Annotated in this window: 54 protein-coding genes, 1 other RNA gene and 1 other annotated feature (2 of these 56 cut by a window edge); of the genes, 9 read left to right on the forward strand and 46 right to left on the reverse strand. The window is 35.7% G+C overall.

Translation table 11 applies throughout. The features are described 5' to 3' along the window. The 4 genes from ssb to glpK form a co-directional block, all read right to left on the reverse strand. Positions 1–295, reverse strand: the 5' portion of a protein-coding gene (ssb, locus tag UMR38_00280; protein ID MEC9484293.1) for a single-stranded DNA-binding protein. 41 nt of this gene lie to the left of the window's left edge; 295 of the gene's 336 nt are visible here — the first part of the coding sequence; the start codon lies at positions 293–295; the stop codon falls past the left edge of the window. Positions 296–645: 350 nt separating this feature from the next. Then, a complete protein-coding gene (locus UMR38_00285) occupies positions 646–1,209 on the reverse strand; it encodes a LemA family protein (protein MEC9484294.1) in 564 nt (187 codons plus the stop codon). A gap of 11 nt (positions 1,210–1,220) precedes the next feature. Next, positions 1,221–2,090, reverse strand: coding sequence for a DUF3137 domain-containing protein (locus UMR38_00290; GenBank protein MEC9484295.1), 870 nt, complete (start codon positions 2,088–2,090; stop codon positions 1,221–1,223). Positions 2,091–2,101: 11 nt separating this feature from the next. Then, a complete protein-coding gene (glpK, locus tag UMR38_00295; GenBank protein MEC9484296.1) occupies positions 2,102–3,592 on the reverse strand; it encodes a glycerol kinase GlpK in 1,491 nt (496 codons plus the stop codon). A 98-nt stretch (positions 3,593–3,690) separates the two neighbouring features. Between glpK and UMR38_00300 the strand changes: the two genes are divergently transcribed. Next, complete coding sequence (locus UMR38_00300; GenBank protein MEC9484297.1) at positions 3,691–4,620, forward strand: alpha/beta fold hydrolase; 930 nt, start codon at positions 3,691–3,693, stop codon at positions 4,618–4,620. 18 nt (positions 4,621–4,638) lie between these two features. Here the strand turns inward: UMR38_00300 and UMR38_00305 are convergent, their stop codons facing one another. The 15 genes from UMR38_00305 to UMR38_00375 all read right to left on the reverse strand — a co-directional run bounded on the left by UMR38_00305 (position 4,639) and on the right by UMR38_00375 (position 21,021). Beyond that, positions 4,639–5,910: a pitrilysin family protein gene (locus UMR38_00305; protein MEC9484298.1), complete on the reverse strand. Its 1,272-nt coding sequence runs from the start codon at positions 5,908–5,910 to the stop codon at positions 4,639–4,641. Then, entirely contained in the window at positions 5,891–7,159 is a 1,269-nt protein-coding gene (locus UMR38_00310) for a pitrilysin family protein (protein MEC9484299.1), read from the reverse strand. The genes UMR38_00305 and UMR38_00310 overlap by 20 nt, the downstream gene beginning before the upstream one ends. Positions 7,160–7,167: 8 nt before the next feature. Beyond that, entirely contained in the window at positions 7,168–7,878 is a 711-nt protein-coding gene (deoD, locus tag UMR38_00315; protein MEC9484300.1) for a purine-nucleoside phosphorylase, read from the reverse strand. Beyond that, positions 7,878–8,537, reverse strand: coding sequence for a deoxyribose-phosphate aldolase (gene deoC / locus UMR38_00320; GenBank protein MEC9484301.1), 660 nt, complete (start codon positions 8,535–8,537; stop codon positions 7,878–7,880). Before deoC ends, deoD begins: the two co-directional genes overlap by 1 nt. A gap of 56 nt (positions 8,538–8,593) precedes the next feature. Then, a complete protein-coding gene (locus UMR38_00325) occupies positions 8,594–9,268 on the reverse strand; it encodes a hypothetical protein (protein MEC9484302.1) in 675 nt (224 codons plus the stop codon). Between the two features lie 71 nt (positions 9,269–9,339). Continuing rightward, positions 9,340–12,069 (reverse strand): isoleucine--tRNA ligase, encoded by a 2,730-nt coding sequence (gene ileS / locus UMR38_00330; GenBank protein MEC9484303.1) that lies wholly within the window; start codon positions 12,067–12,069, stop codon positions 9,340–9,342. 34 nt (positions 12,070–12,103) lie between these two features. Further along, positions 12,104–12,309 (reverse strand) — a binding site (T-box leader). A gap of 44 nt (positions 12,310–12,353) precedes the next feature. After that, entirely contained in the window at positions 12,354–13,055 is a 702-nt protein-coding gene (locus UMR38_00335) for a YlmH/Sll1252 family protein (GenBank protein MEC9484304.1), read from the reverse strand. Beyond that, the gene (locus UMR38_00340; GenBank protein ID MEC9484305.1) at positions 13,055–13,321 is read right to left on the reverse strand and encodes a YggT family protein; all 267 of its coding nucleotides are present in this window, start codon (positions 13,319–13,321) and stop codon (positions 13,055–13,057) included. The genes UMR38_00335 and UMR38_00340 overlap by 1 nt, the downstream gene beginning before the upstream one ends. A 6-nt stretch (positions 13,322–13,327) precedes the next feature. Next, the gene (locus tag UMR38_00345) at positions 13,328–13,618 is read right to left on the reverse strand and encodes a cell division protein SepF (GenBank protein ID MEC9484306.1); all 291 of its coding nucleotides are present in this window, start codon (positions 13,616–13,618) and stop codon (positions 13,328–13,330) included. Between the two features lie 2 nt (positions 13,619–13,620). Beyond that, positions 13,621–14,262, reverse strand: coding sequence for a YggS family pyridoxal phosphate-dependent enzyme (locus UMR38_00350; GenBank protein MEC9484307.1), 642 nt, complete (start codon positions 14,260–14,262; stop codon positions 13,621–13,623). Beyond that, positions 14,259–14,417, reverse strand: a complete 159-nt coding sequence (locus UMR38_00355; protein MEC9484308.1) for a hypothetical protein — start codon at positions 14,415–14,417, stop codon at positions 14,259–14,261. Before UMR38_00355 ends, UMR38_00350 begins: the two co-directional genes overlap by 4 nt. Positions 14,418–14,453: 36 nt before the next feature. Continuing rightward, positions 14,454–15,584 (reverse strand): cell division protein FtsZ, encoded by a 1,131-nt coding sequence (gene ftsZ / locus UMR38_00360; GenBank protein MEC9484309.1) that lies wholly within the window; start codon positions 15,582–15,584, stop codon positions 14,454–14,456. A 79-nt stretch (positions 15,585–15,663) separates the two neighbouring features. Next, the gene (tgt, locus tag UMR38_00365; GenBank protein MEC9484310.1) at positions 15,664–16,773 is read right to left on the reverse strand and encodes a tRNA guanosine(34) transglycosylase Tgt; all 1,110 of its coding nucleotides are present in this window, start codon (positions 16,771–16,773) and stop codon (positions 15,664–15,666) included. A 47-nt stretch (positions 16,774–16,820) separates the two neighbouring features. After that, on the reverse strand, positions 16,821–18,086 hold the full coding sequence (locus UMR38_00370; GenBank protein ID MEC9484311.1) for a hypothetical protein: 1,266 nt from the start codon (positions 18,084–18,086) through the stop codon (positions 16,821–16,823). Continuing rightward, entirely contained in the window at positions 18,079–21,021 is a 2,943-nt protein-coding gene (locus UMR38_00375) for an acyl-CoA dehydratase activase-related protein (GenBank protein MEC9484312.1), read from the reverse strand. The genes UMR38_00370 and UMR38_00375 overlap by 8 nt, the downstream gene beginning before the upstream one ends. A 199-nt stretch (positions 21,022–21,220) precedes the next feature. Here UMR38_00375 and UMR38_00380 point away from each other — a divergent pair, with 199 nt between their 5' ends. The 3 genes from UMR38_00380 (at position 21,221) to UMR38_00390 (ending at position 23,799) form a co-directional block, all read left to right on the forward strand. Continuing rightward, the gene (locus UMR38_00380; GenBank protein ID MEC9484313.1) at positions 21,221–21,916 is read left to right on the forward strand and encodes a queuosine precursor transporter; all 696 of its coding nucleotides are present in this window, start codon (positions 21,221–21,223) and stop codon (positions 21,914–21,916) included. A 92-nt stretch (positions 21,917–22,008) separates the two neighbouring features. Further along, entirely contained in the window at positions 22,009–23,394 is a 1,386-nt protein-coding gene (locus UMR38_00385; protein ID MEC9484314.1) for a tryptophanase, read from the forward strand. A gap of 57 nt (positions 23,395–23,451) precedes the next feature. Then, positions 23,452–23,799: a DUF805 domain-containing protein gene (locus UMR38_00390; protein ID MEC9484315.1), complete on the forward strand. Its 348-nt coding sequence runs from the start codon at positions 23,452–23,454 to the stop codon at positions 23,797–23,799. Between the two features lie 42 nt (positions 23,800–23,841). Here the strand turns inward: UMR38_00390 and UMR38_00395 are convergent, their stop codons facing one another. The 3 genes from UMR38_00395 to ruvB all read right to left on the reverse strand — a co-directional run bounded on the left by UMR38_00395 (position 23,842) and on the right by ruvB (position 26,396). Then, on the reverse strand, positions 23,842–24,255 hold the full coding sequence (locus tag UMR38_00395; protein MEC9484316.1) for a transcriptional repressor: 414 nt from the start codon (positions 24,253–24,255) through the stop codon (positions 23,842–23,844). Between the two features lie 111 nt (positions 24,256–24,366). After that, positions 24,367–25,392, reverse strand: a complete 1,026-nt coding sequence (gene queA / locus UMR38_00400; GenBank protein ID MEC9484317.1) for a tRNA preQ1(34) S-adenosylmethionine ribosyltransferase-isomerase QueA — start codon at positions 25,390–25,392, stop codon at positions 24,367–24,369. Then, complete coding sequence (gene ruvB, locus UMR38_00405; protein MEC9484318.1) at positions 25,392–26,396, reverse strand: Holliday junction branch migration DNA helicase RuvB; 1,005 nt, start codon at positions 26,394–26,396, stop codon at positions 25,392–25,394. The genes queA and ruvB overlap by 1 nt, the downstream gene beginning before the upstream one ends. Positions 26,397–26,554: 158 nt before the next feature. Between ruvB and UMR38_00410 the strand changes: the two genes are divergently transcribed. Together UMR38_00410 and UMR38_00415 are read left to right on the forward strand one after the other, a co-directional pair. Further along, on the forward strand, positions 26,555–30,142 hold the full coding sequence (locus UMR38_00410; GenBank protein MEC9484319.1) for a hypothetical protein: 3,588 nt from the start codon (positions 26,555–26,557) through the stop codon (positions 30,140–30,142). 1 nt (position 30,143) lies between these two features. Further along, positions 30,144–33,047, forward strand: a complete 2,904-nt coding sequence (locus UMR38_00415; protein MEC9484320.1) for a hypothetical protein — start codon at positions 30,144–30,146, stop codon at positions 33,045–33,047. 29 nt (positions 33,048–33,076) lie between these two features. Here UMR38_00415 and UMR38_00420 read toward each other — a convergent pair whose 3' ends face one another. The 5 genes from UMR38_00420 to UMR38_00440 form a co-directional block, all read right to left on the reverse strand. Beyond that, positions 33,077–34,252 (reverse strand): phosphopentomutase, encoded by a 1,176-nt coding sequence (locus UMR38_00420; GenBank protein ID MEC9484321.1) that lies wholly within the window; start codon positions 34,250–34,252, stop codon positions 33,077–33,079. Positions 34,253–34,254: 2 nt separating this feature from the next. After that, the gene (gene xerD / locus UMR38_00425; GenBank protein ID MEC9484322.1) at positions 34,255–35,160 is read right to left on the reverse strand and encodes a site-specific tyrosine recombinase XerD; all 906 of its coding nucleotides are present in this window, start codon (positions 35,158–35,160) and stop codon (positions 34,255–34,257) included. Then, positions 35,153–36,274, reverse strand: coding sequence for a radical SAM family heme chaperone HemW (hemW, locus tag UMR38_00430; GenBank protein MEC9484323.1), 1,122 nt, complete (start codon positions 36,272–36,274; stop codon positions 35,153–35,155). Before hemW ends, xerD begins: the two co-directional genes overlap by 8 nt. 63 nt (positions 36,275–36,337) lie before the next feature. Then, entirely contained in the window at positions 36,338–38,170 is a 1,833-nt protein-coding gene (gene lepA / locus UMR38_00435; GenBank protein MEC9484324.1) for a translation elongation factor 4, read from the reverse strand. Between the two features lie 57 nt (positions 38,171–38,227). Then, positions 38,228–38,935, reverse strand: a complete 708-nt coding sequence (locus UMR38_00440; protein MEC9484325.1) for a YaaA family protein — start codon at positions 38,933–38,935, stop codon at positions 38,228–38,230. Positions 38,936–39,017: 82 nt separating this feature from the next. On the opposite strand from UMR38_00440, the gene UMR38_00445 reads away from it, so the two are divergent. After that, positions 39,018–39,356: a hypothetical protein gene (locus tag UMR38_00445; protein ID MEC9484326.1), complete on the forward strand. Its 339-nt coding sequence runs from the start codon at positions 39,018–39,020 to the stop codon at positions 39,354–39,356. 38 nt (positions 39,357–39,394) lie between these two features. Here the strand turns inward: UMR38_00445 and rnpB are convergent. The 10 genes from rnpB to UMR38_00495 all read right to left on the reverse strand — a co-directional run bounded on the left by rnpB (position 39,395) and on the right by UMR38_00495 (position 49,867). Beyond that, an RNA gene (rnpB, locus tag UMR38_00450) (RNase P RNA component class B) lies at positions 39,395–39,721 on the reverse strand. 8 nt (positions 39,722–39,729) lie between these two features. After that, on the reverse strand, positions 39,730–41,901 hold the full coding sequence (pnp, locus tag UMR38_00455) for a polyribonucleotide nucleotidyltransferase (GenBank protein MEC9484327.1): 2,172 nt from the start codon (positions 41,899–41,901) through the stop codon (positions 39,730–39,732). Positions 41,902–42,026: 125 nt separating this feature from the next. Beyond that, positions 42,027–42,548: a DUF5698 domain-containing protein gene (locus UMR38_00460; GenBank protein ID MEC9484328.1), complete on the reverse strand. Its 522-nt coding sequence runs from the start codon at positions 42,546–42,548 to the stop codon at positions 42,027–42,029. A gap of 135 nt (positions 42,549–42,683) precedes the next feature. Then, on the reverse strand, positions 42,684–43,697 hold the full coding sequence (locus UMR38_00465; GenBank protein MEC9484329.1) for a calcium/sodium antiporter: 1,014 nt from the start codon (positions 43,695–43,697) through the stop codon (positions 42,684–42,686). Between the two features lie 51 nt (positions 43,698–43,748). Further along, on the reverse strand, positions 43,749–44,831 hold the full coding sequence (locus tag UMR38_00470) for an AI-2E family transporter (protein ID MEC9484330.1): 1,083 nt from the start codon (positions 44,829–44,831) through the stop codon (positions 43,749–43,751). A gap of 79 nt (positions 44,832–44,910) precedes the next feature. Continuing rightward, positions 44,911–45,180: a 30S ribosomal protein S15 gene (rpsO, locus tag UMR38_00475; GenBank protein ID MEC9484331.1), complete on the reverse strand. Its 270-nt coding sequence runs from the start codon at positions 45,178–45,180 to the stop codon at positions 44,911–44,913. A 114-nt stretch (positions 45,181–45,294) separates the two neighbouring features. Continuing rightward, positions 45,295–46,203 (reverse strand): bifunctional riboflavin kinase/FAD synthetase, encoded by a 909-nt coding sequence (locus tag UMR38_00480; GenBank protein ID MEC9484332.1) that lies wholly within the window; start codon positions 46,201–46,203, stop codon positions 45,295–45,297. 4 nt (positions 46,204–46,207) lie between these two features. Then, the gene (gene truB / locus UMR38_00485; GenBank protein ID MEC9484333.1) at positions 46,208–47,086 is read right to left on the reverse strand and encodes a tRNA pseudouridine(55) synthase TruB; all 879 of its coding nucleotides are present in this window, start codon (positions 47,084–47,086) and stop codon (positions 46,208–46,210) included. Between the two features lie 62 nt (positions 47,087–47,148). After that, a complete protein-coding gene (gene trxA / locus UMR38_00490) occupies positions 47,149–47,457 on the reverse strand; it encodes a thioredoxin (protein MEC9484334.1) in 309 nt (102 codons plus the stop codon). A gap of 85 nt (positions 47,458–47,542) precedes the next feature. Continuing rightward, positions 47,543–49,867 carry an endonuclease MutS2 gene (locus UMR38_00495; GenBank protein ID MEC9484335.1) on the reverse strand — a complete coding sequence of 775 codons (2,325 nt, stop codon included), beginning with the start codon at positions 49,865–49,867 and terminating at the stop codon, positions 47,543–47,545. Positions 49,868–49,933: 66 nt separating this feature from the next. Here UMR38_00495 and rnhC point away from each other — a divergent pair, with 66 nt between their 5' ends. After that, on the forward strand, positions 49,934–50,839 hold the full coding sequence (rnhC, locus tag UMR38_00500) for a ribonuclease HIII (GenBank protein ID MEC9484336.1): 906 nt from the start codon (positions 49,934–49,936) through the stop codon (positions 50,837–50,839). Positions 50,840–50,901: 62 nt separating this feature from the next. Continuing rightward, positions 50,902–51,405, forward strand: coding sequence for a ferritin (locus tag UMR38_00505; GenBank protein MEC9484337.1), 504 nt, complete (start codon positions 50,902–50,904; stop codon positions 51,403–51,405). 43 nt (positions 51,406–51,448) lie between these two features. Here UMR38_00505 and UMR38_00510 read toward each other — a convergent pair whose 3' ends face one another. The 9 genes from UMR38_00510 to UMR38_00550 all read right to left on the reverse strand — a co-directional run. Continuing rightward, a complete protein-coding gene (locus UMR38_00510) occupies positions 51,449–51,892 on the reverse strand; it encodes a hypothetical protein (protein MEC9484338.1) in 444 nt (147 codons plus the stop codon). A gap of 138 nt (positions 51,893–52,030) precedes the next feature. Beyond that, entirely contained in the window at positions 52,031–52,372 is a 342-nt protein-coding gene (locus UMR38_00515; protein MEC9484339.1) for a YolD-like family protein, read from the reverse strand. Then, a complete protein-coding gene (locus UMR38_00520) occupies positions 52,365–53,630 on the reverse strand; it encodes a Y-family DNA polymerase (GenBank protein ID MEC9484340.1) in 1,266 nt (421 codons plus the stop codon). The genes UMR38_00515 and UMR38_00520 overlap by 8 nt, the downstream gene beginning before the upstream one ends. Positions 53,631–53,776: 146 nt before the next feature. Then, positions 53,777–54,730, reverse strand: a complete 954-nt coding sequence (locus UMR38_00525) for a zinc dependent phospholipase C family protein (protein MEC9484341.1) — start codon at positions 54,728–54,730, stop codon at positions 53,777–53,779. A gap of 10 nt (positions 54,731–54,740) precedes the next feature. Beyond that, complete coding sequence (locus UMR38_00530) at positions 54,741–55,634, reverse strand: RluA family pseudouridine synthase (protein MEC9484342.1); 894 nt, start codon at positions 55,632–55,634, stop codon at positions 54,741–54,743. Then, the gene (gene lspA, locus UMR38_00535; protein ID MEC9484343.1) at positions 55,603–56,103 is read right to left on the reverse strand and encodes a signal peptidase II; all 501 of its coding nucleotides are present in this window, start codon (positions 56,101–56,103) and stop codon (positions 55,603–55,605) included. Before lspA ends, UMR38_00530 begins: the two co-directional genes overlap by 32 nt. Positions 56,104–56,120: 17 nt before the next feature. Beyond that, positions 56,121–56,468: a hypothetical protein gene (locus UMR38_00540; GenBank protein MEC9484344.1), complete on the reverse strand. Its 348-nt coding sequence runs from the start codon at positions 56,466–56,468 to the stop codon at positions 56,121–56,123. Beyond that, complete coding sequence (locus UMR38_00545) at positions 56,465–57,484, reverse strand: S16 family serine protease (GenBank protein MEC9484345.1); 1,020 nt, start codon at positions 57,482–57,484, stop codon at positions 56,465–56,467. The genes UMR38_00540 and UMR38_00545 overlap by 4 nt, the downstream gene beginning before the upstream one ends. After that, a protein-coding gene (locus UMR38_00550) for a dCMP deaminase family protein (protein ID MEC9484346.1) crosses the window boundary here: on the reverse strand, positions 57,462–57,671 show its 3' portion. The gene runs 279 nt beyond the window's last position; only the last 210 of its 489 coding nucleotides appear in the window; its start codon lies beyond the right edge, outside the window; it ends in the stop codon at positions 57,462–57,464. Before UMR38_00550 ends, UMR38_00545 begins: the two co-directional genes overlap by 23 nt.

A 57,671-nucleotide genomic window follows, 5' to 3' on the forward strand; every position in this document is an offset into this window, starting at 1 on the left:
CGGCAATAACTTCTGAGTAAGAAAATGATTTGCCCTCTTCATATTCAAAATAACGTTGAGCAAGACGTGCTTTAATACCTACAGTTGATCCTTTCTTACAATACTGTACAGTGTTTTCTGCGATGCCCCGCCATAACGAACATTTAATAAAATCTGTATCATATTCGCCTGTTTTGGCATTCTTAAATGTTCGATCCACAGCCAGTGTGATCGTGGTCACTTTTGTACCATCATCTAATGTTCTTAGTTCTGGGTCATAGACAAGTCGTCCGACTAAAATTACTTGATTTAACATAGTACCTCCTTTTTTTACTAGAATATATACTTTAGGTTTAAAAGGAAAGCTACTAAATGGCGTGATTTTGTGAGAGGGTATAGCGCATTTTATCAAATTTAGGGAGCCTTGCTGATTTATCGACACCTATTTGTCTTATTATCAAAAGATATGAGAAAATTTAGATGATTTTGCAATCTTTTTAGTAAAACAAACGATTGAGATAAATCTTATATTACGCCAACCTGTGGTGAGCTTATAGTAATAAAATAAATCAAGAATGATCTTACGGTATAGCGTTAGTTAACATATATGACTTATTTTAAGCAAATAAAAAAGAGTTTGATTTCAAACTCTTTTCATGAACGGTATTAAAACTCGATTTTCACATCTTCACGTTTTTGGATATCTGCTTCAAAGAACTCTTTTTGCTGCATGTTAATCATACCTGCGACAATACTTGTTGGGAATGTGACAATCCGTGAATTTAAAATCGAAACATTGGAGTTGTACAAACGACGTGCAGCTTGTAGATGTTCTTCAACATCACTGATGCTGTTTTGTAGACTCGCAAATGACTGTTGCGCTTTTAAATCAGGATAGGCTTCAATCGCCACATTGATTCCTGACTGCAAGGTGTTCATTTTGTTCATAAATTCTTGTTTGTCCTCCATAGACATTGAGCGTGGTTTTCCTGAACGCCATTTGGTCACATTTTCAAGTGTTTCTTTTTCATGTTTGGCATACCCTTTAACAGTATTCACCATTTTTGTTAAGACATCAAATCGTTTTGTTAACGCGACATCAATCCCACTTTCTGATTCATTGACTTTGACTTCTAGTCTTCTTAAACTGTTCATTGTTGCGATGTACCACAGTACTGGGAATATTATGATGACAGCAACAACTAGTAATACAATAACGATATTTGGCATAATGTTTCCTCCTATTTTTTAAATATTTTATTGTTTAATCTAAGTTCATGAACAACATCTTTTACAACTAATAAATCGCGTCTAAATTCTTCTATGAGTGAAGTATTAATCGGGCGATAAAGCTGTAGTTCAAAGGTATCTCGGCGGTTGTTGATGCCAATATAGAGTTTGTTTTCTATAAAGGAAAATCCAATATTCCCACGATTATGTTGTTCAAAATCCATAAGTGCTTCCATAAAATGAGGTGTTAACACATAAAACGCTGTATGATCATTGGTGGTGTAGGTCGTAAACGTATCATTAAAGGCAACACTTTCAAGTTGTACACGGTTGAAATCACGATTACTTTGCGGTCGTCCGCGTTCTAATACTTGTACAAATCCATCAAATCTCTTGTTAAAATCAAAGATGAATAAACGGCCTTGATAATATGTTTCATAGTATGTTCGTGTCCCGTTTTTGGTGTGTCTCACATGACGTTCTTCTAGCTTAACATCACTAGATTCAAATTTGACACCATCAATTTTACCTGAAATATAATCTTCAGAATGAAACCGATCAGCGCGTTTCATGAATTCACATGAATAGACATCATAAGCACTTAATCCCTTTCCTGCTGAGAAATAGCCTTCATCTAGTTCATCTTTAATCAATTCCGTCATGACTTCTGATTTAAAGCGTTTGCTGACGTCACTAAATATTACTGATCCAATAATAAGCAAAATTATACCAACAAACCCAAGGGGTAAGGCAATATATAACTTAAATGACTGCATAACAAGTAAATATGTAAATACAGCGACAACGATGGCAATCCCACCAATTGTAATGAGCCGTTCAGCTTTGCTTTTTTGTTGTTGATACGCATTTAATTTATCCATATAAACTCCTCTTATGTAAATTTCTGTGTTGCCATGATCGCTTTTTGCCATTGTGTATATAAGTGATTACGCTTAGCTTCTGTCATCTTAGGTTTAAATGTTTTATCCTCTCTTGCACAGTTTTTAAGTTCATCAATACTTGCATAAAACCCACTTGCTAAACCACTCATATAAGCCGCACCTAACGCCGTTGATTCAATGATTTGTGGACGAATGATGGTCTTGTTTAACACATCACTTTGAAATTGCATTAAAAAGTCATTCATACTGGCGCCCCCATCCACTTTTAAATATTTGGGTGTGATTTTAGATTCTTTTGCCATGACATCAATGATGTCTTTGGTTTGAAAGGCTAAAGATTGCAGTGTTGCGCGTGTAATATGTGCTTGTGTTGTGCCGCGTGTAAGACCGAAAATGGCCCCTTTTGCTTCACTATTCCAATACGGTGTACCAAGGCCAGCAAAAGCTGGTACAACGACAACCCCCCGTGTATCAGTTACTGTTTTGGCTAATGTTTCAGAATCACTAGCTGAGTCAAAGAAATGAAGATAATCTCGTAACCATTGAATCGCACTACCGGCTACAAATACACTCCCTTCAAGGGCATAAGTAACATTTCCATCGATGCTGTATGCAATGGTTGTTAGTAGACCACTTTCGGAAGTTACAGGGGTTTTTCCTGTATTCATCAGCATAAAACAGCCTGTTCCATAGGTGTTTTTAATACTTCCTTGTTCAAGACACAGTTGCCCGAACAAGGCTGCTTGTTGGTCACCAAGTACCCCAGCAATAGGAATTTCAGCCCCAAAAAACATTTCGCGAGCCGTTTGTCCAAAAATCGCATTCGAATCAACAACTTCTGGTAAACAACGCTTATTTATGCCTAATAAAGAAAGAATTTCATCATCCCAAGTGTGGGTGTGAATATTATATAATAATGTTCTTGATGCATTGGTCACATCGGTCTTATGAACTTTATGACCTGACAATTTATATAATAACCAACTATCTACGGTTCCCACCATCAGTTGGTCATTGTCCATTTTTTCTTGTATACCAGGTACATTTTCCAAGGCCCATTTAATTTTTGTCCCACTAAAATACGGATCGATAACAAGCCCTGTTTTATCCTTAAAAAAAGACGATAAACCTTGTTGTTTTAATGCTTTACAGATATCATTACTTTGTTTTGACTGCCAGACAATAGCGTCATAAAGTGGTTCACCTGTTTCTCTATCCCATAAAACGATTGTTTCACGTTGGTTTGTAATCCCAATACTGGCGATTTCTTCAGGTAGTATTTCTGCGCTTAGTAAACTCTCAGCCAAGGTGTTTAGAACGGTTCTCCATATATCATATGCGCGTTGTTCAACGGTATTTTCATCCCGATATATCATCTCAATTTCACGCTGTGCTTGTGAAACAATCCGACCTGATTTATCAAATACGATGGTTCTAGATGAGGTTGTACCTTGATCAATTGCAATCACATACTTTTGCATCTTAATCACATCCTTATCCCTATTTTACCAAAAGTCATAGAATAATTAAATAAAAAATCGATTTTATGCTATAATAAGTAAAGAAGAGGGTGATTTAGATGGAAAAAGAATTGACATTAGTCGATCCGTATGAGCATGATTTACACTGTTACGTGTGGGAAACTGACGTTGAAGTGAAAGGGATTATTCAAATAATCCATGGAGCTGGGGAACATATGAAACGCTATGAGCATTTTGCTAAAGCCTGTAATGAGGCTGGGTTTCATGTGATTGGTAGTGATTTATTAGGACATGGACTCTCCGCTACTAAAGATGATCGTGTCTTTTTCTCAGATTCTATTGGTTTCCATATTGTCTATGAAGGAATCCGAACAGTAAGGGATTATATTGAAGAACAATATCCTACTTTAGATGTTATTTTATTTGCCCATTCAATGGGATCGTTTTTCGGTCGCTATGCGATGATTCATAATCATCATCAGTATACACAAGCTATCTTCTCTGGTACTGGGGTGTTTAGTAGTTTTAAAACCCGTGTTGGTATAGTCCTTGCTAAATTAATTGCGTTGGTCCGTGGCAATGAGTATGTCAGTGATTTCTTTAATCATAGAATCTTAGATGGTCACATCAGACATATGCGTAGAAACGGCTTGATTCATCGCAAAATTGATTGGTTAACGCAAGATCGAGACATGATTAAAGCGTTCAAAGATGATCCTTTAACAGGAAAACCATTTACGATTAAAGCGCAACAAGATGTGTTAAGCATTATTCCCGAAATTCAAAACAAATCATTGATTAAAGCAGGGGCTAGTTCAGCCGCACTACTTTTCATTAGTGGTGAGTATGATGCCTTATCTGATTATGGCAATGGCATTAAGACATTATGTCGGATATATCAAGATTCGGGATATTCTAATGTGCATTATAAGGTCTTAAATAATTGTCGACATGAAATAATCAACGAAATTGAACGCGATAAACACATAGAAACGATTTTATCATTTATTCAGTCCAATTTAAAATGATGCCTTACAAATAAGGCATCATTTTTTTATGAGTATTTTAGCAGTTTGTGCATCCTTTAAGATAGCTTTTGCGTGATTGATATCATCGAGGGTAATGGTTTTAGAATAATCAAGTATGTTGAACAAATCATCCTTTAAGAAATGATATTTTGTAAATTGGTTCGCAATATATTCAATGCTATTCAAGGCATGAATAAAGCCACCTAGGATTTGCTTTTTCACACGCAAGAAATCTGTTTCATTAAACGTTAAGGTATCCAGTTCTTGTAAGTAAGTATCTAGGGCTGTTAAGAATGCCTCTGCTTGTGGTGTATTACAACTAAATAATACATTTGCTGTGTCTTGCTCAATGGTAATATCAACATCAAAAGAGTCATTAATATAACCTTTTTCAATCCATGCTTGATAGCGGTCTGTGCTTTTACCTATAATGAGTTCAAGCAACATCGCAAATATGAGTTCTTGTTTCATGACATGGTGATCCGATAATTGACTTGGATCAAGTTTAGCCCCTAAGGCACTATGGGGGACAAAAACATCTTTCTGTAACAATGTAAGGGTATCATCCACAACGTCAGTTGGCTCTTGAATGGGAGTTTCTTGTAATGTTGTATTTTTTTCTTGATAAGGAATTATTAAATTATGTAGCGTATCTTCTATCGTCTCTAAATTAACATTTCCAGCAATAACCATGACCATCTCTTTGGGATGGTAATACTGTTTGTGCACAGTGTTTAATAACTCAGGTGTAATCTGTGTGATACTCTCTTTTGTCCCTAAAACACGGTGTTTTATCGGATGATTATGATACATATTATCCATCAATGTTTCATACATGACCGCGTTAGGATCATCTTGATACATATCAATTTCTTCGGCAATAACGCTGATTTCCTTGGACACACCTTTTTCTGTAAAGGTTGGCTCGTAGACGAGATCTATCAATGTATGTAGATTGGTCTTAAGATCCTCAGAACAGGAAAAGAGATACGTTGTTTGATTATTTTGTGTATAGGCATTAACACTCGCATGGTGTTTCGCAAACTTTGTCGATAGTTCTTCCCCATCACGATCAAATAATTTATGTTCTAAGAAATGCGCTGTCCCTAAAGGAATTTCAATTGAGGTATCTGTTTTATGCAGGGTCGTTGTGTTCGCACCAAAGGGTGTGGTTAAAGTGACATAGGTTTTATGAAAGTTTGGTTTCGGTATAACAACAATAGATAAACCACTGTGATGTTGATAGGTGTAGGTAGTTTCTTGGAGCGCTTTATAGGTTGTTGTTTTCATCGTTACCCCCTTCTACAATAACCGTCACATTTAAGATGAGTTGTTTTGCACATCTTGCTATATCATCTTGAGTCACACGCTTAACAGCTTCAATCGCATGATCTGGATCAAATGGCTTATTAAAGTATAAGCCCTTAGCTAAATGATTGAGTAAGCTATAACTAGAATCTAGACTTGATATTAGAGATGTGATAATCGCTTTTTTCGCAATAGTAAGGTGATCTGTTTGGTAAGTAGTTGATTTAATCGAATCAATAACATCATTAATTAATGGTAATACCGCTTCTTCGTTTGATTTCTCAATGCCGGTATAAATAATGACACTCCCTTTAAACTGATCATAACTCGAGCCTATAAAATAACATAATCCTGCGTTATTTCTTACTTCATGAAAGAGTAGACTATCACTGCCACCACCAAGTAACGCGTTTAATACGACTAAGGTGTAGTAGTCATCATGATCGTATGTGACTGGGACACGATAACTGGTAACTAGTTTGGTTTGTTTGATGGGTTTATACAGTCTTTTATCAATTGGTTGGATATTTGAAAAATCAGATGGACTGATAAAAGAATGGGCTTTTTTCACTGTGTTGGGTTTTAAATAGTGTGATACTAAGTTTGTGACTGTCTCTTCGTCACGGTTACCAACATATTCTACATAGATCGTATCTTCTTCAATGAGTGATTGGTAACTTGCGTGTATATCCTCTAAGGTTACAGCTTCTAAATCTGCGATAGTACCGAGTGAACGTGTATGATAAGGATCACCATCATACATTGTATTATAAGTTTCTAAAAGGGCATATTTTAATGGATCAGACGCGACTTCATTCATATAGTCAATTAACGCTTGCCGTTCTTCATTAAATATTGATGGGTCAAATAATGGCGAATAGAGACTGCCACTAAGAACCTTAAATAACGCTTCTAATAAATCTTCTTTTTCTAACGTAAAGTCGTGATTAATGACGGATAGGTAAAAGGTGATAACATGGGCATTACCAACTTTTTTCACACCAACACGTAGATGTGATGCATAAAGTGATTCTAAGTGATGGTTCATCTGTTTTCGAGTGGGAAAATCTTGTGATACTGCTTTTAATAAATATGCAAGAAGCGCTCGTCGCGGAGCGCTTTTGTTTGATAAAGGACTAACAAATTGAATTTGACATTGTGAGGTTTTAAACTGTGATGTAGTTAAGCCTCTAATGTGAATCCCATTTGTTGTGGATGTAAATTGTTGCATAAAAAGTATTATTCAGCCATTTCTAAGGCAATTTTCATCATATTTGTGAACGCATTTTGGCGTTCTTCACTTGATGTTTCTTCTTTTGTCACAAGATTATCTGAAATAGTTAGTAAACAAGCCGCGTTTTTCCCTGTAACGTTGGCATTGTGGAAGAGCGCAAACGACTCCATTTCAACGGCAATACATCCTTTATTTTTATGGATGGTCTTGAACTCGTCAAAGTTTTCACGATAGAACACATCACTAGAATGAATGGTACCTTTATGGATATCAATCTCTAATGATTTTGCATATTTAGCTAATTGTTGATTTAACGCAGTAGATGGGTAGGTATATTCAACATGATCAATATCTCCCTGTGTGGATGCGAATGTTGATTCGCTCCAAGCACGGTCAACTAACACAACATCATATAAATCTAGTTCGTCAGTATAAGCACCCGCACTACCAATACGGATAATGTTTTCGACATCATAAAATTTAAATAATTCATAACTATAGATACCAATACTTGGCATCCCCATACCGCTTCCCATAACACTGATTCGTTTGCCGTTATATGTTCCAGTATAGCCAAACATGTTACGGACATTATTAAATTTAGTCACATCTTCTAAAAATGTTTCAGCAATAAATTTAGCCCGTAATGGATCGCCAGGCATTAATACTGTTTTTGCGATGTCATCCTTTTTTGCTTCAATATGTGGTGTTGCCATTAATATGCCTCCTCAGATTGTTTACCTTCCATGATTTTAACACCACTACTTGCACCAATACGTGTAGCGCCTGCATCGACCATGTTATTTAAGTCTTCTAGACTTCTTACGCCACCTGAGGCTTTGACTTCTTTATCTTTTGCGACTGATTTCATTATTTTAACATGTTTTACCGTAGCGCCACCAGTGCCAAATCCAGTTGAGGTTTTAATGAAGTCTGCCCCACCGTCTATTGCAGCTTTACCGGCTTCTTTAATCTCTTCATCTGTCAGATAACAGGTCTCTAAGATCACTTTTAATGTGTGATCGCCACAAGCCTCTTTTACAGCGTTTACTTCATCTGTGATAAATCCATAGTCATGTGCTTTCGCAGCACCAATATTTAAAACCATATCAATTTCATCTGCGCCTTTTGTTAAGGCATCTTTTGCTTCAAATACTTTTGTCTCAGTTGTGTTTGCGCCAAGTGGAAATCCAACAACCGTACAGACTAATACATCGGTATCTTTTAATGCCCGTTTCGCCTTTTGCACCCATGTTGGGTTAACACAAACACTTTTAAAATCATACCGTTTAGCTTCATCGATAATGGCATCAATTTCATGTGCCGTACCAACAGCTTTTAAGTACGTATGATCAATTAGTTTATTCGTTTTCATCTCATATCACCTTTCTTTTTACAGTTACTTTTATTATAACATATTTTAAAAATATTTCAGTTATTTTGATAGTATGGTTTTAAAGATCGTATATAAAACGACATTATAGGTCCCAAAGCAAATGCTAAAAAGACCGTTCCAAGATTCACTTTTCCAAATCCAATGTCGGTCCCGAAAATAGCGTCTGATAAAAATCCGAATACCAGCGCGAGGAGTACACCAAGGATTTCGATACCAAGCCGAACCAACCCGAGTTTTTTGGTTTTTAAGACATCCATAATCAATAACATCAACTCATCAAATACAAAAGCAGGAAATTGACTTAGCACGATTAATGATAATCCTAATGGGAGTGTTATGGTACCGACGACAAAAAGCACTACCCGTTCAATCCCAATCGCTTTAAAATCACGATAAACAACCAAATCCCAAAAATCAATGCTTATCGCTACTAACAAAATCGGAAGTAGCATAAATAAAAGATACCATTGTTTACGGCTTATAATCACGATTGTCATAATCGTTAGACTAATCATCATACTCGCCATACCGAGTGTGAAAAAGGGGATGAGTTGTGTCATAAAGGCGTGCAAACTAAAAGTTGTTGTATCCCACGCCCCAGCGCCTAAATTTGAGCGTAATAATGAGACAACGGCAAACCCTAAGATAAAAAAGCCTAGAATGTACGAGAGTATATTTTGTGCATTAAAAACAATTTTTCGTTTTTCCATAGTATGTCTCCTTTTGATCTATATCATATAAAGTATACATGAAAAAAGCCTATTTTCATAAGCTTTTTGTCTTAATCATGAACAATTGAATGACAACGATCACATAATCCGTCATCAACCTCAGGAACTACTTGCCAACAACGTTCACAAGTATGTCCTTCTGCTTTTTCAACATCAATTGATAATTCATCGAATGTGTATTCGCCAGTACCTTCAGCCATTTCAAACTGGGAAACGATAAAGACTTGACCTAGGTTCACATCTAATCCCTCTAAGAAGGTTTTTGTGTCTCCCTCAGGATACAAGGTTAATTTTGCATTGAAACTTTTACCGATCACTTTATTGTTACGGGCAGTTTCAAGCGCTTTTAGAACATTATCTCGTATCTTCATGAAACGGTCGTATTTGTCAACTAACTCAGGGTTATCAAACGTTTTAACCTCTGGCATGTTTTCTAAATAGACATGGGCTTCTTTTGCATGTGGTAAATGCGGATAGGCTTGGTGTGTTGTATGGGGTAAGAAGACAGTTAATAAGCGTAATAAATCTAATGTCATATCATATAGAACCGTTTGGATAGAACGTCTTGCATGATCATCTTCTTTTTCGATATATAAGATATCTTTTGTAAAATCAAGGTAGAACGCAGACAGTTCACGTGTGACAAAGTTAGTAATATCACGATAAACCCCATCAAATTCAAAGTGATCAAAACGCTCTAACGTTGTTTTGGTTAAGATGTTCATCTTTTGGACCATATACTGATCAATTTCTGCTAAATCATCATATGCTACTCGGTCTGTGTCTGGATTAAAATTCTTTAAGTTTCCTAGCATAAAGCGAATTGTATTACGGATTTTCCGGTAAGATTCACTAATTTGACGCATCATTTTGTTGCTAATCCGGACATCGCTTTGGTAATCGACGCTTGCTACCCATAAACGTAAGATATCTGCGCCCATTTGTTTCATCACTTTTAATGGATCAACCACATTACCGATGGATTTACTCATCTTACGACCATCACCATCAAGTACAAATCCGTGGGTTAAACACGCTTTGTATGGGCTTTTTCCAGTATGCGCAACACCGGTTGATAAACTACTGTTAAACCAACCACGGTATTGGTCACTACCTTCTAAGTATAAATCACTCGGATATGGCAGACCAAAGTCTTTCATACCACCATGGTGACTTGTACCACTATCAAACCATACATCTAAGATATCTGTTTCTTTTGTAAAAGTGCCATTTGGACTACCTGGATGGGTGAACCCTTCAGGCAGTAATTCTTCTGCGCTATGGCTAAACCAAGCGTTAGTTCCTTCTTCACTGAAGATATCAGCAACGTGATTGATGACATCTTTATCAAGGATCGCAGTCCCGTCTTCTGCATAAAACACAGGGATTGGGACACCCCAAGTACGTTGTCGACTAATACACCACGCCTTGCGGTCTTTGACCATGTTTTCCATTCGTTTTTCGCCCCATTTAGGGACCCAATTAATAGTATGGATTTCTTTAATCATGTCATCTTTTAATGACTCAATTGATGCGAACCATTGATCAGTTGCTCGAAAGATGACTGGTTTTTTAGTTCGCCAATCATGTGGGTAACTATGGGTGATGGTTTTGACTTTCAAGAGTGCACCCAAAGCTTTTAAATCATTGATAACACTATCGTTACACTCTAAGATAAACTGGCCTTTATATTGACCCGCTTCTTCAGTCATATATCCTTTTTCATCGACCGGACATAAGACATCTAATCCATAATTTTGGCCAATGATGAAGTCATCTTCACCATGTCCTGGTGCGGTATGAACAAGGCCTGTTCCCCCATCAGTCGACACGTGGTGTCCTAAAACAACAGGACTGACGCGATCATATAGGGGATGTTTATAGGTCATGTTTTCTAATTCATACCCTTTAACGTCTTGGAGGGTTTCAACAGTTTCCCATCCAAGGATATCTTTGAGTTCATTAATAAGTTCTGTTGCGACTAAGTATACGGTATCATTATCCACTTTAACAAATGAATATAAGATGTGGTCACCTACCGCAATGGCTAAATTGGCTGGAATTGTCCATGGCGTGGTTGTCCAAATAAGAAATTTAAAGTCAAAATCAAATTTTCCTAAGGTATCCACTGCATCCATTCCAACATAGATTGAAGGATCTTTAACATCGTGATACTCAATTTCTGCTTCTGCAAGTGCGGTTTCACTTGATGGACTCCAGAAGATTGGCTTGAGACCTTTAAAGATTAATCCTTTTTCAACCATATCAGCAAAAATCCGTAGTTGTGATGCCTCATATTTCGGTTTTAATGTCACATACGGATTATCCCATTCACCAAGCACACCTAAGCGCTTAAATTGGTCGCGCTGACGATCAACTTGTTCATAAGCATACGCTTCGCATTGTTTTCTAAACTCTGCCTTGCTCAGTTCATGGCGTTTAACTTTTTTATGTTTAACTAAAGCTGTTTCAATCGGTAATCCATGGGTATCCCATCCCGGTACATAGCGTGTATAAAATCCACGCATACTTTTATACCGAACAACAAAGTCTTTTAATATTTTGTTTAAGGCATGGCCAATATGAATATCACCATTTGCGTACGGTGGGCCATCATGTAATACGTACTCCGTATTCCCTTTATTTTTGTCTAACCGCTTTTGATACAAATCCATGTCTTCCCATGCTTTTTGCATCTCTGGTTCTTTGTTACCGAGGTTTCCGCGCATTGGAAAGTCTGTTTTTGGTAACTGTAAAGTGTCTTTGTAGTCTTTACTCATTGCTTTCACTCCTTCAAATAAAAAATCGTCCTCAAAAAAGGACGAAATTATTTCCGTGGTACCACCTTAGTTCTAGTTGCCTAGCACTCATTGCTCATAACGCCGAGTCGCGAAGTCACTTACTATTTTCAGTGCTTAACTCATAGGGGATATATAATAAGGCATCATTCCAAGCTTTCACCGAACCTTGGTCGCTGTAAATGTGGGACTTATCACACGTGTCCTATTCATCGTTTTCTATATTCTTTTATATTTTAACAAATTCTATCATTATTACAACCATTTTAAGTATATTTTCCAATTTTTAGTAGATATTTCCCTTTTCTTGTCGTTTTTAATGTCTCCATGATGACAAACCGGCCTTCACGATGGATTGATAAAATATCATCAATAGCAAGCATTTGTTTACTGTCATCAGTTGGAAAATGGTTAATTTTTACATGATTGTTTTTGATAAATGATTGGCTTTTACTACGCGAGGTATGTAAAATTGCTGCGACAATGACATCAAGACGCATCGAACTTACAATAATGTTGAATGGTCTTAAGGAAACGGTTTTTTCAATCGCTGATCCATCAATCTCAGTCACATGGACAGGACTTTTACCAATCTTTTCTAATCGGTAACGTAGGGTATCTTTTACATCATTTGTGACATAAACCAATCCCTTTTCTGCGATAATATCACCGACTCTGTCACGCGCAATCTCAAGTCCCATAAGACTGCCCAGTATTTTAGGATGGGTTAATTTGGCGTAAGGGTTCTTTAATGTAAGACGCAAACACGTGATATCTTCTTTGATATCAGTAAAAAAGTAGGCGCGTTGTCGCGATGGGTTTAGAAATCCCCCAGCAAAGTCAACATTGTTCCCTTTCGTGATTTGACTGATAATAGCTTGTTCTTCTTCGGTTAAGAAATGGGTGATGTGGGGTGTTTTATTCGCTAGTATAGCATGGATTTCTTGGTGGAATGCTTTTTGATTCATTAGCTACCCATCAAGAAAAGCGCTTGTTGTAAGGTATCGAGACCCCACTGATATAAAATAAATCCTAAAATCGGGGTAAAATCCATTTGGCCAAATACCAATAAGCCGCGGAATATCCGCATATATGGATTGGCTAAACGATAAATATAAAGATAAAACTTAGATTGTCTAAACTCAGGGAACCATGAGAGTAAAACATAAGCGATGAGAACATAGAAATAAATGCGCAATAACCAGTATGCGCCAAATAATAAATAATAAAGCATAGTTTGTTACTCCTTATATTGTTGTACAAAGTCTCTTAGTGTGCCATCTTTGTAATCTTGTTTTGTTGCGAATAAGAAGATATATTGTTGAATAACTTCAACTTCGCCATCAATGGCGTAGGTGATACCACTTAAAAAGGTGATAACCTTGTTCGCTTCAATGGCATTATAATCTTCAAAGTTTATGACAAGAGGAATGCCTTTTAAGAGTCGATCGCCTAGTTTATAGATGTCAATATCCTTACTCATTTTAATAAACTGCACACGGTCTATGGCTTTCTTTCGTTTAAAAAACATACTTACACCTCTTCTTTAAATAATACACTACCTAGTCTAATAAAACTAGAATTGTGCCTTAGCGCTATTTTATAATCATTACTCATCCCGATAGATAATCTGTCTAAGGAGATGTTTAATGTTTCTTTAATCGTATCTTGTAAATCGTTTAAGATTTGAAACTGTTGATTGATTACAGATTCATCATCAGTATGTGATGCCATTCCCATAAGGCCAATGAGATTAACATTAGGTAATGGTTCAATGGCTTTCACAGCATCCACAACCGCATCTTTGCTAAAGCCATGTTTATTCTCTTCATCACTGATATTCACCTGAAGAAAACAGTTTAGTGGTGTTTTACGACGTTTATTCACTTCTTTAGCGGTCTTCAATTTATGAATCGAATGCAGATAATCAATCTGATTAATCATTTTTTTAATTTTCTTGGTTTGCAATGTTCCAATAAAATGCCAGGTGATATCTAAATCAGCTAATGCCTCTTGTTTAGCTAATAAAGCACTGACTCTATTTTCACCAAAATGTTTAACACCTTGATGATACAGTTCACGCATCTTATCAGGTGTAAAATATTTGGTTGCAGCAACTAAAGTAACAGGGGTCTCTTTCAGTTCATTTAATACTTTGTTTGCAATAATCTTCATTTTTTCCTCGTCGAATAAGTATAGATACTGGTCATAAATAAGGCAATAATCGCCATTATCATCCAGATCATATCGTTTGATCGAAAGAGTAATGCAAACGTTAATAGTAGCCCCATAGTTACTGCATATATAATTGTATATCGTCGTTTATGCATTGTCTCACCTCATATCTTAAAAAAGCGCATAAGCGCTTATTTAAATCGAGATTTTAACCACGATGGAATTGAAGTTTTTGATGGTTCTTCTTCATCATCGTCATTATCTTTAGGTTTTGATTTCTTTTTCTTAGACGTGGTTTCTTCTTCAATGACTTCTTGTGGTGTTTCGTCTTCATATTCACCAGTACCAATATCACTAAAGGTCACTTTATTTTCATCGAAACCAGTTGCGATGACAGTTACAATGATTTCCTCATCGATATCTTGATTGACGGTTGCTCCATAAATAATATTAATTTCTGTAGAACTTGCGTTTTGGATGGCTTCAACCGCTTCATTGATTTCCCATAAGGCAACATTAACGTCACTCGTAATGTTAACCACAGCATCTGTAGCACCATCAATATTCGCGTCTAAAAGAGGCGAGTGAATGGCTTTTTTGGTTGCTTCAATGGCACGATTCTCTCCACTAGCAATTCCAATCCCCATTAGCGCCGTTCCTTTGTCTTTCATAACAGTTTTAACATCCGCAAAGTCAACATTGATTAAGCCAGGTACGGTAATGATTTCGGCAATACCTTGAACCCCTTGGCGTAATACTTTGTCAGCTTCTCTAAATGCTTCTAACATACTTGTTGATCGGTCGACAATATAAAGTAAACGATCGTTAGGCACAACTATAAGTGTGTCGACATACGGTTTTAAAGCATCTAATCCTTCAAGGGCAGTAGCCACGCGACGACGTCCTTCAAAACTGAACGGTTTTGTAACGATACCAATGGTTAGACATCCGGCTTCACGTGCGATTTTAGCAATGACTGGCGCAGCACCTGTCCCGGTTCCGCCACCCATCCCAGCGGTAATAAAAACCATATCCGTATCATTCAATAACTCACGCAACTCATCTTCTGATTCAATGGCGGCACGTCGTCCAATATCTGGATCAGCCCCAGCACCGAGTCCACGTGTTAACATTTTACCAATTTGAATACGTGAGTCTGCTTTTGAAAGTCTTAATACTTGTGCGTCTGTATTGATCGCAACAAATTCAACACCTTGAACCTCGTTTTCAATCATTCGGTTCACAGCGTTACCTCCGCCACCACCAACACCGATTACTTTAATTGTAGGCTTTTGATTAAAGTTATCCATTGACTCAAACATAAAAAATACCTCCAATTAACTTGTTAATTCATTATAGCATTAATAAACAAAGAAATAAATATCTTTTTAAGAAATTGACCTATTTATAGTACCGATCAAAAAATGATGTTTTAAAATCATTCAACCGATCTGCTTTTATGGCTTCTCTGATATTATACATTAATGTTTTTAAGAAATATAGGTTGTGATAGGTCACTAAACGAGGCCCAAGATTTTCATTTGCTTTAAATAAATGCCGTAAATAACTTTTGGTATAAGTTTGACAAACTTTACAATCACAGTTGGCATCGAGAGGTGATTGATCAGCTTCATAGCGTTTGCTTTTGATTGAGATCCGTCCGACACTTGTCATCGCGCTACCGTGTCTTGCTAAACGGGTTGGATTGACACAATCAAACATATCAACACCCCGAATAACCCCTTCTATGAGGTCATCTGGCGTTCCTACTCCCATTAAGTAACGCGGTTTATCTTTGGGCATATCATCTTTAAGTGCATCAAGTACCGTATACATCTCTGCTTTGGTTTCACCCACACTTAAGCCACCAATTGAATAACCATCAAAGCCAATATCGGTTAAGGCTTTGAGTGAGTGTTTTCGTAAATCAATGAATGGCCCACCCTGTACAATTCCAAATAAAGCTTGTGTATCTTTCTTTTGGTGAACGTCTTTTCCACGTTTGGCCCATCGGATTGTTCTTTCGACACTATCTTTCATATAATCATAGGAGGCATCAAATGGTGGACATTCATCAAAACTCATTATGATATCTGCGCCTAGATTGTTTTGTATGCGAATTGAATCTTCCGGGCGCATAAATAATTTAGCGCCGCTTTTGTGATGTCGAAATTCGACCCCTTCTTCCGTGATAGTACGGATATCACTAAGACTAAAGACTTGATACCCACCACTATCTGTTAATAAGGCACCATCCCATTTGCTAAAACCACGAATTCCCCCATGATCTTTTATGAGTTCATCGCCAGGTTGTAACCATAAATGGTAGGTATTGCCTAAAATTAAATCATCACTGACTTCGTGAATTTCTGTATTATCAAGTGTTTTAACGGTTGCCTTCGTGCCAACAGGCATGAATATCGGGGTTTCAAAGGTTCCGTGCGCTGTATGGAGTTTACCATAGCGTGCTCCCGTTTGTTTACACTCATGGATTAGTTCATATTTAAACATGTTATCACCGTTTCTATTGTACATAAATCTCAACAAAAGATAAATACTTATACGAGATTATTTTTTGCGTTTGTAATCATTAATTTAATCCGATTTAACTGATTAATCTCTGTCGCAGAGGTATCATAATCAATCGCAACGATATTGCTTTCTGGATACGCCTTTTTAATCTTTTTAAACATACCCTTACCAGCGATATGGTTCGGTAGACACCCAAATGGTTGGGTACAGACAATATTTGGAGCACCGATGTTGATGAGTTCAATCATTTCGGCTGTAAGTAGCCAGCCTTCACCGACATGCATGCCTTTATCAATAACACCATCCGCATAAGACCTTAAGGTGTTATATGAGGTAAATGAATGGAAACCATACTTCGTCAATAACTTACGGACAGTATTTCGCCGATGTTCAATAAAGCGAATTAAGAATTTATAAACCCATTTTGTTAATGTATTTCCACCATATTGTTCAATATCATGGATTGATGAATCAAAGGTGTAGAGGAAAAAGTCTAAAATATGCGGTGTAACAACCTCACATCCTTCATCCCGTAATGTTTTTTCTAAATTGTTATTTCCTAACGGGCTATATTTGACATAAATTTCCCCAACAATCCCTACTTTTGGTTTCTTAACGGAGCGATCAGTCGCAATTTGATTGAAGCGTTTTACCACTTTCTCAAATAACTTTTTAGGATGATAAAACACTTTACGTGCAGGGTAATAAAAATAATCATCAAGTAAACTGTTAACATCTTTATAGACTTGCTCAGTCTCACCTTTTACCACTTCATATGGGGCTATTTCATTATACAACTGCATAATCATATCGCCCATCATTAATCCTGTGATTAGCTTTAATAAGACCGTTGCCGTAATTTTGAAGCCAGGATTTTTTTCAAGTCCCACGGCGTTGACACTAATGATTGGAATAAAGTCATATCCCGCTTGTTTAAAGGCTTTACGGATTAAACTAACATAATTACTTGCACGACACCCGCCACCTGTTTGGGTAATGATTAAGGCTACTTTATGAATATCATACCCACCAGACTGGATCGCATCAATAAACTGTCCAATCACAAGCATTGCAGGAACACAAATATCATTATGTGAGTATTTCATTCCTGTATGAATCACATCAAAACTAGTGTTTTCTAAAATCTCTGCTTTATAGCCTTCACTTTCTAAAATAGGGATAAAGTATCTAAAGTGATAAGGGGCCATACTCGGTATTAGTATCGTGTATTCTTTTTTCATCTCTTCGGTGAAAAGGAGACGACCCGTGTCGTCGTATTCTAACTTAGCCATTATCTGGGTCTCCTTCCATCGTTGAGAGTAAACTTCGAATACGGATATTTGCCGTACCTAGGTTATTGACTTCATCAATTTTGATTTGTGTATACCGTTGATGATGAGATTCTAAGATATGTTTAATTTCATCAGAGGTAATGGCGTCTAATCCACACCCAAAAGATACTAATTGAATCATATTGGCATTCGGAACATGTGCGATAAACTTCGCGCTATCATAGAGTCTTGTGTGATATGTCCATTGGTTTAAGACATTGACAGATTCTTGATTAGCCTTTGTATTAACACTATCTTCACTAATCACAACGACATCTAAACTTCGCATAAGTTTCGGTAAACCATGATTGATTTCTGGGTCGATATGATAGGGTCTACCGGCTAATAATATAATGTTTTTATGATGCTCTTTCGCATACTTTAAGGCCCTTTCGCCCTCTTTTATAACATCTTCTCGGTAATCTTGATAGGCTTTAATAGCCTTATCATATGCCTGTTTCACAGCTCTTTTTTTAAGAGGTAAGACATCTTTAAATACATCAATTAAGTTTTTGACAAAGTGAGTTTTGTTATTAAAAGATAAATAGGGTTTAAAATATCGTTTTTGATCAATATGTTCAAGATTGGCATCAATCACTTCTGGATAAAAGGCAACGACAGGACAGTTATATTCATTGTCTCGATAATCTTTTTCAACCACATTAAACGGCATATTAGGATAAAAAATGGCATCGATGTCTTTAGTCAGTAAGTTTTCAATATGACCATGAACGAGTTTAGCGGGATAACATGCTGTATCACTCGGGATACTGTTTTGTCCAAGTTCATACAGTGCTTTATTAGACCGATCACTATAGATAACTTCAATATTTAAATCTTCAAATAGTGTCTGCCAAAAAGGGATGTTTTCATACATATTAAGGACAAGTGGAATCCCGATTGTGTAGTTGTAGTCATTTAAATGATTCGAAGTATACGAAATAATTTTATTATATTTATATAAATAAAGGTTTGGAATATCATCTTTATGTTGGGTAATACCAGCTCCGCGTTCACAACGGTTCCCAGAAATATATTTGTGATCTTTAAACATATTGATGGTTAATTGGCAATTGTTGTTACATTGACGACAGACGGCATTTTTAGTTTCGTATGTAAAATCTTTTAACCCATTAAATGTGACGATACGACTGACTGTATCCGTGGCGTGTTCCTTTGCGACAATCGCAGCGCCAAACGCTCCCATTAATCCTGCGATATTCGGGCGCGTAACAGTCATACCAATTTCTTTTTCAAAGGCGCGTAATACGGCATTATTATAAAAAGTTCCCCCTTGAACAATGATGTTTTCACCTAAATCTCGTTTTACATTGGTGGTTCTAATGACTTTGTATAAGGCGTTTTTTACCACACTATAAGCGAGTCCTGCGCTAATATCTTTTGTCGGTGCAGCGTCTGCTTGTGCTTGTTTAACACCACTGTTCATGAACACAGTACAGCGACTTCCTAAATCAACAGGTTGAGTTGCCTCTAATGCAAGTTCAGCAAAGGCTTTGATGTCATAGCCCATACTCGTTGAGAATGTCTCTAAAAACGAGCCACAACCGCTTGAACACGCTTCATTTAGAATAATTGATGTAATCATCCCATCGTCTAATTTAAAGCATTTCATATCTTGGCCACCAATATCAATGATAAAATCAACATCAGGATTAAAGAACTGTGCTGCTTTTGCGTGACAGATTGTTTCGACTTCATTGCCATCCAGGGTAAAGGCATGTTTAATCAGTTCTTCACCGTATCCAGTACTATAAGCTCCCTTAATAACAACTTCTTTTGGCATGGATTGGTATAATTCAGATAGGGCATGCTTGATGATTTCAATCGGATTCCCTTGGTTATGTGAATAATAATAATGAAGAATCTCATTATCGTCTGAAATTAGGACCATTTTCGTTGTTGTGCTCCCGGCATCAATACCTAAATAGGCATTACCATGATATGTATCTAGTGAGCGTTCTTTTACGGCGTTTTTATTATGTCGGTCAATGAATGTTTGAAGTTCTTCTTTGTCTTTAAATAGAGCAGGTAAAGTTTTTCTTACTTTTTTTCTATTGTTTTGGTCATGCAAAATAACCCGTTCAATTAAGTGGTCGATTAAGAGCTCTGATGTGTCAGCCTCTAAGGCTGCGCCATAGGCGACAAAGACTTCACCGTTTTCAGGAATAAACACATCCTCCAGATGCAATGTAGTAATGAAACGTTGGCGTAGTTCGCTAGAAAACGTTAATGGGCCTCCTAAAAAAGCAACGCGTCCTTCTATTGTTCTTCCTTGGGATAGGCCTGCGATTGTTTGGTTGACGATTGCTTGATAAATACTGGCTGCGATGTCCGCATGACTCGCGCCTTGATTCAACAATGGTTGAATATCGCTTTTAGCAAAAACACCACATCGAGAAGCAATAGGATATATTTTTTGATGTGCTTTAGCTAAGTCATTTAATTCAGGTGTTTGGCGGTTGATCAGTGTCGCCATTTGATCGATAAAAGCGCCAGTTCCACCTGCACACGTTCCGTTCATGCGTTGTTCAATGTTATTCCCATCAAAAAAAATGATTTTTGCATCTTCTCCCCCGAGTTCGATACAAACATCAAAATGTCCTCCATCTTCTTTTAAAGCCATTGTGGCACTAATGACTTCTTGTGTAAACTGCACATTTATGCCTTTCGCAAGTAGCATACCGGCACTCCCCGTAAAATTCACCATCATCGTTTCTTCAGGAAAATGTTGATCAACGGTTTTTAAAAGTGTTAATAAGGATGATGTAATTGAGCTTTTATGGCGTAAATAGTCTTTATAGACGATCTTATTTGCCTCATCTATAATAACTGTTTTTATGGTTGTGCTTCCAATATCAATACCAATTCGTTTCATATTTAGCCCCCATGTCAGTCAATATGTCATAATATTATTGTACAATAAATTGAGAAATTTTAAACAGTTTAATTTGAAAAGATTGTATGTAAGCCATTTCACGCTAAATATTTTGACAAAAGACAGTAAATAGCGTATAGTGATATTGCTCACGCAGTTCGTAACCATCCTGCGATAACAAAACTAGGAGGAATAAATAATGAGTAATGAAGTACTATGGTTATTATTTGCCTTGGTGAATTTTTTATTAATCACAACGGCATATAAATTATTTGGTAAAACGGGCTTATTTGCCTGGATTGCCCTCGGCACTATTTTGGCTAATATTCAAGTATTAAAAAGTATTGATTTATCGGTTGCGGGGATTACCTTAGCCGCAACGCTTGGTAATATCATGTATGGGACACTGTTTTTAGTGACAGATGCCTTAGGTGAGAAATACGGGATTAAAGATGCAAGACGGGCTGTGACTATCGGATTCTTTAGTTTAATTACAACCGTTATTGTGATGTCTATGGCATTAATGTTTACCCCTAACGAAGCTGATTTTGCGGACGGGGCATTACGGACAATCTTTGAACTTGTACCAGGACTTGCGGTCGCAAGTCTTGTTGCATACTTAGCATCACAGTTTTTAGATGTTTATTTATTTGAAAAGATTAAGACAAAACTACCAGACAAATCATTTTTATGGATTCGTAATAACGGATCAACCTTGATTAGTCAATTCGTCGATACATCCATCTTTGTATCGATTGCGCTACTGTTTGGTGTCTTTCCACAATCTTTAGCACGTGACATTTATATCACAACCTATGTCATCAAAGTAATTGTTGCGATGCTTGATACCCCATTTGTCTATTGGATCAAATCGATTAAGCCATTATCAGATTAGAAGGAGACTCTCCTTCTTTTTTTTGTAAAAACCATTGTAAACGCTATCATAATCGTATATAATGTGTATAGCATTCACAAGGAGATGATGACATGGACAAGAAATATGTGGCTCCACCATACCGTATCAAGATGGTTGAGCCAATTAAAGTTACGACCCGAAAAGAACGCGAAAAATATCTTAAAGAAGCAGGGTACAATCTGTTTAGTTTACGCAGTGAAGATGTGTATATTGATTTACTCACAGATAGTGGCACAGGCGCAATGAGTCACCATCAATGGGGTGCATTGATGCAAGGTGACGAAGCTTATGCAGGGAGCCGTAGTTTTTATAAACTAGAATCAGTCGTTAAAGAAATTACTGGCTATAAATACGTTATCCCAGCACATCAAGGACGTGGGGCTGAACAAGTTATGTTACCCCAATTGGTTGATAAAGAGGGGATGTATTTTATTTCAAATATGCATTTTGATACGACTCGAGCACATGTTGAATTAGCGGGTGCTAGGGCTCTTGATTGTGTTATAGATGCCTGTTTTGATACAGAAACGTATCATCCATTTAAAGGGAATTTTGACTTAGAACAACTTGAGTATTTAATCCAAGACAAAAAACCTGAAAATGTTGCTGGTATTATTATGACCATAACCAACAATAGTGCTGGGGGACAACCTGTAAGCCTTGAGAATATGAAGCATGTGAGAGAGTTAGCAGACAAATACAATCTCACGGTATTGATAGATGGTGCCCGTTATGCTGAAAATGCTTATTACATTAAACAACGGGAAGCGGCTTATCACGATAAAAGTATACAAGACATCGCTAAAGAGACTTTTGATTTAGCTGATATCTTTTTGATGAGTAGTAAAAAAGATGGGCTGGTAAATATTGGGGGTCTCATTGCGATTAAAGATAATGAGTCATTATTCAATAAATGTCGTACTTATATCGTTCCGATGGAAGGTTTTCCAACATATGGCGGGCTTGCTGGCCGCGATATGGAGGCCTTAAGTGTTGGATTAAAAGAAGCGCTTGAAGAGCCATATTTAGAACACCGTCTTGATCAGGTTAGGTATTTAGGTGAACGCTTAAGAACGGCTGGTGTACCTGTACAATATCCCATCGGAGGCCATGCAGTGTTTGTTGATTGTAAAAAATTTGCACCGCATATCCCTTATGATCAGTTTCCAGCACAAGCTGTCTGTAATGCCGTATATTTAGAGGCGGGTATTCGTCCGGTTGAAATTGGGAGTTTCCTATTAGGAAGAGATCCTGATACCTTAGAAAACTTAGAGAGTCCAATGGAGTTGATGCGGTTAACAATTCCTAGAAGAACATATACATATAAGCATTTAGATGTTGTCGCAGAAGCTGTTATTAGTGTCTATAATTCACGTGAATCATTGAAGGGATTAACCTTTACTTATGAACCACCAGTATTAAGACATTTTACAGCCAGATTAAAACCTATTGATTAATAGAGTTAATTGTATTATAATGGGTATGTTAGATTATTCAACTTAGGAGGAAAAGCAATGTTTATATTAGAAAGTTATACCAAGTTTTTCACACGCATTTTAGATTTTATGGGTGTATCGAGTAGAAAAGAATTTTGGCCTATATTTCTTACCAATGCCTTAATTGTGACGTTATTACGCGTTATGTCAGCGCAAGTTAGTGGCGTATTTGGAACGATATCAATCGTGTTCGGATTAATTATCTTAATCCCATCGATTACACTTGGCATCCGCCGTTTACACGATATTCACAAAAGTGGTTGGAATATGCTTCTACACTTCATTCCAGTGTTTGGTTCTATTTATTTAATCGCTTTATGGGCTCAACCTGGCGACTTATCAAACGTTGATAAAACACTTAACTAAACCTATTTAAAAAAGTACCCGCTGGGGTACTTTTTTTATATATTAAGATGATTGACATTCCGGACATAAGCCGCGTAGTACGACTTCTTCATTTTCAATCTGAAACGCATGTAAGTTATCTTTATTCAATACTGTCTTGACATGTGGAATATCATAAATATTATGACATTCATTACAGATGAAATGGGAATGATTATCTAATAAGAGTTCGTATTGTTTTTGATTTGTGGCCATTGGAATAGCCCGCACCAAATTATGCTCAACAAAGAGATTTAATACATTATAGACAGTTGTTTTTGATAATGTTGGAATCTCTTTTTTGACGTTTTTATAGATATCATCAACCGTTGGATGATGTTTATCTTGTGAGTTGTGCATATAGTTAAATATTGATTTCCGGGTAATCGATGGACTAATATGATGCGCCTGACAGAGTTTTTTGAATGTGTGTTGCATAGAAAATCCTCCTTTTATACTTGTAATTATTTCAATATTATAATAGCATCAAATAGTTATAATGTAAAACTTTGTACACAAAAATACTAGCAATTGCTTGCTAGTAAGGGGTTATGTGATTAACATACTGTCTCCAAAACTGAAGAAACGATAGTGTCTCTTGATTGCTTCTTGATAAGCATTCATAATAATATCTTTAGACGCTAGGGCACTAACAAGCATTAATAATGTTGATTTAGGTAAATGAAAGTTTGTAATAAGTGCATCGATTGCTTGAAAGTCATATCCTGGATAGATGAATATATCGCTATAGCCACTGGTTTCGATAAATTTATCGTGTTTCTTTATAATCGTCTCAAGTGTTCTAAGCGAGGTTGTCCCTACAGCAACAATACGTTGATTGTTTTGCTTAGCTTTGTTTAAGATATCTGCTGTAACTTGTGACATATGGTAATATTCTTCATGCATTTTATGTTCTTTAATATTATCGACACTAACAGGACGAAAGGTTCCTAATCCGACATGTAATGTAACATGTACAATGGTAATACCTGCCGTTTCTAATTCGTTTAAGAGTTCTTTTGTAAAATGAAGCCCAGCAGTTGGCGCAGCCGCACTCCCTTTCACCTTGCTATAGACAGTTTGGTAACGATCGGGATCTTCTAGCTTTTCATGGATATAAGGGGGCAGTGGCATTTCACCAAGCGCTTCTAATATTTCATAAAAAACACCATCGTAAAGCATTTTGAATTCACGGATACCTTGATCATGCACAGCGACACATTCTGCTTTTAAGCGACCATCACCAAAGGTAACAAGTGTGCCAACTTTGATTTTTTTAGCCTTGCGAACCAAACATTCCCATAAATCGTCATGTTTTTGTTCTAATAATAAGACTTCAATCGATGCGCCAGTTGCTTCTTTAGTTCCAAATAATCTTGCCGGAATAACTGATGTGTTGTTTAAAACTAGAACATCGTCTTTTTTTAAATACGATAAAATGTTTGAAAATATATCGTGCTGTGTGTTACCGGTTGTTTTATCAAGGACCATTAATCGTGAATCACTACGATTTTTTAAGGGTGTTTGCGCAATTAAATTATCGGGAAGTTCATAATTAAAATCTTCTAACTTCATTAAAATAACCTCATGTTATGTTTTTTCTTTAGGTGTTTATAGGCTTTATCTGTTGCGACACGACCTCTTGGGGTACGCTTAATAAAACCAATTTGTAATAAGTAGGGTTCATAGACATCTTCTATTGTTGTAGGTTCTTCTCCGATGGATGCGGCTAAACTTTCTAGTCCGACAGGGCCACCTTCAAAGTTTTCTATAATCCCGAGTAAATACGCATGATCTTTGGCATCAAGACCAATATGATCAATATGTAATTTATCGAGTGCAAGCTCGCACATATCTTTAGAAATTACGCCATCATTTAAAACATCGGCAAAATCTCTGACACGGCGGAACAAACGATTGGTAATTCGGGGTGTACCCCGGCTTCTTCTAGCAATTTCAGAGGTAGCATCTTCATGAATGGTTGTGTCATATATCCGCGCTGTTCTTGCACAAATTTCAGTAAGTTCATTTTCAGTATAGTAAGTTAACTTGTGTACAACACCAAAACGATCACGTAAGGGGGCACTTAAATCACCGAAACGCGTTGTTGCACCTACAAGGGTAAAAGGTGGCAACTCAACACGGATAGATTTTGAGGTAGCATCATGCCCAACGACGATATCAATGACAAAATCTTCCATCGCAGGATACAGAATTTCTTCAACAATACGAGGGAGACGATGAATTTCATCAATAAATAGGATATCACCAGGTTCTAGACTTGTTAAAATAACCGCCAAATCACCACTACGCTCGATTGATGGTCCACTGGTTACTTTTATATTGACACCAATCTCATTGGCGATGATGTTCGCCATAGTTGTTTTCCCTAGGCCAGGTGGGCCATAAAGCAAAACATGATCAAGTGACTCATTCCGATGTTTTGCGGCAGTGATAAAGATATTCATCATCTCTTTCACTTCGCTTTGACCAATATACTCAGTTAAGTACTTCGGTCGTAAGGAATGGTTTTCGATATCTTCAGCTAAGGGTTCTTCTGTAAATACATTTTCATTCATATGCAACACCTCATGCAAATTATACAATAAATAGCCATTTTTGCCAACTATTTTATGTTTCTTCTCATAATAAAAACTCGATATTGTATATTTTTCTGTTCTGTGATAAAATTATGTAAAGGAACGGCTTAATTAGAACATATCAAGGAGGTGCACAAATGGGCAAAGATGGATTACAGTCATATGATATCGGATCATACGATATACAAATTGACTACGATAAAAAGACAACACCAATTGAAAAGAAAATTCAGACATTAGAAAAAAGACACCAACAAAAGTCTGATCGAGCCCACAAGGCTTTTTTAAAGAAACAACAAACAACAGACAAAAAAATTAACACCTTACGCGAAAAAAACATTGTGCGCAACCAAAAACTTGATAAAGCCACGGAGAATAAAGTTGAGAAAGTCCAAAAGAAAATTACACGTGCTAAAGACGATTATGATAAATTTGTTGAAGCAAAAATCACCGAAAGAGATGCTAAAATTGCCCATCACCAAGAAGAGATTGATAACTTAAAGGTTGCTGAACAGGAAGATATCCAAGAGATTCAACAAAAATACAAAGAGAATATCTCTTCATATGTTGAGAAACTTGATATTTATAATGATAACTATGAAGATAATATTGATCACTATCAAAAAGAGATTGACGCTTTCTTATCGGAATTAAACGAACATCAAGAAAATATTAAAAATCATCAACACGCTACGCTTGATGCTTTGAACGATCAGTTTCGCGCATTTAATGGCTTGATAGAATCACGTAAAAACACACGCAACAAAGAGTTTTCAACGCATATTTCTGAAAGCATGTCATATACTAATAAAGTGCGTCATGAAGCAAATAACCAAATTCAAAAACTACGGGAATTTATTACATCATTCACTCAAAATATGACAGAACACTACGAATCCGAAATAGAACAATATAATACTTATATTAAAGAGAAAAAGCTAGCCCATAGTCAAAAAATAGAGTTGATTGATAAAGATAAATCGATTCAGTTAGAAAAACTTATGAATCAAAAAGAAGAATTGAGCGATTCTAATAATAAAAAAGCATTGAAGCATGTGGATATGAAAATCAACCTTTTTGAAGAACGGGCTAAGATATCAAAACAATTTGAAACAAACCTATTTAATCACCAACTAACGTTTCTTAAAGATGAAAAAAAGCGTGTCATTGAATGGCGTGATCATGAAAAAATCAACTTGAAGAAATTAGAAATATTTTTAGAACTAGACCAACAAGAAATAAAAGATTTTGTTGAGTATTATGATGAGACAAACCAAGCATTATTAAATGGGCAAAAGCAATTAGAGATGGATCAGTTTGATGCGATTAAACAACATGAGTCACGGCGTAAAGCATATCTTGAGTCACAACTTGAAGCATATACAGCCTATCAAGACGCATTGATTCAATTAAATGACACACATTTAAATGTATTAACAGACCATTATCATGAGGTTGATAAAATCAACCAATTCCTCGATACAGCTGAGCCTAAAAAAGAAATTGAAGTGAACCAACTAAAAGAACGACTAGAAATTAAGGAAACCAAACAACGTTTTGCTGTGAAGTATGCAAAACAGAATCATGATATTGCCTTGATTAAAATTGATTATGATACCCAGTTTGAACTTGAAGCCATTGAACGTGATCAAACAATCGCTCATTTTCAACAGTCGATTGATAAACTTTATTTAGAACGCGATTACGACAAAGAAGTTAATGAGGCGAAATTACAATATGACATTGCCTCAGAACATCACAAAGTTTTGATGAATAACCGTAAATTAGAGCGCCGTTTGTTGGACAGTCAGTTTGATACAAAGGAACAGATTTTAACACATCAAAAAGAGATTGCAGAACTAGATGTCCTAAGAGAAAATGCATTAGAACAAAAAGAACTAGAGTATGAGATAAAAACCATTAAAAACGAAGCAAATTATAAAATCGAAGTCATTAACAAAGGTCTTGAAGAAGACTTATTAAAGCATGAAGAGGATCTAACTAAAATCCGTAATGAAATAAATGCTTATAAGGTAAATCTTGATACGATGATTCATAACAAAAAAGCGGATATTGAACAACGTAAGCAATCGATTCTTGATCAGTATCAAGAGAATTTAAGTAAAATTGATGATGCCTTGCAACGTGAAATTAAAGATCCAAAAATACGTTTAGAAGAATCAAAACACTTGATTGATACCCGTATTGAAACATTTAATAAACTCAATATTAACTTTGTGAAACATATGAATGACTTACTCGCACCATATCAAGCGACTGCTTCTTTTGATATTGAGACTGCGAGAAAAAATGTTTTAAAAGATATGCGTTTTCAATCACATGTAACAGATTATATTAAAGAATCGTATACGATATTAAATGATGCTGTAACATTTATGCATGATATAACGTTACGCCGTATCGATAACAAAATATCACAAACACGAGATAAATCTGCCTTAAAGAAACTGAAAAAACAACGTCAAAAAGCCATTGATAAATATAAACGTGAGAGTAAAGACATTACAACAGCTACTAAAGATTATGTCGTTGTAATGACATCGCGCTTAGATACTGCATGGAAAAAATTTAAAAAGGCCAATATTACCTCTCATGATATATTTATAGAGAAGTTAACTGTCCTTTATCACCAAATATTTGATGTATTAAAACACTTTCAAGAAAATGTCATTAAAGAAACTAAAATGAAATACGAACCACTCACTGAAACAGATCAAAAGATGATTGAATATGCAAAAGAGAGTGCTATCAAAGCAAAAGCAAAAATCAAAGCATCACAAGCCAATGCTTTAGCCCCATTAGATGATGAATTTAATGCGTTTGTTAAAGATAAACAAGCGCAAAAAGAACAAGAGCTTAATGCATTGTATAAATCCCGTGATGAACTTAAAGCTACCATCCAGCACTTAAAGAATGAGGCATTACAGAAAGTTAAAGAAGTGAATCATGTTAAGACGCAAAAACTTGCACCTAAGTTCGAGAAGAAATCTGCTTTAGAAGCCTCGTTAGAGGCTGATGTTGCTAAGCGGAAAAAAGCGATAGATGATGGCATTAGTCAGCTAAAAGAACTGTACAATCAAAAAGTACGTGTTTTAGACGATAAGAATACCGAAGCTAAAACGATACTTTCTTACGAAGAAAATATTTATAAAATGGCTCAAGAAAGTGCTAAAACACGCCTTTCAGATAATATTGAAAAGGCCCAAAATGCCTACCGTGCAACCATGCAAAAACTAGCCAAAAAACAAGGGCGAATCGAGTCAAATAAGAAAGAACAAACCCGTGATGTAAAAGCACATCTTAAAGACACCTCACGCGTGGATGAGATTACGACTGAAGTCAGTATTAAACAACAGATCCAAGATGTTAAACATCGCATTGATAATGAAGTTACTGACAAAGAAAATGAATTAGCACAATTACATGATAAAATTCATACCTTACTCCAAGCTGCTGAAGACACACTTTATACCAAACTACAAAAAACAAAAGATGCTTTAACTGAGAATCTAGAGCATTATCTTGATGATTGCCAAGCGTATATTGAACACTATAATGCCTTTGCAAGTCAAGATAATTCATTAACTATAAATAATCTTACAAGCTTTAAAGCCGCCTTAAACACTGTTAAAGCAGAAAAATATGTAACTACTACTGACGCGTTAGAAAAGACTAACAAATCACTTTTTGAAGAGGAGGAATAATATGGCAAAAGACAAAGACCTTTCTTTACCAAAAGTGATTAAAGATGCTGATAAACAAATCTCAACAATCATTGAAAAAGATATTGAGGCTGAGTCAAAACTTCTTAAGCAATTAGTAGATGATGTCCTCGAAGCGAATATGGAGATTAAAAAACGTAATAACGAGCGTATTACCTCAACACGTCGTAAGTTACGCGAGCTTAATGAGGAGATTGAAGCCTTAAATCACACGATTGATACCGTTGATCGTGAGACGGTTGTCGAACAGTTAAATCACATGATTGATGCAGAGAATATTATATACAATGCGAAGAAACAAATTCGTTTTTTTGAACAAGTACAATTATCTGATCGCCTCAATACAACAAAAACCCTTTATCACCAGTTTCATAACCAGGTTCTAACAATGAAAACTACTGAATTGGCTTTTAGTGATTTGTTTAGTGAGCACAATATGATTCTATTTGGCCAACAAAAAGCCTTAACTGAAGAGGTTGTGTCACATTTTGTGCATAACCATCAAGAAAAAATCCAAACCATAAAAGACCAACTTGATGCACTAGGTGAAAAGCGCACACAATTAATTAATGAAGAGAAAAGTTATTTTAACACCATCGAACAGAAGCTTGAAAGGATCGATGACATAAAAGCTGCTTCTTCTGCACATTTCTCTGATGTTGAAGACGATATTAATATAAGTGAAAAAGTTGAACAAGACCATCAAAATAAACTCAAACAGATTGAAGAGAAAAAAGAAACGTTAAAAGATACTTACGAAGCTAAACAAATGGAAATTAAACAAAACTTTGCAACCTACTATCAAAAACAAAAAGAAAAACTTGAAGCTAATAATAAAGAGGTCATTGAACAAGAAAAAGCAGACATCAAAAATAAGAATGAACAATTAAAAAAAATTAAACTACGTATTATTGACGCAGAAAAGAAACAGAATTATGGCAAAGTCCAACAACTTATGCGTGAGTATGACCAAGTTGAAAAATCTAAAAAAACGAAAGTTGTCAGTAAAACAGAAAAAGAATTAGAAATTACAACACGCAAACAAAAAGAAAAAACGATTGATGCACTACGTGATCTCAAACTTAAATATGAAAAAGATTATATGCATCAAGAATATTTATTAGAACTTGCTGACATTGAATATGAAGAAGCCAAAATATTGTATAAAATCAAACAAGATCGGGATGCCTTACAAGACAATATGACAATAAGTAAAAATGTCTTTAATGAACTGACAGAATTACTGAAGACAAGAAAACATAAAGGCGATATAATCGCAAAAAAAAGATTAAAACTACGTTTAGAAGAATTAGACGTTATGAAATCTTATGAACATATTGAATATAGTGATTATGACTTTTATCAGCCACTACTTGAGGGCTTATTTAAAATGAGTAAGAAACGCTATGAACAATTAGTTCAAGAGATTCCATCCTTTCAGAGATTATCACACTTTCAACAATATTATGTAGATTTACAAAAAGCGCAGCTCGATTTTTACCAACAAGTTGAACAACTTGATCGGCAAATTTTAAATAAACAAAATCAATCCATTATTGAAATTGAGAAACAAAAAGAATCCATAAATTCAGAGATTATCTATCAAGAATCCTTAATCTCTGTGGCTCAAAAAGAAAATGAACTACAACGTATTAAAGTCAATGCCTTATATGAAAACGAGCGTTCCTTAGCTGAAGAACAGGCTGACCGCATTGAACTTGGGATAAAGGTTAATGATACGTTTGTAAAATCAACCTTAGAAAACCAACTTTTATTCGCTACTCAACAGATGGAATGCGCTAAAAGCGAGTACGATATTAGACTTGAAAATATTGCGCTGACTAAAGAACAAGAGATGGCTTATGCACTGCGTAAAATCGACTATTATAGTCAAAAATATGACTATGATATTCATCAGTTAGAAAATGAACGGGATAAAAAGTTAGAAGATTTAGAATTTAAACGGTTATTATTTACCGATAAAAAAGACAACATAAAAATTGAACAATCAATTGAAAAAATTCAAACATCTTTTGACGAAAAAATTCAGAAAATACAAAAACAACGCGATAGTGACCCCGATATCAAACGATATCAAAAAGTTATCGATGATGCTGAAAAACGCGCTGATGAAGCGATGAATGAGGCAGAAAAACTTAAAAATGAAACAGTCGATGCGTTTCAATTACTATATGATCAAACCAAAACAAAGTTTGATCGCATCAAGAAAACGAATCACGCAGAAGCCACTGAAGGCATTGTACCACTTCTCAATACGAGTGCTGTTTCTTCTGCCAATGATCGATTGAAAAATGCGGTCGAAGAAGCTGACGAGTTGTATCAAGAGCGCATTCAAAAACCTCAAGAAGAAATTAAAAAACTAAAAGAAGCTTTGCTTAAAATTACAAATGATGAAGAAACGGATGCTTTCATTAAGCAATTAAAAGAGGAAAAAGCATTATTAGCTAAGCAATTGAATACAACAAAATCAAAGCTCAAGCAATCACTTAATGATGCACTTGAAGACTCAGATAATGCCATAAAAGGATTTCCATTAGAAATGATTGAGAGACCTAACCCTGTTAGGACTAAACAACAAATTAATGATGATTATGACGTTATTAAAGAACGTGAAGAACGTGAATATAAAGATCACATCAAAGCCAGTAAATCACAGTTAAAGAAAGATTTGAAGACACATAAGAAAGATGTTAAACGGCTAAATAAAGCAATCAAGAAATCTTTAAAACCATACAAGAAATATATTCGATATGCATCTAAAGGGTTACGAGCTGAGAAAAAAGAATTAATGAAGAAACACAAACGTCAGCTTCAAAAACATTTAAAAAAAGTACAAGATCAGTTTATACCCGATTTAGACCTATAAAAAAATGCGCTAATAAGCGCATTTTTATTTTACTTGAGTTTATCTAGAAAACTTTTTCCATGGGGTGGTACCTTCGCATTGAAATTGTCGCTGACAGTCGCAGCAATATCTGCGAATGTTTGTCTTATAGGGATATGACCACTACTTAGCGTATTACCATAGATTAACAGTGGCACATATTCTCTTGTATGATCTGTTCCTTTAAATGTTGGATCATTTCCGTGATCTGCTGTGACCATTAAAAGATCATCATCTTTTAAGTTATCCATTAGAATTTGTAATTGGCCATCAAATTCTTCTAAAGCATCTTTATACCCTTCTGGGTTTCTTCTATGTCCATATAAGGCATCAAAATCCACTAAATTGATATAAGCAAGTCCGTTGAAATCTTTTTTAGCATAGTTGATGAAGTTTTCCATACCTTCTTTATTTGACCCATGACGATAACTTTCAGTGATGCCTTCACCATCATAGATATCATTAATTTTACCAAAGGCAACAACATCTAGGCCTTTATCTTCTAAAAAGTTTAGGGTGGTATCACCATAGGGTTTTAAGGCATAATCATGACGATTTGCGGTACGTTTAAAGTGACCTTTTTTATCGCCCACGAATGGTCTAGCAATAACGCGCCCTACTTTCCACTCATCTTTTAAAGTGATTTCTCGGGCAATTTCACAGGCTTCATATAGTTCGTCTAGACCAATTTTTTCTTCGTGTGCCGCAATTTGTAAAACACTATCTGCGGATGTATAGACAATTAAGTCGCCTGTTTCTAATTGGTGTTCGCCATATTCATCAATAATGACAGTACCACTTTCGGCCTTGTTTCCAACAATATGGCGGCCTGTCCGTTCTTCTAGTTCTTTAATTAATTCGTCTGGAAAGCCGTTTTCTGTGAATGTTATAAAAGGATTTTCAATTTTCAATCCCATGATTTCCCAATGACCAGTCATAGTGTCTTTACCGTTACTAATTTCTTTCATTTTGGTGTAATACCCGAGGGGATCATCAATTGGCTTAACACCATTAATCTCGGTTAAATGACCATATCCTAATTTCTCCATTGTCGGGAGATGAATTGGCCCTGCCACTTCACTGATATGTTTGATGGTATTGCTACCGACATCACCAAACTCATTGGCATCTTCTAATGCTCCGCATCCAACGGAATCAATGACGATTAAAAATACGCGTTTAAACATGTTTATTCCTCCTTATTATGTGATCGGGGATGATACCGATCGTAAACATCTTTTAATTGATTTTTATTTATATGGGTGTAAATTTGTGTAGTTGACACGTCTTCATGCCCAAGTAATTCTTGAACATATCGTAAATCTACGCCGTTTTCAAGTAAATGTGATGCAAAACTATGACGTAGTGTGTGTGGACTGACATCCTTCATAATACCGGCCTTTTTTGTTAAAGTTTTAATGACTTTGTACAGTCCAACACGAGATAACTTGTTCCCTCTACTGTTGATAAATAAAGCCGGTTCATGGTGTTTTTTTAGAGATTGTCTGCCATCTTCTAAATAGCGCTTTAAGGCATAGGCACTTTCTTCTCCTAAAGGCACAATACGCTCTTTATTGCCTTTACCGATAATATCGATAAAGCCGGTATTAATATGTAAATCATTTAAGGATAAATTTAGCAACTCTGAAACCCGCAATCCTGACCCATAGAGAAGTTCTAACATCGCGCGATTGCGTTGTTCTAAAGGGTTATCTCCTTCTGAAGCAACCATTAAAGCATCAATTTCTTTAATGCTTAAGACAGTCGGCAATTTTTTATCTTTTTTGGGTAAGTGAATCCCGAATGCCACATTTTCATCAACTTCTTTTTCTTGAAGTAAGAACCGATGAAACGACCGTATCGCACTTATTTTACGGGCTATACTACTCGCAGCTTCTTCTTTTCGTTTAAGACGATTGAGAAAGTTACGAATGTGTTGTTTAGTAATGGTATCTGGTAAGCTAGTATTATAATTTTTAGTTAAAAAACGTATATATTCATCTAAATCCGACATGTATGATGTGATCGTATTATGCGCAAGACCTTTCGTTATTCGTAAATAATAGCCATATTCTTTTTGTAGTTGCTTAAGCATGTGATCCCTCCACAAAGATACTAAAGACGTTGTTACCAAGTAAACGGCCTTGATTGGTTAATCTTAAATAATCATTTTCAAAGACAACTAGCCCTTGATCAATATAGTGGTTAATATCTGGAAATACACGAAATAGATCAATTTTGTATTTAGCGTTAATCTCCGGCACATAAAGACCACGTGTTAATCTTAGTCCCATCATACAAGCATCTTGTAAAGGGTAACTGGCTTCTTCAAAAATCACATCTGAATAATCTTCACTTGCCTCTAGATACTGTTGGATATTCCTTGTATGATAATAGCGTTTAGGATAAACATAAGAATGTGCGCCAACACCTAGACCGATATAATTTTGGTCTGTCCAATAAAGCATGTTGTGTTTTGATGTATATCCTGGTTTTGCAAAGTTACTAATTTCATAATGAGCATACCCTGCATCGATTAACTTTTCTCTAACTTTAGTATACATCAACGCTTCTGTTTCTTCATCAATAACACGTTCTTGATTATGTGTAACTTGGTGATTTAAGATGGTTTTATCTTCTAAGATTAAAGCATAGTAAGATAAGTGATTCACCTCATACTTTATCGCTTGATCAAGATCGTTTAACACCATCTTTAGTGTTTGACCAGGGTAGGCAAAAATCAAGTCAATACTCACATTGTTGATTCTGTGTTTTCGTAAAAGGGATAGCGCGTTATCAATCATGTTGGTATTATGCGTTCTTCGCATTTTTGTGAGTATCCTATTATCAAATGATTGTACCCCTAAACTAACACGATTTATCCCATAATCTTTAATGGTTTCAATAAATGTTGTTGAGATGTCTTCTGGGTTACATTCAATTGTATATTCTGAGACACCATCTAAATCAACGGTTTTTTGAATCGTTGCTAATACATGACTTAAATCATTAAGAGCTAAACTTGATGGTGTTCCGCCACCTATATAAATAGTACCTACATCTTTGATGGATTCTTTTGATAAGGCAATCTCTTTCACTAATCTATTAATATAAGCATGTTTGCGTTTTGGTTTAGCCACAGTTTTAGCAAAATCACAATAGGTACAAATATCGTGACAAAATGGAATATGGATGTACAGACCGGTCATAAAAACCACCTCATGAATAGTATATCATATGTTGGTTATGATACGAAAAAAGATGAGTAAAAATTACTCATCTAATGAAAGGACACTCAAGAATGCTTCTTGTGGAATTTCAACATTTCCAACATTTTTCATGCGTTTCTTTCCTTCTTTTTGCTTTTCTAATAATTTACGCTTACGTGAAATGTCGCCACCATAACATTTTGCGATAACATTTTTACGTAATGCTTTGATTGTAGAGCGTGCGATAACGCGGCCTTCAATCGCTGCTTGAATAGGTACCTCAAACATATGTCTTGGAATCACTTCTTTAAGTTTTTCTGTAATGGCTTTACCACGACGGTACGCAAAATCTTTAAATACAATCGTTGATAAGGCATCGACAACATTGCCATTAATTAAAATGTCCATCTTAACAAGATGTGTTTGTTTATACTCTTTAAACTCATAGTCAAAGCTTGCATATCCTTTGGTTGAACTTTTTAATCGATCAAAGAAATCATAGACAATCTCTAATAAGGGCATATCATAGGTTAACTCAACGCGCGTTTCATCTAGGTATTCCATATTAATGAAGATGCCTCGCTTATTTTGACAGATTTCCATCGTATTTCCAACAAATTCTTCAGGTGTCATAATCGTTGCTCTTACGTAGGGTTCTTCAATCTTGCTGATATGTTGTGTTTCAGGTAAATCACATGGATTATCGATTTGCACAACATCGCCATCTGTTTTTGTCACGTGATAAATAACACTTGGGCTGGTCGCAATTAAAGGTATATTAAATTCTCGGTTTATTCTTTCTTGGATAATCTCCATGTGAAGTAATCCTAAGAAACCAATTCTAAATCCAAAGCCAAGTGCCTGTGAGGTTTCAGGTTCATAAATTAAAGAAGCATCATTTAACCGTAATTTATCAAGAGCTTCTCTTAAGTCATCATAGTCATTTGAATCTATCGGATAAATCCCGCAAAAGACCATTGGATTAAGCTTTCTATATCCTGGGAGTGGGTTTTCAGTTGGGCGTTGTTTATGGGTAATAGTATCCCCAACATTGACATGATCCACCGTTTTGATTGATGCGACTAAATAACCTACATCCCCCGGACCAAGATACTCCCGTTTTAATTCTTTTGGCGTAAAGACACCGACTTCTAAGACTTCATAACTTTTCTTAGAGGCCATTAAATAGATCATGTCTCCTTTTTGAACAGTCCCTTCTACAACACGTATAGAGGGAATAATGCCGCGGTAACTATCATAGTATGAATCAAACACCAATGCTTTCAAAGGGGCTCTTGGGTCACCTTGTGGTGCGGGAATATAGTGAACAATTTGTTCAAGTATTTCTTGAACACCAACGCCTTCTTTTGCACTGGCTAAAACAGCGTTACTGGCATCTAAGCCAATCACATCTTCGATTTCTTGTCTAACGACATCTGGTCTAGCACTTTGTAAATCTATTTTATTTATCACAGGTAATATTTCAAGATCATTATCTAATGCTAAATATACATTTGCTAAAGTCTGTGCTTCAATTCCTTGTGCCGCATCCACAACTAATACAGCGCCTTCACAGGCAGCCAATGAGCGAGATACTTCATAAGTGAAGTCAACATGACCGGGGGTATCGATTAAATGGAACACATAGCGGTTACCATCTTTGGCTTCATAAGCCACCTCAACCGCATTTAATTTGATTGTAATACCGCGTTCACGTTCTAAATCCATTGAATCCAATAATTGTTCTTTCATTTCCCGTTTTGTGACGGTTTGGGTATGTTCTAAAATACGATCAGCTAAGGTAGATTTACCGTGATCGATATGGGCAATGATTGAAAAATTTCGAATTGTTTTCTGGCGAGTTTCTATTTTTTTATAATCAAGCGTTTTAGACATGTTCTCACCTCCATTTGAGTCCATTATATTGTACTGTATATTGGGCTTAAAATCAACTTATTTTGATGTTCTTGTAAAAACAAAATGTTGGGCATTACTCAATGTTTTGTTAAAGTGATACCCATCTTTATTAAAGGTTTTAAGTGCATTAATATCTGAGATATGTTTCTGTGCACAAAAGCGTAAAAACATCCCTCTTGCCATTTTTGCGTAGGTACCAATGGTTCGGTACTTACCGTTTTTATTTTCTTTAAAACTGATGGTTACTTCTGGCTTTCTAGGTAATAGTTTTGCATATTCCTTTGATGCTAAGTTTATAATGACATTATCCTTAAGCACTCGGTCTATATTCCAATAGTTATATAAATTCTTTTCTAATGGCATTTTAAAATCAAGCCGGTAGGGCATGATTACATCACTTGGTCGTAAGACACCATACATCGCGTCTAAAATAAGCAAATGGTCATTTAAATAACGCATATCTACAGGTGACAAGGTAGTAATATCAAGATACTTAAACACCAATCCTGTATAAGATGCTAATGCTTGTCCTTGTGTTAGATTAGGGTAATCTTGGTAGGTATCATAGGTATCATCTAGTAATTCACCTTTTATTTTCATAAGGATTTTGAGTTCATCTCTTGAATACCCTTTTAGAAGTTGATATAATGTCTTTGCTTCATCTAAAAAGATAGGGTGCGTTTTTGAGATGGTAGCTAAGTCTTTCATTGTTAGTGTCTTACTTGGTGAAATGATAAATTGCATTTACGTCACATCCTTAAATAACTGATACTACTAACTATTATAAGTGTGTGGTATAATAAACTCAAGCAAAAGGAGGAAAGATATGTTACTGATGTATCTATGCGATCGTTATTTGTCGAAAAAGAGCGATTATCAGTTTGAACAACTGTATGAAAAATGGTTTATTCAACGAATCAGAACATTATGGTTAAGTGGCTTTATTACTTTGATATTAGGAACCGTTATCATTACTGAGATTTTAATGCTGGGAACAGATTCAATCTTTTTAACCTTGATTGTATATACAGGTGTATTATTGTTTTATGGTGGTGCATTTATTATGCGTGGATTACGGTTTTATGCCAAACAAAACCAACGTTATATGTTCATTAAAATGGGTGGCCATTATGAATCATTTTCAAAAGATAATGTGGTAAACTAAAAGGCGGAAAATTTTCCGCCTTTTTTATATAAAATAATAACGATAAGCCATGTTCTGTACCTCTTACGAGGTGACAACCATTTATCTACGTTTTCACGTCTCAATTGTTGGTTCATTTCCCACGCTTGAGTGCCCCTACCAAATTTGGGTTGCTAGCTTAAGGGGTTTACCCGTTCCACCTGACTTATCACTAAGCCAGCTCGTCTCTGTGGCACTTTTATAGAGCATAGAATCTCCGAAGAGACGCGTACTCAGCCGTCGCTTTCGCGCATAGAGTTATGCTTTCCTCTATCTCAATCACTACAAACATCGCAGTTTGTGCTAGCATGGACTTTCCTAACCTTTCGGCTCGGTTGTCTGTTATTATTTACAATTATTTTTTATCTTTTGAATCTTTTTTCTTGTTCGGATGACGCGGTTCTTTCTTTTCGAACTTAGGTTTTGGTAATGTTGCTTTGCGTGATAAATCAATTCTTCCACGATCGTCAATACCGATAACCTTAACCGTAATACGGTCTCCTACTTTACAGATATCTGTCGTTTCTTTCACATGCTTATGCGCAAGTTTAGAAATATGACATAATCCTTCAGTACCTTCCCAAAGTTCAACGAATGCACCGAATTTTTCTGTACGTGTTACTTTACCATTGTACACTTCGCCAACTTTAGCGACACGAACGATATCTTCGATGATAGACAATGCTTTCTCAATATCTTCATAGTTAGTATGCATGACAGTAACTGTACCATCTTGTTCAATATCGATTTTAACATCGTTGCATTGTTCAATAATTTTTGTAATTTGTTTTCCACCTGGGCCAATAACATCTCTGATTTTCTCAGGATCAATAACCATAATCTTAACTTTAGGTGCATGTTTACTGACTTTTTCACGTGGCTGATCAATTACGGCAGTCATATTATCAAGGATTTGTAAACGTGCTTGTTTTGCTTGTTCTAAAGCTTCTTGTAAGATTTCTTTACGTAATCCTTCAATTTTGATATCCATTTGTAAGGCAGTAATACCATCTTTTGTTCCAGCAACTTTAAAGTCCATATCACCATAATGGTCTTCCATACCTTGGATATCAGTTAAAATACTATAACTGTCTCCTTCTTGGATAAGTCCCATGGCAATTCCTGCGACAGGAGCTTTAATCGGTACACCTGCAGCCATTAAACTCATACTACCAGCACAAATTGTGGCTTGTGAACTACTACCATTTGATTCTAAGATTTCAGATACAACACGTACAGTGTAAGGGAAATCTTCTTTATTAGGCATGACCTGTTTCAATGCGCGTTCACCTAACATTCCATGACCGATTTCACGACGTCCAGGTCCACCGTAACGTCCGGTTTCACCAACACTATATGGAGGGAAATTGTAATGTAACATAAATGTTTTACGTTCAATTTCATCCATACCATCAATCATTTTATATTCTGATAATGAACCGAGTGTTGTTAACGCAAGTGCTTGTGTTTGCCCTCTTGTAAACATTGCACTACCATGTGTTCTCTCAAATAAGTCAATTTGTGACTCTAAATCACGAAGTTCATCTAATTGACGACCATCTGGACGTACCTTATCTTCACTAATTAAACGACGCATTTCCTGTTTAACAATGTTTCCACAAACTGTCTTTACATCACTTAAAATAGATTTCAATTCATCTTTATCTAAGTCACTATAGGTCTCTTCAAATGCTTCTACTGCTTTATTCGTTACGTCATCAATCGCATCTTGACGTGCAAGTTTTTCTTCGATTGACGTTGCTTTAACCAATGCATCTTTATACGTTTCAGTAACGTCTTTTTCAACGGTTTCATCAACTTTAATTAATGTGAACTCAGCTTTTTCTTTACCGACTTCTTCAATGATAGTTTCTTGGAATTCACATAACTTTTGAATCCATTCAAATCCATAAAGCATAGCTTCTAGCATATCTTCTTCATTCACTTCTTTGGCATCAGATTCAACCATGTTAATCGCATCTTTTGTTCCTGAGATACTTAAGTTAATATCTGATAATTCAAGTTGTTCTTGTGTTGGGTTAACAATAAGTTCTCCTTCAACACGACCAACATTGACACCCGCAATTGGTCCATCAAATGGAATTTGACTAATACCTAATGCTAACGAACTACCAAACATAGCTGTCATTTCTGGTGTATAGTCAATATTCGCACTCATGACTTGGTTAATGACTTGTGTTTCATATTTAAATCCATCTGGGAAAAGTGGTCTAATTGGACGATCAATCAAGCGAGCTGTTAATGTTTCATTATCACTTGGTCTTCCCTCACGTTTCATAAATCCACCAGGAATTTTCCCAGCTGCATACATTCCTTCACGATAAACTACCATTAGTGGGAAGAACGGCAAAGTTGATGGTTCTTTCCCTACGGCGGCAACACTCAAGACGGCTGTATCATTGTACCTTACAATTGCGGCACCAGCTGCCTGTTTTGCGACACCTCCGATTTCAACAACCAATTGACGGCCATCAAAATCCATTTCAAATTTTCTCACATTACTCATTTAACGTTTCCTCTTTTCTTCTTTCTTCTCTTCTTTTCTCTTATTATTTATCTCAATTTATAATAATAACACATTTTTTATAAAATTGATAGTATAATCCCTTAATTCATGTGAGAATGTGTGGCTTATTTCCGAAACATGCGATAACCGCCATAGATTGGCTTAATATCATGAATAGTAATCACTACATTTTTATTGATTTCACGAATAAATTTCACTGTTTTTTGGAGCTCTTTTCTGGAGATATACATCAGTAATATTTCACGTGCTGTTGTCATCCCTTTTGCTGGAACACTCGTAACACCGTGTCCTTTAGAACGGAGCGCACGCGTAATTTCTTTTGCATCACTGCGCTTACAAATGACTTCCACACTCGCGTTACCGGCACCTAAAAAGCCTTCTAGCCAGCTACCGACATAGTTACCAACCGCAAAACCAAGGGCATACACAACCACTTTAAATGGATCTTCAGTGATATCACTGATCACCGCAGAAATGATTAATAGCCATAAAATAACTTCAAAAAAGGCTAAAACCGCACCTTTAGTGCGTTCACCTTTGGTGATTAATACAATTCTTAAGGTTGAAATACTAACCTCAAATACTTTGATGATAAAAATTAAAAAATAGATGATAAGTGCGTCCATGAAGACCCCTCTTTTCCAGTGATATTATTAGTCAAACATACATAATATACTCCTATTCAATGACTTTGTCAATATCTTTTTTTTGATAGTGTTTTCACAGTTTTAGGCAATAAAAAAACCCCTTTGTTAAGGGGTTTAAAGAATTTCTCGTAAAACAACAAATGTAATGTACAACAGGTATGATCCGATGAACATATAGCCACTCGTTTTGCCAATCTTTTTATAGTAGAAAATGATGAAGGTAATGATACCGGTAACCCCAATTAAAATAAGAAAATCATAGATTGCATAGATTGAGATTGTCATCGCAGCAATATTTGACCCAATACCTAATATAAACAAAATATTGAAGATGTTAGAACCAATGACATTTCCTAAAGCAATATCATTTTCATTTTTACGGGCCGCAACCACACTTGTGACAAGTTCTGGTAAACTCGTACCTATCGCAACAACGGTTAAACCAACCATTGTCTCGCTTACACCGATTTGTAAGGCTGTGTTTTTTGCCCCATGTACAACAAATTCTCCACCAGCAATAATCATTATTAGTCCAACAAACAATAACAAGATACTTTGTTTGAGTGGCATAATATCAACACTGTCATCAATATCAATAACGACTTCTTCACCCTTTTGCGCGTTGCGATAATTCATATATAAGTAACCAACAAATAAGATGAGTAAAATCGCACCTTCAATGCGTATTAAAGCATTAGAACCATTAAAATCGAAGAATAATGCCATGAAAAATAATAATAAAGTGACGATAATCATAAATGGAATTTCTCGCCTGACGAGTCTATAATGAATAATAATTGGCGCATAGATTGCTGACATTCCAAGAACGACTAACGTATTAAAAATATTACTTCCAACAACGTTTCCTAATGAAATGTCACTTGAGTTATTAATTTGTGAAAAGATACTAACACTTGCTTCTGGGGCACTTGTCCCAAAGGAGACAATTGTTAGACCGATAATGAGTGTTGATACACCTAATATCTTTGCTAAACTACTCGCGCTATCAACAAAATAATCAGCACCCTTCACTAGAAAGAAAATCCCAAGTACTAAAAATCCTATAAATGATATGACCTCTGCCCAATTTGGCAAGGTCGTGAATAAATCAAATAACCAGTTAAACATAAATTTCCTCCAGTATCAATGTTTTGCAAGGCTTAGTATAACATATTTGGTTTAATTTTGTGAAGAATTGTGTAATTCTTTATAATAAATTGCTGACGTTCTAATAATACCTGTAATTGGAATCGCTAAAATAACCCCGGCAATACCGAAAAGGGCTCCAAAGAAAACAAAACTTGATAAAACAAGTAATGGATGGAGATTCACTTCTTTTCCCATAATATAGGGCTGTAAAATACTACCTTGGAAGGCTTGTAAGCCGGCGTTTGCCACTAGTAATCCTAAGAATGTATATTGTCCTAAAAAGAGCCTATCTGGAATCGTAAAGGAGTAAAGAATCGGAAGTAAGATACCAATAAATGCACCTATATATGGAATAATATCTAAAAAGCCAAGTAAAAAGCCAAAGAATAAGCTGCGTCTGAAACTAAAGCCAAACGATATGAACATGATTGTAAACAAAATACTCATAATCAAAATAGAAATAAATCGACCACTGAAGTATTTTTGAATAACTTCATTAGCTCGTTTACCGAGTTCTTCTGCATGATCTTGGTACTTGTTTGGCAATGTTTTTACAATCCCTTTGAAAATCGTTGATTTGTCCTGCAATAAGAAAAACAAAAAGACAGGAACCAACACAATTGTAGCTACAATTGTCACCAAGCTTTTGAAGACATTAATAATATTAAAGATGATTGGTGCGCTACTTTCTCTAATTTCTCTTATCGCATAATCATAAGCATCTTGAATGGTGGTATTTTCTAAAAAGACATTTTGTATCCAAACTTGGATGTTTTGAAAATCATTATTAAAAAAGGACACTGCTTGTTCATAAATAACATCACCAATAAAGTAGACAAATAATGCTAATAATGCTAAAAATAAAAGCAAGACAATAATCACGACTACCCAGCGTGGTTTAACGGGGGTATATTGTTCTATTAAATTAACTAATGGTGATAATAAATAAGAAATAAATAAAGCTATCCCAAATGGTAATACAATTGCTGTAATTGCCCCACGCAATAATTGAATTTGATCTGAAAATAATAAATTAAGGTAATATAATGAAATCACAGCAAGTGCTGTCATTCCTAAATAATGCAATATTTTTATCCGTCTATCTTGTTCCATAAGGCACCTCCATACTTTATAACAGTATACCATATGTAGCGCTTGTTTAAAATAAAAAAAGCGTAAATACGCTTTTTGTTTATCGACGAATACCTAATTTTTTAATCAGTGTACGATAACGTTCGATTTCGTTCTTTTTCAAGTATTTTAGCAAGTTACGACGATGTCCAACTTTTTTGAGTAGACCACGACGAGAATGGTAATCATGTTTGTGTTTTTTTAAGTGCGTATTTAATGCTTCAATTTCTTTTGTTAGTAACGCAACTTGAACTTCAACACTACCAGTATCGCCTTCTTTTAAACGATATTCTTCAACGATTTCTTTTTTTACTGTTTTTGAAATTGCCATATTAGTACCTCCTATATTTTTTCTTACCTAATTCCGTGTAATACGTTGGAGTATCGTAAAACATAGAAATAGGCGCACAATATATTATAGCATACCTTTTTTGAGATGCAAGGATTATTCCTTATTCTTTTTTAGATACGCTAATGTATTTTCTTTATCCTCATCAATACGCTTTATTAAGGCATCAACAGAATCAAACTTCTCTTCATCACGTAGACGATGTAAAAACTTAATCGTGATCTCTTGACCGTAAATATCTTGGTTAAAATTAAAAATATTTGACTCAACGCTTAGTTCTACACGACAGTTGAGTGTTGGATTGTGTCCCACACTACTCATCGAATCATACCATCTATCGCCAACTTTTGTTTTTGTCACATATACCCCTTGTTTAGGGATAAGATAATGATCAGTATCAACATTTGCGGTAGGATATCCAATCATTCGGCCTTTCTTTTGACCATGAATGACTTCTCCTTCAATCATGTAATAATCACCCAAAATAGGGGTAACCTGTTCAACATGCCCAGACTGAATTAAATCTCTAATATGGGTGCTACCAATTTTAAAGCCATGATAAGTAATCTTTTTAACAATGACAGTATCAAATTCAGTGTGTGCTTGTAAGGTCTTGATTGTACCACTACCTCGTGCACCGAATTTAAAATCAAAGCCACAGACCAATGTATCAATATTGAGTAAATAATGATCAATAAACTTACTTGGTGATAAATTCGCTTTTTCTTTTGTAAAGTTAATAACATAAACAGTATCGATATTATATTGTTTAAAAATTTCAAGTTTTCGTTTTAAAGGGGTAATATAATGGTAATCAAAATCATATAAAATACTTTTCGGATGCTCATCAAAGGTAATGATTGCGGTAGGCAATTGTTTTTGATTTCCTATCTCAATCGTTTTTTCAATTAATGCTTGATGGGCTAAATGAACACCATCAAAAAATCCTATAGCCGCAACTGTTTTTTCTTTAATTGCATGCCCATTTAATGTTTTAATTTCCATTGTATCAATCCTTTACAAAGACATTTGTTGGCTTCATAGCCATCCGCTTTGGATGCTTTGTGTAAATGGCCAGTAATTGATTACTTTCATCCACAACACGGGTTAATCCTAAATGTGGGAAATCGGTCACAGATAATAGTCTACCATATTTTATGTCTTCTTGCATCCTTTTATTTGCGATAACTTTCGGTAAATGACCTAACGCATCTGATAATGATATTAAAGTATAGTTACCGCCTTTAATATCTTCTAAGGTATAAGCGTTATCCAAACTAAAATGTCCAGCTTTCACTCGATTTAATTGATAGTTATACCCAGGATAGCCTAATTTCTTGGCCAGATCATAAGATAATGTTCTAACATAAAGCCCTTTGGATCCTAATACATTATACTCAAAATAAGCCTTATCATTTTCATATCGAATCTCACTTGTTCTTGCAATTTCTTTAATCGTAATATCCCGTGAGGGAATATCATCGATTATAATCCCTTTACGGGCATATTCATAGAGACGTTTCCCCTTATATTTAATTGCTGAATACATGGGTGGTGTTTGTGTATACTGACCTAAAAAAGATGCCAAGACATCATCGACACCAGTTAATCTAGATACTGACTTAGTATCAGTAACCTCCCCTGTATCATCTAGCGTTGTTGTTGCTTTACCAATACAGACCGTTGCTTCATAGCCTTTATCATCTTGGTTTAAGTAGCGCATAATTTTTGTGCCTTTACCAATCCCGACAACCAATAAGCCAGTCGCATCAGGGTCTAAGGTCCCACTATGACCAATTTTTCGAGTTTTCAAGATACCTCTTAATACCGCAACAACATCATGTGAAGAGTAATCTTTAGGCTTGTTTACAAGTAGAATACCATCCATTATATCACCAGTCTCATTATACTAAAAAGGCAAAAAAAAACCAAGTTATAAAACTTGGTATTTTATGCGTTTTTAACCCAATCAACTAATGCGTCTTTAGGTAAGAACCCAGCACGTGAAGCAACTTGTTTTCCATCTTTCATAACATGGATTGCTGGAATTCCGCGAACACCATGTTCAGCAGCTAATGATTGATTTTCATCAACATTGACTTTGACGATTGTGATGTCTTCGTTTTCTTCAGCAATCTGTTCTAATACTGGCGCTAACATGCGACAAGGCGCACACCAATCTGCGTAGAAATCTACGAGACATGTTCCTTCTTTAGTTTTTTCTTTAAAATCATCTGCATTTGCATAAATTATTGCCATAATTAATTCCTCCTTCTAAAATACATGATTATTATACTTAATAAATTCTTTGTTTTCAATCAATTTGCCTATATAAATACTTTTTTTAATTTTTTAACTCAATGATGGTTGCGCCATTCCCACCTTCATTGGCTTTCCCATCACGATGACTGTTGATTTGAGGGTGTTTATCGACATAATCTTTTACAAGTTTTCGTAAGGTCAATGTTCCAAAACCATGGATGATTGTCGCAAATGGAATATTTGCTAAAACACAATCATCTACATATTTATCAAGTTTGGCTTTTGCTTCTTCATATCGAAGACCTCTTAAATCCAGCGTGGTTGGCGTGTACTTATGAACCTTTGATTTCACTTTTACAGGTTTTTTAGGTTTATCTTTATGTTCGATAAATTCAAACTCTTTTTCATCTAAGTTCATCGTTAATGAGCCCATTTTGACAGACCATTTTCTATTTTTTTGTTGTTCTAAGAGTTCGCCTGTTCGGTTAAACTTTAACACGGTGACTAAATCTCCTGTTTGGTAAGTATGTTCAAGTGTTTCTGAATCCCTTACGTCATTATGCAACAATTCTTTGGTTTTATATTTTAATTCAGCTAGTTCATGAGGCTTAATTTCGCTTTCTTTTTGTAAGGCTTCTATTTCTTTAATCAGCTTACTTGCTTCGCGTTTTGCCTGTGTCAAGACCTTATGTTTTTCTAGACTAGCCTTCTGTTTTAATTGATCTTTTTCTTCCCGTAAATCACGTTTTAATCGTTTGTTGTCTTCGATTAATTCTTTGTTTCGGGCAATCAATTGATCATATTCTTGAATTTTTTCATCTAGAACATTCCCTTGTTTCTCTAATTTATTGATCAATTCTGATACATCGGTATTTGTTGTAATAACGTGCTCTTTGGCTCTGTCAATCACTTTTTTGGGTAACCCGAGCCGTTCACTAATTAATAACGCATTTGATTTACCGGGGGTACCTAGTAATAAACGATATGTAGGGGATAATGTGTTCACATCGAATTCGACACTGGCATTTATAATATGCTCTTTATCATAGGCGTAGGCTTTTAACTCGGGATAATGTGTTGTGGCAATCGTGTACACATTAAATTGATTAATATGATCTAAAATAGCCATCGCAAGACTAGATCCTTCTTTCGGGTCAGTCCCACTACCTAACTCATCTAGTAAAATAAGTGATCCTGGGGTACATTGTTTAATAATTCGGATAATCCGAGTCATATGTGATGAAAATGTAGATAAGGATTGTTCAATACTTTGTTCATCACCAATATCGGCGAAAATATGGGTAAAAATGATTGTTTTACTTTCCGGTTCAACAGGAATAAGCAACCCTGATTGAACCATTATAGAGAGTAATCCCATCGTTTTTAAAGCAACAGTTTTCCCACCTGTATTTGGTCCTGTAATAATAATGGTATCTTGTCCAGGATTAAATGCAATGGTATTCGCAACAACCTCTTTTTGATCAATTAATGGGTGTCGGGCTTTTTGTAAGTCAATGGTCTTTTTCGTAATATCTGGTTTCACACACAGTAACTCAATACTATATTTACCTACCGCGAATAGGTAATCTAGGGTTGTTAAAACATCAAAGTTTGTTTTAAGCACACCATGATATCCGGCAATAAAAGCGGTTAAATCTCGTAACAATTTTTCAATTTCATTTTGTTCTTCAATTTTAAGTAAAGAAATTTGGTTATTGATTTCTGCGACGCTTGCGGGTTCAATATAGACTGTTTCACCACTGCTAGACATGTCAACAACTGTTCCTTTGACACTGTTTTTGTCGCTTGCTTTTACAGGTACAACAAACCGGTTAGACCGCATAGTAATTAAAGATTCAGTTAATTTTTTCTTGTTGCGATTTAAAAATTGATTTAATTTTTCATTCACTTTACGTTCTTTACTAGCGATATTTCGTCTGATACGCGACAGTTCAGATGAGGCATCATCACGTATTTTACCATCAATCGTAATAACCTGCATGATCTCGTCTTTAATTGTTTTGACATGATTTAAGTCATCGAGATACGGTAATAAGGCATCAAAAGGTAATTCATTTTCTTCGACTTGCTTAAAAAAGCGTATCATATTTTTCGACGCATCCACAAGTCCCATAATATCAAGAAAGTCTTTTGGAGTAAGGGTCGCATATATCTTCGCTTGTTTGAGGATATCTGTGACATCTCTAACACCACCAAAAGGAGCTTCTTTGTATCCTTCTGTGATGTATTTTGCTTGTGATACTTCGTTTAATTTACGTGTGATTTCTAAATTATTATTGCTAGGCGCTAATTGACGAACTTTGTCTTTTCCAATCGTCGTGTGTGCATAGGCAGTAATGTGTTCTTTTACTTTATTAAATTCTAGTAATTGTGTTTCTGCATACATTTTCATCACTCCTAGATATTATTTTATCAAAGATTGTGGTAAAATAATAGATGCGAGGTGGTTTTTTTGAATTTTGTCTTAAAAAATATGAGTAAAACAGATATAGCGCGAATAAAACAGTTCTATCAAGACTATGAAGTTGAGAATAATAGTCCGCATATTGTGTTTTTTGCGAAAACAGAATATGTTGCTGTATCCATATATACAACTGGTAAGGTTATGTTTCAAGGCGAAGATGCCGAAGATGAGTATAATATGTGGTTGACTATACTTAATTACCCTGCGGCCGAGTCAGCGTCAAAAAAACCAGATTTCAAAGATTACTTCTACCCGTCTATTGGTAGTGATGAAGTAGGAACGGGTGACTTTTTTGGACCAATTACTGTGTGTGCTTTTCATTTGAATCAAAGTGATATAGAAGTATATAAACAATTAAATATTCGTGACTCTAAAAATGTGTCTGATGAGCAAATCCTCATTATTGGTGAAGCAATTAAAGATATGGGCACATTTAGTTTGTTAACCCTCCATAATGATAAGTATAATCAACTCGTTAAAAAGGGATTCAATATGAATAAAATTAAAGCGTATTTACATAATAAAGCAATTTTAAATTTGCTTCAAAAAATCCACGGAAGTCCAGAAGTGATTATCGATCAATTCACACCTGAGAAAAAATATTTTCAGTATTTAAATACTGAACAACGTGTATATCGCAATATCACCTTTTTAACCAAGGCAGAAAGTCGTTATGCCAGTGTGGCTTTAGCCAGTATTTTGGCTAGATATGCTTTTTTAAAGCACTTTGATCACTTATCTGATCAAGTTGGCGTAACCTTGCCAAAAGGGGCAGGCGCAAAAGTTGACGATATCGCGGCCTCGTTGATTAAAAAACATGGTGAAGCATACTTGGAGAATATTGCCAAAACACACTTTACAACATTTGATAAAGCAAAAAAATTAGCGAAATAGTATGTTTATGTTGTCATGATAGAATAACTTCGTTATAATAAGTATGAAAAGGAGATGACATTATGGATAAAAAATTAGTAGAAGCAATCAACGAACAATTGAATTTTGAAATTGAATCGGCACATATCTATCTTGCAATGGCTGGATATGTCGCAACATTAGGATTAGACGGATTTGAAAATTGGTTTATGATTCAATACGAAGAAGAATTAGCGCATGCAAAGAAATTCATTAACTATCTTAATGATCGCGGTGAACGTGTAAACATTACAGGATTTGATACACCACAAAATGATTATGATAGTTTATTAGATGCTTTTGAAACTTCACTTGCACACGAGAAAAAAGTAACTGCACGGATTAATAATTTAATGAAAATTGCTAATGAGGTTAGTGACTATGCGGCAATCAGCTTTTTAAACTGGTATTTGGATGAACAAGTTGAAGAGGAAGATACTTTCTCTTCATTAATCGACAAAATCAAACTTGTAAAAGATGCCGGTCTTTATGTTTTAGACCAAGAAATGGCACAACGTACTTTCGTTGATCCTACTCAAGAAGCATAAGACAAAACATCAAAAAAAATACGGTACTGATGTACCGTGTTTTTTATAATACGCCATAACTTGCTAAACCAATGCCACCCATGATAAACAATATAAGCATAACATGTGTGATAATGAGAAATCCATCTAATATAATCCGTGTTGTCTTATTATTTTTTGAAGAATAGAGTGAGGCATAGGCATAGGTCATTATCAGTAGAATGGGGACCGCAATAGAGAGCGCACTCGTCCCGCCTCTGTATCCTGAAAATGTCATATACGTATATATAATGAAATATAAACAGGTACTTATGGCAAATATATAGCCCATTCTTTGTTGTGTAATATCCATAGTGTAAAAAATCATTTTTAGTATGCCAAACAGTATAATCACAATAAATACTGGACCAAAATTGAATGTTTCCCATGCAATAAATTGCTCAATGTAAAAGGCGGTACTAAGGATTATAATCAGTAATATCGATAATATAATTTGTTTAGTCTTCACCACATCACCCTTTCTTTTACATTGTATCACGAAAGCGTCATGTGGTCGATATCTTTTTTAGTGGGGGACTATAAAAAATATAGAAACCAAGCTTAATTTAATCAAAACGGTACACGTGTATAATCGTGTACCGTTGTTTTATTGAAATCTAATATCAGTGATTTGCTGGGCAGATAATCGTGTCCCATTAATGGTTAGTTGTCTATGCATCTGATCGACTTTTGTGACTAAGCCACTGATTGTATGATACGTATACTGTTCAAAGTAGGTTACTTTAATAGGTAAAGACATTGCGATTGCTTCTTCTAAAATATAGTTCATCTCATTTTCCGCATCGCTTAATAAGGTTGGCTTCTCTTGTCTATTTCGTTTCGCAAAGAGTTCTTGTAAGTAGTCACCTTGTTCTGTTAAGGCACCAAAAGGCAACCATTTCATCATCTTACGATCGCGATAAACATAATGTTCTAAGGTGTTAGGCATTATGACCACCAACCATTTCGTTACGTGCTTGTATGGTAGAGGCATCGGTTAAACTAGAACCTCTTATAATCGTATTTTTGCCATGTTTAAATTGAATATTGTCAATTGTTTTATGGATTTTGTGTTCTTTAATTTTTTGTGAAACATCACTAAATAAGTTGAGTTGAATAAAATATTCTTTCACAAGGTTTGAGGCTCTAATCGATACCCGTCTAATGGGTGATTCATCATAATGTTCATCCAGTAAATCAAGGCATATTCGATAAATTTCACTTTCATTCCATGTGGGAAATGGTAGCGTACGTTGATGAGAAAACCCACCACCAACTACCTTTGAATAGCCAATACCAAAGTGAATTGTGTAAGCCTTCTTCTCTCCTTCTCGTAACCGTTTAGCAACTAAATCAGTCATCTCTAAAATAATTTGTTTAACGTCATCATAAAAGTAATCATGAAAGAGTGTTTGACCGTGGCCAACACTTTTTGAGACAGGTTCATACGCTATTTTTTCACTGATGATGGATTGATCAATACCGTGTGCATGATGATATAACTCTTCGCCTAAAATACCGTAGTATTTACGAAGGCGCTTCAGTGGATAACGGGCAATATCACCAACCGTATATAAACCGAGCTGATTCAAATTTTGTTCCATCCGTGAACCAATGCCCCACATTTCTGATAATGGTGTAATATTCCATAGTTTATGTTCTACATCATCATAACTCCATTTAGCGATGAAGGTCGGTGAATGTTTGCTCTCAATATCAAGGGCAATCTTACTTAGTAACATATTCGGACCAATCCCACATGTTGCGGGTATTTTAGTAGTTTCTAAGATATCATCAAGAATAATCTTTGCCATTTCTTCATCGCTTTTTTCATAGTAATTCAAGTAAGTGGTCAAATCTAAAAAGACTTCATCAATACTATAAATATGCATGTCTTCATAGGAGACATATTTTAGATAGATATCAATAATCTTAGTCGACATTTCTAAGTATTTCTTCATCCGTGGTTTGGCATAGATAATCTCTCCATCTTTTGGAAGATTATGAATGCGACAGCGGTTCTTAACCCCACGTTTTTTCAAGTACGGTGTCACAGCTAGAACAACACTGCCGCCACCCCGTGATTTATCTGCTACAACGAGTGGGGTGGTAAATGGGTTTAGCCCTCTAATAGCGCATTCTACTGATGCATAAAAGCTTTTCAGGTCAATACATAATATATTTCTATGTATCCGATAATTATCCATTTTACCACCTCCAAGTGTTTTGTGTATTCTATTATACGCGCTATTTTGAAGAATGCAAGAGAGGTAAAATGATAAAAATACGGGTTTTAGTTTTTATTTAGGGCTAAGGTCTTTTATTGAAAAAAACTATAAAAAAAGCAACTTTTTTATTGTTGCTTTTCAGTATATATTTGAATATATTTCATCTTGCTTCCGCGGTCACAATTAATCCCTGTATTAAAAGATAAATTGGTAAAAACTGTCGACAGGTCAACGGTGCCTTTTCCTTCAATATACGGTAATACAGTATCTAATATATTAAGCACAAATTCTTTTGCCTGGTCATATAAATCAAAGACAGAGGCAGTTGATTTTTGATTAGTGATGGGGTGATGCCAAGGATGATGATCTATATTAAGATAATCAAACGGGATTGGCTTCGCATGTAAAGAGAGGTCTTGTAAGAATAAATCCGTTTTATGATTAAAGCGATCTAAGCCTTTATACAATAATCGCTTCATGCCAAAACGGTCACGAACCATCCATTTTAACGTACGTTTCATTGCTTTTGAAGCTACGGTGTAAGATAAGCCTGGATTACTGTCAAAGGTTTTATGAATGATATGCGATATGGCATAATCGATTGTCTCTTCTGTATTGTACTTAGGTAATAAACTATTCACATTGAACTGATGCGCTTTTATATCATAATCATGTTCAATTAACTTGATATCGACAGCGCGCTCAAAGCGTAAGTGTAAGCCGCGCCACGGATGCGTGGTTGGTTGATTGACATCATAGACACCCACATGGTGATAGATGTAAGGATGCACAGTCACATCGAGAGCATAGTGACATAAATACCCAATATAAAAACTGATAAGTTTTTGATTGGGATGCGTTTTAACATACGTGGTTAAAAGCGATAGGCTTTTTGCTGTGTCGGTATCGTGTAGTCGATCCGCATAGTATCGATAATCGTGTGTTTTACCGCCTAAAACTTTATAATAAAACGGATCTGGTCCTTGCGCACCAAGCAATAAGGATGGTGTATCAAGCGATACAGGTAATATTTCTTCAATCTCTTTGGCAAATTTAGCATGCATATAAAAATCTGGCATGTGGATTCCTCTATTCTAGTTCATTTAAGGTTGTTTGAAAAAAGTCTGGTAATGGGCTTTCAAAAAACAAGGTTTCTTCTGTCCGGGGATGTTTAAAGCCAAGGGATTTTGCATGAAGATATTGTCCATGCGATGTGTCTGTTTTACGTCTACCATATTTTGGGTCACCTACTAAGGGATGACCGATATAAGCTAAATGGACGCGAATTTGATGGGTTCTACCGGTTTCTAATTGGCATTCGATTAGGGTATGGTTTTCATATCGTTTTATAACGGTAAAATGGGTAATTGCTGGCTTTCCATTTTCGACCACAGCCATATGTTGGCGCCGTGTTTTATGGCGGCCAATGGGAGCATTGATTTTACCTTTGTTGTGATCAATAACGCCTTCTACAAGGGCAACGTATGTGCGTTCAACCGTTTTTTCTTGGAGTTGCTTTGATAGGTGTTCAACGGCTAAATCATTTTTGGCAACCATCAATAATCCGCTGGTTTCTTTATCAATCCGATGGACGATTCCAGGGCGAATCTCCCCCTTAATCGCAGTTAAATCATCTAAATGATATAATAACGCATTTACCATTGTATGACTTGGATTTCCTGCGCCGGGATGGACAACCATCCCCACCGGTTTATTCACCACAGCAACATCATCATCTTCATAGATGATATCTAAAGGAATATCTTCTGGTTTTAAAGAAATTTCTTTAGGTGCTGGCGGATTAATCGTAATGGTGTCTTCAACCTTGATTTTATAATTGGCTTTACTAGATGCCCCATTCACTAAAATGTGATCATCTTTAATATATTGTTGAATAACATTACGCGATAATGTGAGTTGATCGGCTAAAAAACGATCGAGTCGCTCATGTTCATTTTGTTGTGTTACGATGATGGTTTCCATAAAATACCTCCTCGATGATGACATCTAAGGTAAACATAATCATTCCGATAACTAAACAAATATCGGCAATATTAAAGATGGGAAATGTTGTATAACTGAAAATGTCAATATCAATAAAATCAACGACTTGTTTATAGGCTAGACGGTCAATGAAATTACCGATCCCACCGGCAACCATAAGAAAAATACCATACGAATAAAATTTCTTTGTTGTTACATCTGACTCTTTTAACAAAAGATAAAAGAGTACACCAGCGATCAAAGTAATGAGATAGAAAAAGAGCATGTTTCCACTGAAGATTCCCCATGCAGCACCGTCATTACGGTGCGATGTGATTGTGAAAAATTGTGGGATTACAGGTATTTCTTCACCAAGATATAACTGTGTCTTGATGAGTAATTTTGTGATCTGATCGAGGGCAACTAATATACTAATTACCAGGAGACCAATTCGGGTTGTTTTTGTCATGATGTCACCTCTTTGTGTTAGTTAATGGTAAAATATAAGCCAATTAAGGCAATAAATAATAGCGTAATATCAAATAATGTATTTTGTTTATACATCCGTTCATAGGGAAATGTGGCTAAATGCGTTTCTTTTTTTAATTGATCAATGATGACTGTATTACCCCGAGCTAAAATAAAACTGCCTAAAATGAAGGCGGATGTTAGAAAGTAGACAAGATAAGGAATGTATAAGAAAATCAGATTAGCGAGTATAAGACCAAGTCCAACGAGACCAATGATATGATATATCACGCCAGTAAGAAAGGCATTTGCAATCTCTTTTTTATTATAGTATTTGTGTAGATGAAAGATTGGGAAACGGATCATGATGAACCACTACTTTCTAATGACGATAAATAGGTAATCGCATCGTCTAACGATGTGATTGGAACCAATTTTAAATCAGTATCTAATGTATCATATAACGCTTTTGCGACCACATAATTATCCGTATTTTCATTGCTTAAGTGAGGCACGAAAAAGATATCAATATCGTTGTGAATTGCGGTAATCAGTTTTTGTTCTACGCCCCTAATTAAGCCAGCTTTACCAGCTAAATCAATGGTTCCTGTTCCGGCTATTTTATAGCCTTTGGTAATATCTGTCTCAATCATTTGGCTATAAACATATAATGCCTGCATAATCCCACCACTAGGCCCCCCTGTATTGGTCTCGATAATATGATAAGGAAGGTTCTCTTCAGTGATTTCAGTAAACGCTTTAAGACTAATCCCAAATCGGCAACTGTCATCAATTTCTGTTGGACTCATTCTCACTGTCATTGGTTCTTTGTCGCGTAATATATCAAAAGTTGCAGTATCATCACAACTGACAGTGGTAAAATCAAACGTGTCGATGGGTATATCATTCACCCTTAAAATATGGTCGCCTATTTCTAGTGTATCGGGTTCTAAATAGCTCCATGTTAAATATACCGTGGTGTACGTGGTATAATCAAGGTCAATACCGGCTTCATTGGCTGCGTTGACAATACTTGTTGCAATGCTATCATCCTTAGAGAGATAGCTTTGCACACGCAAATCCTCTAAATCTAAGTAGGCATAAAACGGTGGCATTTCATTAACATCCACATGGTTAAATAACTTGGCAGCATAGTATTGAAACATTGTTGTCCGCTCATAATGAATCACACTTGTTGTGTGAAAAGAACCTGTTAAGGGAGTAGGTGTATCAAATTCAATGAAGCTAGATACATTATTATTATATCCTGGGGATGTGAAGGTATAGTCTACACGGATTAATGATGTGATTAAAACAAGCAGTGTTATAAGACTCAACACTGCCCATTCAAGGATTTGTTTACGTTTTGTTTGGTTTACCATGATTCATCACCAGTTCATAGTTTGTTAATCTGCGGTACGTTACCTTTGCGGCATCAAACATTCGACGAGAAGCCACGAAACTCAGTTGGTCGTGATATTTATCGGCTAAATAGACCACTTCTTTAATGCCACTTTGAATGATTAACTTTGCACACTCATTGCATGGAAATAAGGTGACATAAAGCGT

Source organism: Candidatus Izemoplasma sp. (assembly GCA_036172455.1).
GTDB lineage: Bacteria > Bacillota_I > Bacilli_A > Izemoplasmatales > Izemoplasmataceae > JAIPGF01.

Excerpts from the sequence above, each read along its gene's own strand:
- UMR38_00285 (MEC9484294.1), bottom strand. The coding sequence starts at position 1,209 with ATGCCAAATATCGTTATTGTATTACTAGTTGTTGCTGTCATCATAATA.
- UMR38_00290 (MEC9484295.1), bottom strand. The coding sequence starts at position 2,090 with ATGGATAAATTAAATGCGTATCAACAACAAAAAAGCAAAGCTGAACGG.
- glpK (MEC9484296.1), bottom strand. The coding sequence starts at position 3,592 with ATGCAAAAGTATGTGATTGCAATTGATCAAGGTACAACCTCATCTAGA.
- UMR38_00300 (MEC9484297.1), top strand. The coding sequence starts at position 3,691 with ATGGAAAAAGAATTGACATTAGTCGATCCGTATGAGCATGATTTACAC.
- UMR38_00305 (MEC9484298.1), bottom strand. The coding sequence starts at position 5,910 with ATGAAAACAACAACCTATAAAGCGCTCCAAGAAACTACCTACACCTAT.
- UMR38_00310 (MEC9484299.1), bottom strand. The coding sequence starts at position 7,159 with ATGCAACAATTTACATCCACAACAAATGGGATTCACATTAGAGGCTTA.
- deoD (MEC9484300.1), bottom strand. The coding sequence starts at position 7,878 with ATGGCAACACCACATATTGAAGCAAAAAAGGATGACATCGCAAAAACA.
- deoC (MEC9484301.1), bottom strand. The coding sequence starts at position 8,537 with ATGAAAACGAATAAACTAATTGATCATACGTACTTAAAAGCTGTTGGT.
- UMR38_00325 (MEC9484302.1), bottom strand. The coding sequence starts at position 9,268 with ATGGAAAAACGAAAAATTGTTTTTAATGCACAAAATATACTCTCGTAC.
- ileS (MEC9484303.1), bottom strand. The coding sequence starts at position 12,069 with ATGAGTAAAGACTACAAAGACACTTTACAGTTACCAAAAACAGACTTT.
- UMR38_00335 (MEC9484304.1), bottom strand. The coding sequence starts at position 13,055 with ATGAATCAAAAAGCATTCCACCAAGAAATCCATGCTATACTAGCGAAT.
- UMR38_00340 (MEC9484305.1), bottom strand. The coding sequence starts at position 13,321 with ATGCTTTATTATTTATTATTTGGCGCATACTGGTTATTGCGCATTTAT.
- UMR38_00345 (MEC9484306.1), bottom strand. The coding sequence starts at position 13,618 with ATGTTTTTTAAACGAAAGAAAGCCATAGACCGTGTGCAGTTTATTAAA.
- UMR38_00350 (MEC9484307.1), bottom strand. The coding sequence starts at position 14,262 with ATGAAGATTATTGCAAACAAAGTATTAAATGAACTGAAAGAGACCCCT.
- UMR38_00355 (MEC9484308.1), bottom strand. The coding sequence starts at position 14,417 with ATGCATAAACGACGATATACAATTATATATGCAGTAACTATGGGGCTA.
- ftsZ (MEC9484309.1), bottom strand. The coding sequence starts at position 15,584 with ATGTTTGAGTCAATGGATAACTTTAATCAAAAGCCTACAATTAAAGTA.
- tgt (MEC9484310.1), bottom strand. The coding sequence starts at position 16,773 with ATGTTTAAATATGAACTAATCCATGAGTGTAAACAAACGGGAGCACGC.
- UMR38_00370 (MEC9484311.1), bottom strand. The coding sequence starts at position 18,086 with ATGGCTAAGTTAGAATACGACGACACGGGTCGTCTCCTTTTCACCGAA.
- UMR38_00375 (MEC9484312.1), bottom strand. The coding sequence starts at position 21,021 with ATGAAACGAATTGGTATTGATATTGGAAGCACAACCATAAAAACAGTT.
- UMR38_00380 (MEC9484313.1), top strand. The coding sequence starts at position 21,221 with ATGAGTAATGAAGTACTATGGTTATTATTTGCCTTGGTGAATTTTTTA.
- UMR38_00385 (MEC9484314.1), top strand. The coding sequence starts at position 22,009 with ATGGACAAGAAATATGTGGCTCCACCATACCGTATCAAGATGGTTGAG.
- UMR38_00390 (MEC9484315.1), top strand. The coding sequence starts at position 23,452 with ATGTTTATATTAGAAAGTTATACCAAGTTTTTCACACGCATTTTAGAT.
- UMR38_00395 (MEC9484316.1), bottom strand. The coding sequence starts at position 24,255 with ATGCAACACACATTCAAAAAACTCTGTCAGGCGCATCATATTAGTCCA.
- queA (MEC9484317.1), bottom strand. The coding sequence starts at position 25,392 with ATGAAGTTAGAAGATTTTAATTATGAACTTCCCGATAATTTAATTGCG.
- ruvB (MEC9484318.1), bottom strand. The coding sequence starts at position 26,396 with ATGAATGAAAATGTATTTACAGAAGAACCCTTAGCTGAAGATATCGAA.
- UMR38_00410 (MEC9484319.1), top strand. The coding sequence starts at position 26,555 with ATGGGCAAAGATGGATTACAGTCATATGATATCGGATCATACGATATA.
- UMR38_00415 (MEC9484320.1), top strand. The coding sequence starts at position 30,144 with ATGGCAAAAGACAAAGACCTTTCTTTACCAAAAGTGATTAAAGATGCT.
- UMR38_00420 (MEC9484321.1), bottom strand. The coding sequence starts at position 34,252 with ATGTTTAAACGCGTATTTTTAATCGTCATTGATTCCGTTGGATGCGGA.
- xerD (MEC9484322.1), bottom strand. The coding sequence starts at position 35,160 with ATGCTTAAGCAACTACAAAAAGAATATGGCTATTATTTACGAATAACG.
- hemW (MEC9484323.1), bottom strand. The coding sequence starts at position 36,274 with ATGACCGGTCTGTACATCCATATTCCATTTTGTCACGATATTTGTACC.
- lepA (MEC9484324.1), bottom strand. The coding sequence starts at position 38,170 with ATGTCTAAAACGCTTGATTATAAAAAAATAGAAACTCGCCAGAAAACA.
- UMR38_00440 (MEC9484325.1), bottom strand. The coding sequence starts at position 38,935 with ATGCAATTTATCATTTCACCAAGTAAGACACTAACAATGAAAGACTTA.
- UMR38_00445 (MEC9484326.1), top strand. The coding sequence starts at position 39,018 with ATGTTACTGATGTATCTATGCGATCGTTATTTGTCGAAAAAGAGCGAT.
- pnp (MEC9484327.1), bottom strand. The coding sequence starts at position 41,901 with ATGAGTAATGTGAGAAAATTTGAAATGGATTTTGATGGCCGTCAATTG.
- UMR38_00460 (MEC9484328.1), bottom strand. The coding sequence starts at position 42,548 with ATGGACGCACTTATCATCTATTTTTTAATTTTTATCATCAAAGTATTT.
- UMR38_00465 (MEC9484329.1), bottom strand. The coding sequence starts at position 43,697 with ATGTTTAACTGGTTATTTGATTTATTCACGACCTTGCCAAATTGGGCA.
- UMR38_00470 (MEC9484330.1), bottom strand. The coding sequence starts at position 44,831 with ATGGAACAAGATAGACGGATAAAAATATTGCATTATTTAGGAATGACA.
- rpsO (MEC9484331.1), bottom strand. The coding sequence starts at position 45,180 with ATGGCAATTTCAAAAACAGTAAAAAAAGAAATCGTTGAAGAATATCGT.
- UMR38_00480 (MEC9484332.1), bottom strand. The coding sequence starts at position 46,203 with ATGGAAATTAAAACATTAAATGGGCATGCAATTAAAGAAAAAACAGTT.
- truB (MEC9484333.1), bottom strand. The coding sequence starts at position 47,086 with ATGGATGGTATTCTACTTGTAAACAAGCCTAAAGATTACTCTTCACAT.
- trxA (MEC9484334.1), bottom strand. The coding sequence starts at position 47,457 with ATGGCAATAATTTATGCAAATGCAGATGATTTTAAAGAAAAAACTAAA.
- UMR38_00495 (MEC9484335.1), bottom strand. The coding sequence starts at position 49,867 with ATGTATGCAGAAACACAATTACTAGAATTTAATAAAGTAAAAGAACAC.
- UMR38_00505 (MEC9484337.1), top strand. The coding sequence starts at position 50,902 with ATGGATAAAAAATTAGTAGAAGCAATCAACGAACAATTGAATTTTGAA.
- UMR38_00515 (MEC9484339.1), bottom strand. The coding sequence starts at position 52,372 with ATGCCTAACACCTTAGAACATTATGTTTATCGCGATCGTAAGATGATG.
- UMR38_00520 (MEC9484340.1), bottom strand. The coding sequence starts at position 53,630 with ATGGATAATTATCGGATACATAGAAATATATTATGTATTGACCTGAAA.
- UMR38_00525 (MEC9484341.1), bottom strand. The coding sequence starts at position 54,730 with ATGCCAGATTTTTATATGCATGCTAAATTTGCCAAAGAGATTGAAGAA.
- UMR38_00530 (MEC9484342.1), bottom strand. The coding sequence starts at position 55,634 with ATGGAAACCATCATCGTAACACAACAAAATGAACATGAGCGACTCGAT.
- lspA (MEC9484343.1), bottom strand. The coding sequence starts at position 56,103 with ATGACAAAAACAACCCGAATTGGTCTCCTGGTAATTAGTATATTAGTT.
- UMR38_00540 (MEC9484344.1), bottom strand. The coding sequence starts at position 56,468 with ATGATCCGTTTCCCAATCTTTCATCTACACAAATACTATAATAAAAAA.
- UMR38_00545 (MEC9484345.1), bottom strand. The coding sequence starts at position 57,484 with ATGGTAAACCAAACAAAACGTAAACAAATCCTTGAATGGGCAGTGTTG.